Here is a 57671-nt window from a genome sequence, read left to right as displayed (position 1 = left end):
TGATCCAAATCATATCCATGTAGCAGATCCTGGCCAAGTCGAAGGCAATATGGTCTTCACTTATTTAGATGTCTTTGGCAAAGATTTAGAAAAAATTGCCGCATTGAAAGAGCACTATCGTCAAGGCGGTCTAGGCGATGTAAAAATCAAGCGCTATCTGATCGATGTCTTAGAAGAAGAATTTGCTCCGATCCGTCAGCGACGAGAAGAATTTGCTAAGGACCCGGCTGAAGTCATGAACCTCTTAAAAAAAGGCAGCGAAAAAGCAGAACAAGTCGCAGCACAAACCTTGGCAGAAGTGAAAGAAGCAATGGGGATCAACTACTTTGCATAAATATGAACAACCAACAAACCCACCAGTATGCTTGGTGGGTTTGTTTTTAATTACTATCTTTTATTTAAAGATCCCTAAATAAAAAAGCGAACTGCTCAACTACCATTGACATGTGAGCAAACACCATTCGAGAACATTTTTCTCAATCACGACAGAATCGCTTTCTATCAAAAAGAAGCTACCATCACGAGTAAGAACTTAGACCGGAAAATATTCCCCAGGATGACTTTGAAGCGAGAAAACGATCGGTGCATATAAGTAAGGAATAAATTTATACCCATTGATCAATGCGCGATACTCTTTTTCATTGACCCACTTTGCTTCAGCAACTTCTTCTTACTGCAAACAAAGTTCAGGGTTAGCGCCGGTCCATTGAACAAAATAGAGTTCATTCCAGCCTTCTTCAAATTTCACTGTTAAACGACTAGGGATTTTCTCTGAAGAAAGTGTCATCCCTAACTCTTCTAATAGTTCCCTTTCTGCCGCTTGATAACAGCTTTCACCAGCTTTGACGGTCCCGCCAGCAGGATAATCCCAATAACTAGGCCAGCCTTTTTTTGTGGATTGTCGTTTTTGAATCAGTAATTCTCCGGCTTCATTAAACAATAAAACAGACACCACAACTCGGTAGCCGTCATTAGGGACTGGCGTATCCCGCAACATCGTCGCAGCTGTTGGCTGCTTTTGTGCATCGTAAACCGTCAGTTGTTCCATCAATCGATCCTTTCTTCCATAAAATAAAACTGGAAAAGCAACTCTTCGAGCTGTGGTTATCCATGAGAATATTTACTCTATCCATTATAAAAAAAATTGTAGCATAGCAAGGGAGAACACCTTCCCCTGCAAATGCTACAATCTTGCTGATTCCTCAAGATCACTCTTTTTTTATGTCACTGTTTCCTATCACAGCAATGGGACTAACGAATTTCTACTTGTAGTGATTCTTCTAGCACACGTGTGATCTTCGACATTGCTTGATTGATTTCTTCATCTGTCAATGTCGCTTCAGGATTAGCAAAAGTCAATCGATAGGCCATTGATTTTTTATTGCTATCGATGTTCTTTCCTTGGTACACATCAAATAGATGAATGTCCGTCAAGAAACGGCCTGCTGCTTGTTCAATGGTTTGCAGGATTGTTTGGTTCGACGTCTTCTCATCCACCAACAGTGCAATATCCCGGTTAACTGATGGGAATTTCGAAACTGCTTGATAAATGAGCGCTGCATTTTCAGTTGCTAACAAACGATCCAAGTCCAATTCAGCAACATATGTCTCAGTCAGATCATAAGCTTTTGCTGTACTTGGATGGACTTGCCCTAGGTAACCGATCACTTCATCCTGTAAGAGGATAGCAGCGGCTCTGCCTGGATGAAGTTCTTTGATTGCTGTTGTCTTTTCATAAGTAATCTGATCCGTAAGAGAAAGACTTGCAAACAAGTTTTCCAAGATCCCTTTAATATGATAGAAATCGACTTTTTGTTCAGCTTCTTGCCAATCTTTTTCGGTGATGGCGCCAGTGATGGCTAGTCCTAGATGATTGTTTTCTGTTGGTAGCTCCCGAGGGTCATCACTTGTTTTGTAAAAGACGCGCCCCACTTCGTACAACGCAACATTGGCATTTTTGCGGGCCAAGTTATAGGCAATGTCGTCCAGCAGTCCTGAAAGTAGATTCATTCTTAAGACACCACGCTCTTCTGTCATTGGCCAATCCAGACGGGTAACCTGACTCTCTAACCAACAAAATTGACGGGCTTTTTCTTCGGTTGTCAATGCATAGCTGATAGCTTCACTCACACCATTTCCTTCTAGGAGTGTTCGTACTTTGCGAGTCAAGCGTTGTTCTTTGGTTAAGCTCCCCGCAACTGTCTCACCACTTGGAAGTGTCGATGGCAGACGGTCATAGCCATAGATACGGGCGACTTCTTCAATGATGTCAGCTTCGATCTGAATATCCCAACGTCTAGGTGGGACCACAACTTGATAGGTACCTTCATTTTCTTGGTAGCCAAAACCTAAGGCGTCAAAAATCTCATTGGCTTCGCCAATCGTGATTTGTGTTCCTAAGTAGCGATTGATCCGATCTAATGTGATCGTGACTTGAACATCCTTAGGAGTCACTTCAGCGCCTTTGACAGCACCTTGTAGAACTGTACCGCCAGCTAGCTCCGCAATCATAGCAGCGGCTGCATCACAAGCCTCCGAGATCGCAGCCTGATTGATGCCTTTTTCGAAACGGGAAGATGACTCACTGCGCAAATTGAATTTTTTAGACGTCAAACGAATCGCTAGTGGGTCAAACAAGGCGGCTTCTAAAGCAACAGTTGTGGTATCTTGTGTGATTTCTGAATCTAACCCACCCATGACACCAGCTAAAGCGACTGGTTCTTTTCCATTAGTGATCACAATGTTCTTATCATCTAGCGTTCGTGTCTCTCCGTCCAAAGTGACCAACGTTTCTTGCGGTTTGCCACGGCGAACGACGATTTCTTGGCTGCCCAATTTTTGATAATCGAATGCATGAAGGGGTTGTCCAAACAGCAGCAAAATATAGTTGGTAATATCAACGACATTGTTGATTGGTCGAATGCCTTCATTCATCAAACGGTTTTGCAACCATTGCGGACTTGGTGCAATCGTTACGTTTTCAATGATCCGAATTTGATAGGCTGGCGCATCCTTTTGATTTTCTACGCTGACTTTGATCTTGTCTGCGGCTTTCACAGCACTTTCATTCAGTTGAATGGTCTCAAATTTTGGTGTTTGTCGATAAATGGCTCCTACCTCGTAAGCGACCCCCCGCATACTTAAGGCATCGGCCCGGTTTGGAGTGATCGACAACTCGATGATGGCATCATCCATATCGAGATAGGGAAAGACTTCCTTCCCCACTTCGGCATCGGTAGGCAAGTAATAAATACCCTCCGCATATTCTTTAGGGATCACACTATCAGAATAGCCTAATTCCTGCAGCGAACAGATCATCCCATTGGATTGTTGTCCGCGCATCTTGCCTTTCTTGATTTTGACATTGCCCGCGATCCGTGAACCTGGGAGTGCCACAATCACTTTGATGCCGCTTTTGATATTCGGCGCACCGCAAACGATTTGTGATAATTCAGATTCACCGATATCTACTTGGCAGATCGATAAGTGATCTGAATCTGGATGTGGCACACATTCTTTGACTTCCCCAACAACGATTTTCTTCAATCCCGCTGCTGGCACTTCGATTCCTTCGACTTCGATCCCTGTGACTGACATTTTATCTGCCAGCTCGTTTGGTGAGATCTCAGAAAGGTCAAGATAGTCATTTAACCATTTGTAAGATACTAACATATTTATTCCCCCTTGAACTGACTGATGAAACGTACATCATTTTGATAGAAATTCCGAATGTCGTTGACGCCATAGCGCAACATCGCAACCCGGTCAGGTCCTAAACCAAATGCAAAACCTGAGTATTCTTTGGGATCGATCCCGGACATTTCCAATACATTCGGATGTACCATTCCAGCGCCTAAAATCTCGATCCAACCGGTGTGTTTGCAGACATTACAGCCGGCTCCCCCACATTTGAAACAGCTGACATCTACTTCTACTGAAGGCTCTGTAAATGGGAAGTAGCTTGGACGCAAACGAATGCTGCGATCAGCCCCGAACATTTTTTGCATCATGACTTCTAGTGTCCCTTTAAGATCACCCATCGTCACATTCTTATCGATTACCAGTCCTTCGATCTGATGGAACTGATGACTGTGAGTCGCGTCGTCGGTGTCTCTCCGGAATACTTTTCCTGGTGAAATCATTCGCAATGGCCCTTTGCTGAAATCATGTTTTTCCATGGTACGAGCTTGCACCGGTGAGGTGTGTGTCCGAATCAAGACTTCATCTGAAATATAAAAAGTATCTTGCATGTCTCTTGCTGGATGGTCTTTTGGCAAGTTCATTCGTTCAAAATTGTAGTGATCTTTTTCGACTTCGAATCCTTCAACCACTTGATAGCCCATCCCCACAAAAATATCTTCGATTTCTTCCATGATTTGCGTCAAGACATGACGGGTCCCTTGTGGCATCTGCTTGCCAGGCAACGTCACATCAATCGATTCTTCAGCCAATGCCTTTTCTAGTGCGGCTGCTTCTAATGAAGTTTTTGCTTCCTCAATCGCTTGTGTAATCGCATCCCGGATCTCATTGGCATAGCTGCCGACTTTTGGACGCTCTTCTGCTGACAACTCTTTCATTCCCCGCAAAACTTCCGTGATGGGTCCCTTTTTACCAAGGACATCCACACGAATTTGATTCAATTCATTGATTGAACGGCTTTCTTTGATCTTTGAAAGCGTTACTTCTTTCAATGACTCTAGTTTCTCTTGTAAAGACATGTTTTTCCTCCTTATTCTTTGTGAATAGCTGATAAGTCAAGACGAAAAAAAGACCCCGTTCCTAAAAAAGGAACGACGTCTCGTGTTACCATCCTCATTCGTGGACAAAGTCCACGCACTCACTTCTACTAACGACAGTAGGACTGCCGACTGATTCTTGTTCAGTAAGCTCCAGAAATGAAATTCATTTTTCGAATACAGAACTTGCTTTCAGTCTATGACAAGTCTCCCTTTCCTGTTTCAGCCAAACTACTAGTTTCCATCAACGCTTTTTAACTATTCGATTGACCTTAGTGTACCTAATTATTTGCCAGAAATCAACTGCATTCTTCTTCTCTGACCCAAGTTTCTGCCCAGCGCTTCACACTCATCATACTTTTTTCAAGTGCGACCCCTCTTGGTGTTAAACAGTAAAGATTGTCTTCTTTGCAGACGATTTCTTCACGTTCTAATTCTTTCAAGCGCTCCACCAATACCCGATCGCTCACTTGGGGGATTTTTTTGGCAAGATCCACAAACCGTTGTTTGCCATCTTCAAGAAGCACATCAATGATCAAGCCATTCCACTTTTTCCCTAGAATCGAAAAAGCTTTTTCAAATTTAGGACAAAGGGCGTAATCTGTTTCCACTTTTATCATTTTCTATCACCTCTGTGCATCATTATAGCACATCGCTTACGAATTGTAAGGAATCCCGTTCGAGGGCCTACCATTCGATTATTTTCTTAGCGGCTAGTAAAACCAGATATGTCTCAGTCACAGGTTTCTGCAAAGCTTGTTCTAACGCTTGGCAATACAGTTTTAGCTGTCCATAATACCGATCCCGCATGCGCTTTTCAATCTGTGCTTCACTGCCAAATACAGCATCCGTCTTAAAATCATACAAAATGATTCGATCTGGCAACTCCACATAGCCATCAATAATCCCGTGGATCAATAATTCGGCATCTGGTTCATCAAATCCTTCAAAAATAGTGGCAGCTTCTTTTAGCATTGAAAATGGCTGCTCCCGTTTTACCTGTGTTGCATACTTGATCAAAGTTTGCCCCACGGCTGTTTGATAGAACCACACGATGCTCCCTTGATCAATTTTGTCGGCAACATCTTTCGTAAAGAGCTGACGTTCAACCAATTCATCGATAAAAGCTGCTAAGGATGCTTCCGTCGGTACTTCAGTCAGCGGCAGCATTTGCATAACTAGATGCGTAGCACTCCCGATCGAAGCAGCTTGCGGTTTTTGTTCTTGTAAAAAACGCGGTTTAGCTAATTCAGTCTCAACATAACGAAAGCGCTGAGGTGCCAATTTTTGATCCGCGGAATGCCATTCCAGTAAAGTAATATCTTGATCGTCCGGATCATTATATAGACGTTTTAACTCTGAGACCGACTGATAGCTAGTGGTTTGAGTCGCTTTGCTGTAAGGATACTGATAGTCTAAACGGTTCAGCAATCTTTCTGGGGCTGTAGTACTTGGTGTCGGAGCCACAACTGCCTCTGTTGGCGGCTGCACCTGCAATTGCTGATCAATCTGATCCTGATTCCACCAATGGATCTGGAATCTTGCAGGATGATGGATCGTCATTTTTCGTTCACTGGCATCAGTAAAAAACTGCTCCATCTCTGGATGACGAATCAATGTCAAACCGACCCAATCCATTAGACTGCCTCTTGCAACTAAACGTAAAGCCGGGTCAAGGACTGTCTGACTTTGTGTCAACCCCGCTTGCCAAGCTTTAAAGGCTGCCTGCCGATCCTTATAAGAACCAACTAAATACAGTTTCTGCTCGGCCCGTGTCAATGCTACGTATAGTTTACGCATTTCTTCAGAGAGGGCTTTTTTCAAACGAACTTGTTTGATGGCTTGAAAAGGAATCGTTTCATATTTGATATTTTCCGAAGCATCGATATATTGGATACCTGCGCCAAGTTGTTCTTCAAAAATATAACGCTTTTGAAAGTCTTGGTAATTGAAAAATTTCGTTGTATCCAATAAGAAAACAACGGGAAACTCCAACCCTTTACTAGCATGGACAGTCATGACCCGCACAGCATTTTCAGCTGGCGTCGCCAACGGTTCTGCCAAATCTTTATCTTTTTCTTGCATTTTTTCAATAAACCGAATGAATTGATACAATCCTCGGAAACTGCTTTTCTCATATTTCTCTGCTCGGTGGATCAATGCAATCAAATTGGCATAGCGCTGTTGCCCTGCTGGCAAGCCAACCACGTAATCCAAGTAAGCCGTTGTATCATAAATATCCCATAATAAATCAGGGATCGGCAGTCTGCGAGCTGCTTCCCGCCAACGATTCAATTCGCTTAAAAAATCATCCACTCGTTTGCTTAAAGCGGAAACAGGCCCCTTTTGGTTGTCTTGATAAGTCAAGACCGCTTTGTAAAACTCACTGGTACGATCCGCTAGCCGAATCTCTGCTAGTTCGTCTTCCGTTAGCCCTACCATAGGTGAACGGAGAACAGCCACTAATGGAATGTCCTGATAAGGATTATCAATGATTTGCAACAATGCGATCATTGTTTGGATCTCTGTTGCTTGAAAATAGTTCTGGGCATCATTGACTTCCAGAGGAATCCCGAATTTTTTGAAAACATCTAAGATGACCAAATTATTTTTGCGGGTAGGAGTCAGTAAAACGATATCCTGATAAGTGACTGGACGTTCTTCCCGTCTTTTTTTATCATAGATCATAAATTGGGATTGGATCAGTTCTTGAATTTTGATTGCGGTGACGTGAAGTTCTCCTTCCGTTTTGTCTTCAATCAAATTCGTAGTACTTTCAGCTTCTTTTTCATAGAGCAAAAGTTCCGGAATGAATGCGTCGCTTTCAGGAAAACTCGGAAATCCCGGAACTAAAGCCGCTGCGTCATCATAAGGGATCTGTCCAACTTGTTCGTCCATCAATTGTTGAAAAACCAAGTTCGTAAAATCAAGCACTTCGCGGCGCGAACGGAAATTTTCTGCTAAAACGATTCTTCGTCCCCCGTTTTGATGTTCAAATGCCAAATATTTTTCTATAAACAAAGTGGGGTCTGCTAAGCGAAATGAATAGATCGATTGTTTGACATCCCCTACCATGAACATGTTTCCATGGTCTCCTGAAACTTGCCGAACCCAATACAGAATCGCTTCTTGCAGTCGATTGATATCCTGATACTCATCCACGAGCACTTCTTCAAATTTATCGCGGTAATAAACAGAAGCATCGCTGCCTGTGCCATCACCCAATAAGATTTTCAACGTGAAATGTTCTAAATCATTGAAATCCAACAACCCTTTTGCTAGCTTGCGGGCTTGAAAAGCAGTCAAAAACTCTTTGGTCATCTCTGCCATAGTCGCAACGATCGGTTCAGATAGTTGCAGCATTTGCAGCATGTCTGCTGGTGGATAAGGAAAATATCCTTTGAGTTGTTCTAATAGTTTTTTGGCATCATCCCGCAACGGTTTGATTTCCTGTGAAAGTTCTTTTTGTTCTTCTTTCCGATAGCTTGGGTAGCGATCAAAGGTCAAATGAGTCAAGCGATCATATAAGACGGATAGATCGTCTGTTGCCAGAACTCGTTGAATTTCTTGGACTTGAGAAATCTCTGCATGAACGAGTGCTGCTGCTTTTTCCATTAATGGTGACTGATCTGCAAATTGTTTGGCCGCTGCCAGCAAATGCTCTGCCGTTGCGGCAATTTCTACCAACGTCGGTTTGATTTGAGCCTGATAGAGGTGATTCTCCCCTAAATTGTCCGCGGCTTCATAATTTACCGCTAAACCGTCCAGCCACTTTTCTGGATCAGGGTTGGCGCGGGCAAAATCATAGAGTGACAAAATCAAATCACCAACCGTCTCATCGGAACGATCACTGGCGAAGTTTTCGGTTAATCGAAAGAAGGTTTCATCATTTGCTTCGTAGTGTGCATCTCGTAATTGTGTCCAGATTTCCTCTTTCAGCAGCAAAATCTCCGTTTCATCTGTCAGCATCCGAAATCCAGGATCCAAATCGATCAGATAATAAAAACGCCGAATGACCGTTAAACAAAAGGCATGTAGTGTTGAGATATTTGCGGTAGGTAATAATTGCAACTGCCGAACGAAATGTTGTCTTTTTTGCTCTTGGCTTTCTTGATTAATGGCCGTTTGCAGAGCTACTTGGATCCGTTCTTTCATTTCTCTTGCTGCTGCTTCGGTAAAGGTCACGATCAGCAATTCGTCGATCTGACTTCCTGCTTTTAATTTCTCGATCACACGTCGCACAAGGACGGTGGTCTTTCCTGATCCAGCTGAGGCAGAAACAAGGAGATTGTCTCCTTTATCAAAGATCGCTTGCCACTGAGTATCAGTAAATGTTTCATTTTGTGGTTTTAGAGGGATCTTAGTCATTCTCTTCCTCCTTTAATCGCTGTAAAACCTCTTCTTTCGATAAATTCTCTAGACGATGATAATTATTTTCTTGCAGCATCACATCGAAATCGCAAATACTGCGAAATGGGCAAAACTCACAGGCGCGCTTTTTGTCTTTCAGCTTATAAGACGGATTCAAGGCAATTTCGCCGCTGAGAAGTTTCTCCGCACCTTGCTGCATATTTTTGCGGTTGTGCTGCCTCAACAAGCGAATCTCTTCTTCAGTGTAAAACTTGTTTTTGGCTTGTGGTGTCTTTTGGTACGTCCCGCTTTTGTCTTTGCGAATCGGAAAAACTGCCGAATTGCTGCTGTTTGACAATTCATGATCCAAAAGTGGAAACAATGAGGGTTCATCCAGAAACAACCCATCATATTTGAATTGCTTCAACCGTTCCTCTTCAGAGGATTTTTGACCATCTAAGACTGGATCATGGACATGTAAATAATAAGCCCCAGCCGGGCGCACATTTTCTGTACCAACTAGCTGCACAGCATCATTCAGCGCAACGTCTAAATAAGTGATCAACTGCATTGCTAAGCCATAGTATGCTTCTGTCAAATCAAATTCACGACTGCTTGATTTGTAATCTACGACTGAAAGCCACTGCTCTTCTTCGGTTTTTGCTGCATCTACCCGATCGATTTTTCCTCGCACATGCAGTTTGCCCCCACTGCTTAAAGGCAGCTCGATGCCATTGATCCCTTGAGCGCCAGCGATCTGTCCAAACAGTACTTCGGTTTTTTGCGGTGAGAAGTGCATTTTTTGTCCTTGCTTCGTTAATGCCCAAGCTACTCGCTGAATCGTCTTACCTAGTTGATAACGAATAAAATTCATTCTGGCCGAACTGGACAATAATGTATAGCGGACTTCTCCAAAAATCTCTTGCAACACTTTTTCAACAAATTGGAGCCGTTGATCCATGGTCAACTGCGTCAATGAGATGTTCTCACTGATCAATACTTTGACAAAGCGATCGAGTGCATCATGGAAAAATTCACCAGTAATCGCTGAGTTAAGTCCATAGATTTCCCGCTCTTTCAAGCGTAGTCCATAACTGACAAAATATTTGTATTCACACTGGTAGAATGTCTCCAGTTGCGAGATCGAACTGTAGATGGATGGCCCATATAAAGCAACGGCTTTATCTTGAGACAACGGGACTGGAATGTTTTGATGGGTCTGGCTTTCAAATACTCTAAGGGCTAATTGCTTTTCAGGCGAATGCAATAAAGCCTGTTTGAATCGTTGCCACTGTGCCGGCAAATTCTGTCGTTCTTTTCTTGCCTGCTGACTTAGATTATTCAACTGATAGATTAATCCCCGATACGTGCCGACGTAGGCTTCTGGATCACTGGTTAAAGATAAGATGCCCCGGTCTTGTAAAGAAACATCTAACCATTCAAGCAGACGAGCCAGATATGGGGACAATTTGATATTTTGCTGGGTATCAAAATTGCATGCATAAGACAAATAGAGTTTATCCGTGGAAGACAATAAGATCGCATAAAAAAGAAACGGCTCTTTGGCGCTACTTTCGATAATCGTATCGCGTAGATATTTTTCTCCCGCAAACAATTGATTGAGATGTTGTCTTTCTTCGTTAGTCAACAATGTTTTATTTTCGATCCTTCTTGGCAACACCGTCTCATTCAATCCTGGTACGAAAGTGATTTTTGCTTGCCGAGGTCGTACTAGATCAAAACGATTAATATTGACTTGATCGATTGCTGTCGGAATTTTCCCGAAAGTCAGATTCTCCAAACCCGTCATCAATACTTCTTCAAAGAGTGACTGTTCGAAAGGATCATCGCCATAAATAGCCACAAATTCATCTAAAAGATCGATCAAAGCTTGCCATGTTTGTTCATGGTTGCGAGCTTGCTCTAGTTTTCCTTGTGAGATTGCTTGATCTCGCCAATGAATCAATTGCTGTTCAACACCTGCTGAAAGTAAAAATTGGTATAAAGCACCTGCAGCTTCCCGGTTCGTCTTTGTCTCTTGAATGTTTTTCAAGGAGCCAAAAATATCTTGACGGAAATAGCGGCGCAATTGATTCGTATAATCTGTCAATTCAGCGATGCCAGATGCGTTTTCTCCTGTCAATGTATAGTCCACTAAGAGCCAGTCTCTCTCACGGGTCCAATCTTTTCCTTGGAAGTTATGAGCCAGTGCTTGGTTTTCTGTAATGTCTACTAATTGTCGAAATGCATCCCGGGCAGCCAGCCAGTCTTCTTGTTGTTGGAATGCTGGTGGCAAATAAAGTTCCGTACGCAACAGTCGAAAAATGTCATTTAAACGAAAGCCATAATCTGCACAAGCAAAGAAGGCATTCAAGAATTCAACGAGCGGATGCTGAGCCATGAGTTGCTCTTCGTCAATATAAAACGGAATCTCATATTCTTTAAAAATCGTTGGAATATATTGATGGTAGATCTCTGGTTGCAGTGTCAAGACTTGAATGTCTCGATAACGCAGTTTTGCTCCTTTTTGCTCGCTGATCAATGCGCGGATTTTCGCAGCCATTTGCCGGACTTCTTCTTCAGGATTGCCAACTTTCCACATTTCTAGATACGGTGAAACTGGTTGCTGCTGCTGATAATGGAGCTGATTCTGGGTTTTACGCCAAAAGGATTCCACTTCATTGTATGCGGCAGCTTTCTCTAGTGTCACTTGCTGTGCTTCAGAAGGTGAAAGCTTTTGATCCAAATAAATGGCGACATTTTCCGTTCTAGCGTCAAGAAATAATTGATGGTAACTGCGGCCCGATTCATAGAACAAATCTAATGGTGAAGGTAATTCTTGGGGATATCCATGATCTAAAAGCAAATCGACAACGACGTGCCCTTGTTTCATCAATTCTTTTAATACACTCTGTTCTTGAGTTGAAAATGCTGAAAAACCACTGATGATAAATAATGATTCCGAAAGATCAGGCCGATCGTTCATTAATTCATTGGGTTTAGACCCTTGCTGCAGATAACGTGTTAGTAGTGCCAGCGGTTGTTCCACTTGCAGTTCCCGGGTCACCATTTCTAATTCGAAACGCTGAAAGATCAATGCGAGTTCGGAAAACTTTAACGCATCCTCTCCGTTGCTCCTATTCATCGTTCCACCGAGATGCAGATCTTCGGTTGCGATATTACTTGTCTGCATTTCTTGATAAAGAGACAACAGTTGTTGAATAAACCCAGGTTTATTGATTTCTCCTCGAAAAAGAATCAACTCCTCTTCCAAATCGAGAAGTATTTTGCGAAGGATCATGGTTGCACCGGTATCTGTAATGGCCGTTTTTGACAACCAGCCAGTTTGTTGAAGATAGAACCAGGCCAGACGGTGAAAACTATAGACTTGAGCTCGAATCGAGGCAAAATCTCCAGTGCCTTGTTTTAGCGCCTGCAGAATCTCTCTTTCTCGTTCAAACTTATTGTAGTTAGGGACAAGAAAAAAGACTTCTGTTTGTGGCTTTTCCAACCAAGCGTTAGCTGCGTCCAAAATCGCTTGTTCGTGATCGCAGCGTCCATCGCCTAGTATAAATCGTAAACTCATACGAAGACTCCTTTACTTTTATCGTCGCTTCTATCGTAAGTAAAGATCAACTCCTGCATCTACCAAACCTGCTCATGAAAAATAACAGTTTTGATGCTCTCTATTGATCCGTTGACAATTTTTCTTTCATTGTCTTCATAACAAATAGTATAACAAATTTTCTTTTAAAAAAAAGCTCTGAGCGAGTCGGACTTCCGCTTACTCAGAGTGTTGATTCGGAATGCTTCCGAAATCTTTAAGGGGCCAAAAAATAAATTTGACATCTCCTAATACGGCTGACTGATCAATCAAACCAATGGTCCGGCTGTCTTTAGAGATTCGGCGATTGTCCCCTAACACCAACAATTTTCCTTCTGGAATTTGTTCAACACCGAAATCAGCCATCGTAAAGTCAGAAGTCAGTGGATAACCATCGGTTAATTTTGAACGAAAAGCAGAAAGATAAGGCTCTTCATATGCTGCCCCATTGATGAATAAAGTGTCTTCACGGTATTCCACCACATCACCAGGTAATCCGATCACACGCTTAATGTAGTTTTTTCCCACCTCATCAGGTGCTTCAAATGTGATGATATCAAACCGGCTGATTTGGGTGTTTTTCATAGCGATCACACGCTCCCCATCATGCAATGTTGGATCCATAGAATCTCCTTTAACGATCACAGGGGTGAAGACGTATTGTCGCAACGAAAACAGTAACAGCCCAAACAGAGCAACGAACAAAACGGTTTTGAGGACCTCTTTTATTTGTACCAACAGCATCGTCCTCCTTTGTATGTAAACCTATTCAATTAAAACAATAAAGTTGATACTCAATTCTACCATATTCCCTTTATTTAAGGGTAAGACCCTGTTCTTCTTAAACAAAAAATAGCAAAACGTTCGGTCAGAAACCTAGCTTGCTTCCTGTATTCGGCGTACTCGAATTTTGCCAAAAAAATCAACTGGATAGTCCCTTAAACTAAAAAATTGACCGGGTCTCTTTGCTTTTGCAGTCAAAGGGGCCCGGCCAATTGATTCTCTCAATTTATATGATCGCTTAAAAAAATTCAATGACCTTTTGGCTCTTGATCAACTAGAATATCGATCGGTGTTCCTTCATTTAGATGCTCCGTCAAAAACAGGACCAATTCTTCCATTGGACGCTCGAATTTCAACAGTGGTCCTCGCATCCCTCTTCGAAAGAAATTCATTTTGATCCATTGGTCCTTGCTCTCCTGATACAGTACCACCCGATCCACTTCCTGATACAAGATCCCGCGAATATTTAGTGGATGAATAATGAATCGATCTTCAGCTAACCCTCTGCTATCAAAAACAAAACTTAAGAAAAGCAATCCAGATACGACCCCTCGCAAGCGGTTCTCAAAGGTTTCTTCCATAAAAAACATTGCTATAATGACCACCAATGAAAAGAAAGCAATTGCTGCTTTTCCGCCTTTACGGCTGGCTGCAACAATTTGAATGTCTTTGCGGACGACAGCGAGAAACAAATACAAGACGACCGTGAACAGACACATTAAAAGCGTTAATACACTCATAGTTTTCTCCATTCTTTGTTGTTTCATCTATCTTACCAAATAATTTGCTGCTTCAAAAGCAGAATTATCCTACAACGCGTTTCTATTTTCTATTTTGAAAGAAATCCGCTACAATAGTAAAAAAAGGAGGAACTGAACTTATGAATACTTTTTTCGAGAAAATCCAACGATACGATTTATTACGAGCGATTTTATTTTTGATTGCTGGATTGATTATTTTGATTGCTCCTCGCAGTGTCTTTAATACGATTGTCTATTTAGTTGCCGGATATGTTGCCTGCCTTGGGGTGATCAACCTCTATTCTAGTTACAAAGAAAAACGGCAAACCGGCTATGTGAATATGCAGATGACAACGGGGATCCTGCTTTTGATTGCCGCCGCAGCTATTCTCGTTTTTGCAAAGGGACTATTATCGATCGTACCATTCTTTTTGGGAATCATGATCACGATCAGTGGCTGTACGCGTTTGATGGCAAGCTTTAATCAAAAACGCAATGGCTTACCATTTATCACTGGTTTGCTTTTCAGTTTATTCGTGATTGTGGCAGGTATCATTCTTGTTTTCAATCCGTTTCAAACGTGGCTTTTGTTCTTCCAAATTTTTGGCGGAGTCTTGATTTTTATGGGGATCTCGGATTTAATCAATCATTTTCAAAGAAAACGTAGTTATTAAGATGAGAATGCGCTAAAAGAACAATTCTTTTGACATCTTCATGTAGACTTTTTGTTGCTTTGCTTTTACAATAGACTGTATCAACGAGAAATGATCAGTAAAAACGGAGCAAAAAACGCAGGAGGTACGACATGAAAAAAATCAAACAAGAAACAAAACATCCCAATGACGTCCCTGTGATTTTTTTGTATGACGATTTGGGAAATATCCAAAAAAAAATTTCAATCAACGAATGGCGGGATTTAAAAGCAAATTCCCAAAAAATCGAAGAATTTGAAATCAAGTTATACCGTGAAGCCATCACTTATTATACGCAAGAAGCGTATATGCAGGCAGCAGATCTATTGAAGTTTTTGATCAGCCAGACGGACTACACCCATTATGAATATGTGGAACGCTTGGCCAATATTTATCGAATCCAAAAGGACTTGATGCAAGAAAAACAATTGTTGCTAGCGGCTCGTTCTTCTATCAGGAACCTCGAGTTTTCAGAAGGCATCATCAAACGAATCGATCAGCGCTTAGCAAAAATCGACCAATTTCCTCGCTCTTCTGCAGCGTACAATCAATGACATTGTTTAATAAAAAAGCGAACGCTTATGCTGGATGGCCATTAAATCAGCATAAGCGTTTTTTGATTATTTTTTTGATGTATGGGCGACTGTCTCACTCATTGGTGCAAGCATGCGCAAGCTGTTGAATAAGACGAGTAATGTACTGCCTTCATGAGCAAAGACGCCTAACCCAATATTCATTTTGCCTAGCAAATTCAATACGATCAGTAATGCCACAATAAACATAGAGAAGAAAATATTTTGCCAAATAATCCGATCTAGTTTTTTTGCGGTCTTTAGTGCGTAGGTAAAGCGTGTTAGATCATTTTTCATGATCACCGCATCCCCCACTTCAATTGCAACATCCGATCCCTCTCCCATAGCAAAACCGATATCGGCCTGTACCAATGCAGGCGCATCATTGATACCATCTCCAACCATGACTGTCTGACCGTATTCATTTTGCAACTGCTGGATAATCTGAGCCTTATTTTCTGGCAGAACATTTGCAGCAACTTGATCTACTCCAAGCTGATCACCAATCGCTTGTCCAGCTGCTTGACTGTCTCCTGTGATCATGACTGTTCGAATACCAGATTGCTGCAGTTCATCTATGACCGCTTTAGATTGAGGATTCGGTAAGTCCATCAATGCGATCAGTCCAACTGGCTGATCATCCACCGAAAAAACAACCACCGTTTTGCCTGATTGTTCCAAGGTTTCTCGTTGCTCAGCAAATGATGAATGCGCAAACGTCGCCGCTGGCTTGCCAATTCGATAGGTTTTTCCCTCAACTACAGCCGTCAGACCGGAACCAATTTGGTTGTTAACGGAAAGTTCTAATGGTTGTGCCTTTTCTTGTTTCTCAAAATGCTCTACGATGGCAGCCGCTAATGGGTGATTTGCTTGCTTTTCCATGGCCAAGATCAGCGATACCCACTCTTGACGGTGCGCTTCAGTTGTTTCTTCAGCAAAGAAAACATCGGTCACTTGTGGTTGACCAATCGTTAATGTGCCAGTTTTGTCAAAGGCGGCTACTTTTGTTTGTCCCATATTTGCAAGATAAGAACTGCCTTTAAATAAGATGCCCCGTTTTGCTAAGTTTGAGATAGCAGACAAGCTAGCAGGTACTGCACTAGCGGCTAATGCACAGGGCGAAGCAGAGATCATCATCACTAGTCCCCGGTAAAAACTGGTTGACCAATCCCAACCAAAAAGAAAGGGTGCTGTCAAAATAAATAAGGGTACCAAAATCAAGACCGTTGTCACATAAAGCGGCTCGATTTTTTTGATGCGGGTTTCTGTTTTTGATTGATTGTTTTGTGCCGATTCCACAACAGAGAGTATTTTAGCAAAAACTGTCTCACTGCTGTCTTTTGTCACTTCCATCATAAAAGTGCCGTTACCGTTGATCGTACTTCCGAAAACTTCATCCCCAACAGTTTTTTCACGGGGAACACTTTCACCGTTGATGGAGGCTTCGTTGATGCTGCTGATTCCCGAGAGGATTTTACCGTCTGTTGCGATTTGGTCCCCTGGTAAAACTTGCAGCCTATCCCCTTTTTTGACTTGCTCTGCTGCAATTTTCTCAATGCTGCCATCTGCCTTAACCAGACGGGCTTCTGTCGGATTCAACTTCAAGAGGTTCGTGATTTCTTTGCGGCTTTGGCCCTCTGCATACTCTTCCAAAAAGTGAGCCCCGGCAAAAATCAGAATCAGCAAGGCAGCTTCATTGAAGTTGCCGATCAATACTGAACCAAAGGCAGCCAATGTCATTAATAAATGAACATTCGGTTTAAAGTGTCTGCTTTTGCGGGTATCTTTGATGGTGTCTTCGATCCCTTCCCAAATAATATGATACCCTGCTAAAAGAATAGCGGCACTGTATAATAAATCTTTAACGACCAATTGCGGTACCAATAAAGCAGCAATAAAAAGAATAACTCCTACTAAATAATTGCGTAACGGGGCGTTGCCATGGGAATGGCTTGCCTCTGCTGCATGAGTGTGTGGTGTTGAATGATTGCAAGAGTGGGTAGACATAAGAAAAGCCTCCTTCAAAGTTAGTGCATCATTTGCTTACAAATGAATATATGTTCATATCTACATTTTCATTATATATGAACGTACATTCATGTGTCAAGCATCAATTACTGCTTTTGTCAGCGATCCCATCATTGCACACCGATCCTTCGTTCTTGTCGCTCTTCAGGTGACAGGATCATTGTTTTTGTTTGCAAAAAAAGCCACAAAAAAAAAGACAGGCACAGAGGGCCTGTCTCTCACTACATCCTATTTTTGGTCGAATTTGTCTTTGACATCTTGTGCCATTGACTCAGATTTGTCTTTAAGATCTGCAATGATTTCTTTAGAATGCCCTGCTGCTTGATCAACAAAGCCTTCTGCTTTTTTTGTCGGATCATCCGTGATATCGCCTGCTGCCTCTTTGGCTTTACCAGCCACCTTGTCTGGAGTTCCAACCCCAATGGTAGAGGTCACAGAATTTTTCAAGTCCATTAGTACTTCTTTAGAAGCACCGACAACTTGATCCAATGTTCCTTCTGCTTGCATTTTTTCGTTGCCAACGACATTTCCCGCAACTTCTTTTGCTTTGCCTTTAACAGAATCTTTGTTGACAGTCATCTTCTGCATTTTATTATAAACTGCCAGACCAAAAGCCGCGCCAATCAAACCTACTACGAATCCAGATTTTTTCATATGTGTCTCCTCCAATTCTTTTATAGTTATTATTTTAACAGAAATCTGCTGAAATGCCTGTTTTCAAGCTTGCAGTCCTCGTTCTTTTACAGGTGCCATTTCCTCTAGAAGAACGTATTTCTGCTTAACTCCCTTTCTCTAAGCTACTTCAAACAAAAAGTTGCCTTTTTTAAACGTTAAGAAATGATATGTTTTCGCACGCTTTCTCTTTAAGTGCCATCAAAAATCCTTGTTTATTCGTGTGCTTCTTATTTATTCATTCTTTGTGTTCATTCCTTTTGTCTCGCCGTTTCAGATCTCTTTATTCTGTCTTTTTTTCTGTATCTTTTTTTCTGTGTCTTTTTTCTGTAAAAACTTTCTGCCATTCAATCGTGTAGTGATTCCTCTTCACCAGTTGTTTTATTCCGTGATTTGCGTTGCTAGGTGTTTTCCAGAATTGCCTTTCCTAGATAAATCGGGTAACATAGAAAAGAAGAATATTCGAGAATTTATTTTTCTCAGAAAGGATCGAATAATGAATGAAACACATGTAGGATTGTTAGTCAACAGTCGTGTTTTTCAAGAAACTCCGATGATGCTGACTGGAATCCAATTATTAGAAGACCATAAAATCATCAACTGTATTATTAAAGACCGTTACCTTTCTAGTTACGTTTTACGCTTACCTCTCAACAAGTACCAGCTAGAAGTCGAAGGCAAATGGAACAAACGTGAACAGTTAGTGATCAAACATATGAAAATCAAAAATATCGATGAATACATCAAAATTGTGGGAACCCCAGAATAAACGAACGGATCAATCCGCCAGCTTGGCGTTTGATCCGTTTTTGATTTTTCCTCTAAAATAAGTAGTCAGCTCGCCATCCGGGTAAACGTATCGATCAACTGTTGCTGCTCTTCTTTGATTCCGATCGCCATCGGTTTAATCAAAACCTTGATAGTTTTAGAAGGCGTCTGGATCAACACTTTTTTGTTCATGACACCAGTAATTTTCAATGTGGTGATCTCATGGATCAGCACGGTTTCCATGGCTTTTTGTTCAAAGTTCAAATCCAATTGAATCAAACTAATTTTTTCTTCATCAACAATTACGATATAATACTTTGGCAAAGGAATCGCCATTACTTTAGCTTCTTCAGCATAGCCAGCCAGTTTCCCATTGAATCTCGTCCGATATGCTTCTAGATCTTCTTTTTTTACGATCCACTTCATTGAAACCGCTCCCTTTCCAGTATAGGTTAAGAATACCCGATTTTGTAAGAGAACAACACAATTATGCTTGTAGCAGCATCTACAAGGAGAATCTTGCCAGATATCGATATAAAAACCAGTGTCATTGATCATTCTTTGAGACAGATCAATGACACTGGCAATGAATGCAATAAAGCGCTGAATCAGCAGATTGCACTAATGAATGAGCTTTTTAGCTGGATAATAACGGTGAAAAAGTCGTCGAAATATTGGCGCAAGTAGTCCATAAAAGAAGCCATTTCCAACAGCATGCAGCGTATCAAAACTTATTCCTTGCAGATAATAGCCCCAAAAGCTTGGTAAGCCTAGCAGATACACGCTGAGTAAGGAGACCACAAATCCATAAAGGAACCCTGCTAAAATACTAAAAATCACTTGCAAGATCAAGGAACGTTTAACGATTTGAACATGTCTTAACCCGCTCATCATGAGGATCACGACTGTATAACTTACTGCCTGAGCAATCGTCCAAATTCCCATCCCCATGTAAAAATTCGTAATCAAAAGGGATAGCAATGCGACGATCAGTCCTCTGACACAGCCTAAATAAAGAGCCACCAATAAGAAAATTGCGGTCATTGGTTGTACATTTGGCAGTGGTTGAAACAGTGTACGCCCCACCACTGATGCTGCTACTAGCAAAGCAAGATAAGCAATCTCTTGCACGGAAAAAGACATTTTTGTCGGTTTAAAATTTCTCATAGGTAAAAACGACTCGATCCTTTTCGGTAAGAGATGTATCTTTTGCGCCGGTATTGACCATCTCGTCATTGATCGTATAGGTCCAATAATAACCAGCCGCTTCATCTTGCGCCAATCCTTCAATACTGGTGATCATGCCTTTGTCTTCCACTAAATCAAAATTTTCCTTCATTATCTCCATTAAAGAGGTTCCTTCTTTGAATGACACCGTTTTGGCTGGTATTTGTTCAGGCTGCGCATCTGTCTTGTTCACAAATGAGATCTCAGCCGTCTGTTGCTTAACCACCGAGCTAGCTGTAGCTTGATTGCTGCCAGTCGTTGTTGTCTGGGTAGTAGCTTCAGAACAGCCGCTCAATCCAATCCCTGCCAGCCACAGCAAACTAAAAATAACGATTCGTTTCATTTTCTTCACTCCTTCTTTCCTATTTTACTAAAAGTCACACAGAAAGCGAACTAAATTTTAGTCGAAAGTTGATTGTCAATTTGTCTTTTACTCGCTATACTATGTTCAATTATCAACAAAATAATCTGAAGATCGGAGTTTTGTCAATGACACGCAAATCAGCTTCTTGTACAACCATGCTGGTAGGCAAAAACGCATCACTCGATGGCTCGACCCTCATTGCTCGCAATGAAGATGCCGGGGCAGTGTCTCTACCACAAAAATTTGTCGTAATCCAACCTGAACAACAGCCTGCTACGTTCCATGCTGTTTTAAGCGGGTGCAGTATTCCTTTACCGAAAGATCCCCTAAGGTATACTTCTACGCCTGAGGCAGATGAATCTCAAGGAGTCTGGGCTGCTTCAGGAATCAACAGCGCCAATGTCGCCATGACCGCCACAGAAACGATCACTACCAATGCGAGAGTTTTAGCTATCGATCCTTTGGTAACAGAAGGCATTGGAGAAGCAGATTTTGTCAGTATCGTGCTTCCCTATATCCGTTCTGCTCGAGAAGGAGTCTTACGCTTAGGCGAGTTACTAGAAACTTATGGTACCTATGAGTCTAATGGTTTGGCTTTTGCCGATCGAGAAGAAATCTGGTATATGGAAACGATTGGCGGACATCATTGGGCAGCGATCCGAATTCCTGATGATGCTTATGTGATCGCCCCGAATCGAATGAATATCGCTACCTTCGATTTTGATTCTCAAGATACTTTATTTTCCGACGATTTACCTGATATGATTGTCAGCAATCACTTAAATCCAGACTTTGAAGGAATCAATTTACGTCATATTTTCGGCAGTGCAACAGAAAAAGATACTCGTTATAACAACCCTAGAGCTTGGTATATCCAAAAACAGTTCAGCGAAACCGCGTCGGATCCGCTTGACCAAGATCTACCTTTCATTTGTCTTCCGAAAAAGAAAATCAGCGTGATGGATGTAAAGTGGGCGTTGAGCAGTCATTTTCAAAATACCCCTTATGATCCGTACGGGAATGGAACGGCTAGTGAGAGAACTCGCTTTCGTTCGATTGCTCTCAATCGCAATCAGCAAGTGCATATTCTCCAAGTGCGCAGTCACGTACCTGATGAAATTGCAGGCGTTCACTGGCTAGCTTTTGGTCCCAATACCTTCAATGGAGTGGTCCCTTTTTACAGCAATGTGAATGAGACCCCGAAAGGTTATTGTGATACCACCACTACTTACGATCCGGGAAATAGCTATTGGTTGACTAAAACATTAGCACTGATCGGGGATCAAGACTATGATCTATACAGCGATCTAGCAGAACGGTTTGAACAAACAATCATGGCAAATTGTTTAGCGATTCAACAGAAGATCGATCAGACAATCCCATTAACAAATCAGTTATTGGAAGAAGCCAACCGTGAAATGGCCCGGCTTTACTTATCACATGCCACTCAATTACTAGGAGAAATGGTGGAAAGAGGCAATACCAAAATGAAACTGCGTTTTTCTTTGACAGATTGATTCTCCTTTAACCGATTATTTACATGAAATTGACTAGAACTCAATATCTTGCCTGTATACTATAGCTACCAATTAATTTTCTTTTTGCTTTGCAGCACGGCTTTTTCTCTACTGTCGTGCTGCCCCCTTCTGAAAATAATTGGAATCTACCTTGGAGGTATCGAAATGAATAAAGAAGAATTTCGCACAGTCACCAATGAGGTCGTACAAGGAATCGTCATCGTCAAGAATGACAATCAAAATGTCTGGATCATTCAAGACAAAGAAGGCTATTTCCACGTAGTAAGCAAAACGGCGTAAATCACTCACTGAATCCTATCAAAAAGAACCCGTGCTGCGAAAAGTTATCTTTTCGTTTACCACAGGTTCTTTTTAACTAGCAGTGTCTTTTCTATGAAGAAGCAGATCAGCGGCAATAGTTCCCATTGACCCAAGCCATGCTAGTATTTTTGCATCAAGTTTTCAGTACCCTCTTGCCCATCACCATACACTGTCGATTGAATCGATGCAGTCGTATCAGCATGCTCTTTCCAATGCCCGAAAAAATACGTTCCGCATACTAAACTTGTTAGGAGCCCGATCCAGCCGTTGCTGAGCCATTCAACCAAAATCAGCAGTAAATAGATCAACTGCTGCGATTTTCTTGAAAGTTTCCGTAACAAGTACAGCCATTCTAGTAAAAAAACGACTAGCAACACGGTCACAAAAGTTTTTCCTACAAACCACAATTCCCACAAGCTCATGGTCTTCCCACCTTTGGATTGTCCTAGCAGCTCTAACGAAATGCTGCAACTGACTCATTTAGTTCTTAGGAAGATCTTAGACGAGAAACCTTAAACTAACCTAAAAGTCGGCCATATTTTTCGGGGATGATTTCCATTGATCCAAAACAACTATTAATAACAGATCTTAGCCAATCATGACCGTTTCATCCGGGAATTTGTATCCGGCTTCTCGGCGGTTGGCTTTTGTCATCAATGAAAAAGCAACCGTCATGATGCCTACACGACCAATAAACATCAATAAGATGATCAATAATTTACCAAATACAGAAAGATACGGAGTCAATCCCATTGTTAATCCAACTGTTCCAAAAGCCGAAAAAACTTCAAAAGCAATGTATTCCAGTCCAAACTGAGGATTCCCCGGCATCGATTCTGTGATGGATAATAAGAAGATGGCAATAAAGCAAAGACTCAGTGTTAAGAAAAAGAGCGTGAACGCCCGCGAAACAGCCGCCTCTTTGATCGTTCTGCCAAAAACTTCAGCTCGTTTGCGCCCTTTCAACAAACTACGAATCTTAATGATCAACACTGAGACCGTCGTGGTTTTCAGCCCTCCGGCAGTCGATCCAGAAGTACCGCCGATATACATGAGAATCATCGTCAACATTAACCCAGCCTGACTCATCTGGCCATAATCGATACTATAAAATCCAGCCGTTCGAGGGGTCACAGCAAGAAAAAATAACTGGAAAAAGCGACTAACAATGGAATCGCCTGATACGATACTGGAGTGATATTCGGTCACATAAAAACCAACCGTCCCTAAAATCAGCAAAACAATCATTGCCAACAAGGCAATACGGCTGTGCAACGAGCGTCTTTTTGAAGTAGCTAACAAGTCAAACCAGACCAGAAAGCCTAAGCCGCCGGCAATGATCAAAAGACTAATGACCCCTAAAACAAAAGGATCCGACTGAAAAGAGACCAGACTATTCCCAAAAAGATCAAATCCAGCATTACAAAAGGAAGAAATGGCGTGAAAAATACTAAACCATAGGCCTTGCTGCCAACCAAAGCGTGGCACAAAAGACAGAGCCAACAGGCAGATCCCTAAAAATTGAATCAAAAATGCGATGCGGATAATGTACCAAGCCAATTGAAATTCGCCAGACATTCGGTCAAGATTGAGGGATTCTCTTAGAATCATCCGAGTGCTTAAATTGACCCTTTTTTTTGCTAAGATATAAAAGAAAACTGGGATCGACATAAAACCGATCCCCCCAATTTCGATCAAGATCAAAAGAATCGCTTGTCCGCCCATATTATACTGTTCAGAAATGGAAAAAGTCGAAAGTCCTGTCACACAAATCGCGGAAGTTGCGGTAAACAATGCATCTAAGAAAGGCACACCTTGCCCATCATTTGTTACAACTGGTAACATAAGCAACCCAGTTCCCATCAAGATCAACATCATAAAGACCAGTGTAACCAGCTGCGGTGCACTGATTTTTTTGGACATTCTTTTTTTCATCTTTCTTTCCTACCTTTGTGCCAAGCAGATTTTCGACTGACGCGGCATTCACTTTGTTTTATTTTTTACCTTGATCATCCGAGTAACATTGGCGCGTTCATTTTCCTCAAGACGCATTTTGATCCCATAGATCGTCTCTTCCAATTCTGGTATCGTCAAATATTCTAGCGCATTGACCCGGCGGCGTGTTCGTTCTATCTCATCCGCCAGCAATTGACAGGTCTTTTCGATCTCTGTCAAAGACAATAGTTTAGGCAAGACATCGGTGAAACGTCCCATTGCCAGATCCAAAGGAACATTCGAGTTCACAAACCCATACTCGATCGGTGCCTGCATCACCACATCATCATAGTCGAATTGCATCACAGGCACTTCCACACTCATGATATTCTTGGTTGAGACATCAAGAGAAACTTCTGTTGCTGGCAAGATGAACATTTCTTCAATGTACTTTTCATTGATCGTGGCATTGGCTAGGCGAAAAGCCTTCATGGCACGATGTAATTGTGTTTCTACTTCTTTACGCAAAAGGTTGTTTTGTTTGATCAGTTCGATGAACTGACGCATCAACTCATCTTGTTTGTCTTTTAACAGTTTATGACCTCTTTTGGCAGTCGTCAACTGTTTGCTGAGGCGGCTTAGTTCCATGCGAGTTGGATTAACGGTTTGTCTGCTCATCTGCATCCTCTCCTTGTGGTAAAAACGCCTCTAGTAACGCATCGCTGATCCGTTTCAATTCTACTTTCGGCAGCATCGCCAACAGTTCCCACCCAAGATCCAACGTTTCTTCAATGGACCGATTTGTTTGATAACCTTGATCCAGGTATTCATTCTCAAAGCGTTCCGCAAACTTGGCATAGATTTTATCGACATCAGATAGTGCTGACTCCCCTAAAACGACTGCGAGTTCTTTGGCTTGCTTCCCTTGCGCATAAGCAGAGAAGAGTTGATTCATCGTTGATGCATGATCTTTACGAGTTTTGCCTTCACCTGTTCCCTTGTCCTTCAGCCGAGAAAGAGAAGGCAAGACATCAATCGGCGGCTGGATGCCGTTTTTGTATAACTCTCTTGAAAGAATGATTTGACCTTCTGTGATATAACCAGTCAAGTCAGGAATAGGATGGGTCTTGTCATCTTCTGGCATCGTCAATATAGGGATTTGGGTCACCGACCCTTTCACTCCCCGTAAGCGGCCAGCTCGCTCGTATAATGTGGAAAGATTCGTATAGAGGTAACCAGGATAGCCTCGGCGCCCAGGTACCTCACGACGGGCAGCTGATATTTCCCGCAACGCTTCACAGTAGTTGGTCATATCCGTCATGATAACTAAGACATGCATCCCTTTTTCATAAGCTAAATATTCGGCAGCTGTGAGAGCCATTCGCGGCGTAGCAATTCGCTCAATTGCCGGATCATTTGCCAAATTCATAAAGACAACAGACCGATCAATCGCTCCGGTTTGGCGAAAATCTTCCATGAAATATTCTGCTTCTTCAAACGTAATCCCGATACCTGCAAAAACAACCGCAAAGTCGTCCTCTGTGTCGAGCACTTGCGCTTGACGAGCGATTTGAGAAGCTAATTCTTTATGCGGCAGACCAGAACCAGAAAAAATCGGTAATTTTTGACCGCGAACAAGCGTATTCAAGTGATCGATAGAAGAGATGCCAGTTTGAATAAATTCATCTGGGTAATCTCGAGCCATCGGGTTGATTACTTCCCCATTGATGTCCATTCGTTTCTCAGCAATGATTTCTGAACCACCATCTTTGACTCGTCCTAACCCATCAAAAACCCGGCCAATCATTTCTTCAGAAACACCTAGCTCTAACGGATGTCCGAGGAAGCGCACACTGGATTCTCGTAAATTGATTCCGCCAGTACCTTCAAAGATTTGCACCAGTGCTTTATCTTCTTGAATTTCTATGACTTGACCTTGACGAATTTCACCATTTTGCAGACGTACTTCGATCAGCTCTTCATATTTCACTCCTGAGACACGATCGACCGCCATCAAAGGACCGACAACTTCCCCGATCGTTTTATATTCTTTGATCATCCGTACGATCTCCTTTCTGCAAGATTTCTTTCATCGTATCTTTTATCTCGCTTTCCAATTTGCGGATTCCTTCTAAATCATCTTCCGGAAGATATTTCATGCGAGCGATTTTATCTCGCAGACGTTCTGTTCCCTGATAGATTTCTGTCAAATAGGCGCCTAATTCTAAAGCTTTTTGACCTTCGTCATGAAACAGTAAAATGGTCTGCAGCATTTCAAATTGTTTTTCTCGAGAAGTGAAAGTATCAACAGCATCAAAGGCATTTTGTTGTAAAAAATCTTCTCGCAATGACTTCGTGATCTCTAACAGTAGTTGATCTTTATCCGATAAGGCATCAATCCCAACTAGACGCACAATTTCAGAAAGTTCAGCTTCTTTTTGCAGCATCCGCATAGCCGTAGTCACATTTTTCGACCACTCCACTTGCAACTGACGATCCAGATAAGCGCCCATTTCATTCTCATACAGGGAATAGCTTTTTAGCCAATCGATAGAGGGAAAGTGCCTTTTTTGAGCTAACGTGGCATCCAGCCCCCAGAAAACTTTCACCACTCGCAGGGTGTTTTGCGTGACAGGTTCGGAGATGTCCCCTCCAGATGGAGATACTGCACTAATGGCAGTTATGCTCCCTTCTTGTTCCGAGCCTAAACAAATCACTTTACCGGATCGTTCGTAATACTCGGCTAAGCGACTGCCCAAATAGGCAGGATAGCCTTCATCACCTGGCATCTCTTCCAAGCGACCGGACATTTCTCGCAACGCTTCCGCCCAACGAGATGTGGAATCGGCCATAATCGCTACAGAATACCCCATGTCTCTGAAATACTCCGCAATCGTGATTCCGGTATAGATAGAAGCTTCCCGAGCGGCAACCGGCATATTGGAAGTGTTCGCGATCAGTACAGTACGAGCCATCAAGGATTCGCCACTTCGTGGATCAATCAGTTCCGGAAATTCATTCATGACATCCGTCATTTCATTGCCCCGTTCTCCGCAGCCTACATAGACCACTAAGTCCACATCTGCCCATTTAGCAATTTGATGTTGGACCACTGTTTTTCCCGCACCGAAGGGGCCAGGGACCGCAGAGGCTCCCCCTTTTGCGATTGGAAAGAAAGTGTCGATCACTCGCTGCCCAGTGATCATTGGCTCTACCGGATTTAATTTCTGTTTGACTGGACGACTGTGCCGTACGGGCCACTTTTGCAACATCGAAAAGGAGCGTTCTCCTTTTGGTGTCTCAAGAATATAAACCGTTTCATCAATCGTAAAATCACCAGCAAAAACTTCTTTGACCCGTCCTGTAACGCCATTAGGCACCATAATTTTGTGGAGGAGCAATGGCGTCTCTTGGACGACCCCGATAACCATTCCTGGAGTAACTTCCGTTCCCACCGCAATGGTCGGTTCAAAGGTCCATTTTTTCTCATGATCCAATGCAGGCAGCTGGACCCCTCGTTTCAAAAAGTTACTTTGGGTCAGCTCCATAAATGTTTCTAATGGTCGTTGAATCCCGTCGAACATTTGAGACATAATTCCCGGTGCTAACTCAACAGACAGCGGTTCTCCTGTTGTTCGGACGGGTTCTCCTGGTCCGATACCTGACGTTTCTTCATAAACTTGGATCGAAGCGATCGTTCCTCTCATCTCGATGATTTCTCCAACAACCCCCAGATCACCGACATAACAAATATCTTCTAAACTTGCATGGCCCATATCTTTTGCTAAAACTAACGGACCTGACACTTTAATTATTGTTCCTGTTTCCACAACATCAGCTCCATTCTATAGTATGTTTTGCCCAACGGCTTTTTCGACATTTTCCTGGATCATTTTCAGCCCTACCCCTTGGGATCCATCGTAATCTGGGATCAAAATGATCGCTGGTGAAACTTGCTGTTGGTATTTGGCAATTTCTTCTGGAATCAATGCCGCACATTTTTCTGTTACGTAAATCACCGCATACTCTTCTTTCACTAAGCACTGAAAGGCACGAGTCACTTCCGCTTTTGCGATTGCGTAACACACTTGAAAGCCAAACAGCTGAAAAGGTAACACGGATTCTTTGCTGCCGATCACACCAATCTTAGCTGCCATAGTACCTCATCCTCTCTCTCAGTTCTTCTTCTGTGAAGCCACTGCGCTTTCCTACCAAAATCAGCCGCAAGTTCTGAATCTCCAATGTTTTGGCATTTAAAAACGCGAGTAATGGCATTGGTCCCAACGCTTCAGCAGCTACGAACTGCTGAGTAACTAAGTCATCTTTCACCAGTGCCAATGCAGCAAAATCGATCGTGGTCTCTTGTAATAGCGGCAGTAGCGCTTCTTGATAGCCAGTTTGTTTCAAAAAGGCGAGATAGTCAGTGAAGGAGGTTTCCGCAAAAGCGAGATAATCTTCTTTGGGAATACTTCCCACACTGACTAAAACAGCCGCCATAAAACTTTTTGATCTTTTTTGCAGCAAACAACGTGCAGCAATCGTGATATTCGTAAGATCGATTCCTGTGATCACCGCATGTGTCAGTGCTGGAATATTTATTTTTTCGGCTAGGCGTCGTTGCTCATGTAAAAAGCGGCGATCGTAAATAATATCGATCCCTTGCAAAACAGCAGAACCTTCTAAGTATTCCCTTACTGCTTGGATCGTTTCAATGACTTTAGACGGTATACTTTCCGAAGATCCTGTTTGGATGGCATTTCTTAGTTCATCGATCGTATAGAATCCATCTTCGATCAGTAAATTGCTATAATCTCTCCCTGTTACATCTTCTTTGGTCAATACCTTCAAATTATGAAAGGTATACGGCAGCATGATCAAACGAAGCACATCAGGATCTGGAACGTTTTCTGCTAATTCTTGTATGGTTGTCAGCATTTCTTGATCCAGATACCCCTCAAATTTTTCGGAAAAATCAGCGCCCAGATAACGTTGATAATTCGTTTGCTGCAAGATTGCCATTACTTGATCCATAGACTCTGCTGCAATCAGCTGCTGCCAATCTTGCATTTGAAGCAAGGTTGTCTCTTTGATCCGAATCAGTGGATTCAATTGATGATAGCTCGCCATAGCTTACCCTCCTTTTTGGATCACTTTCAGCCAATGTTCTCTCGTTTCATTTTTGTATTCTTCTAGTAAAGCTTGGTAGGTGAAATTGTAGAAAACTCCATTGTCTTCTACTATAAACCCTGCTTGCTCCAATGGTTTGCCCATCCTTGCAAGATAAGGCAACCTTTGATTGACAGCAGTCAACCAATCTTTTGTCAAACTTGCTGACTGTTGCTGTCCACAACGAAAGATTACTTCTCCCGAAACGGGTAATTGCATTAATGTATTTTCCGCCAGATGTTGGACTGTATCAGGCGCCAATCCATTCATTTTTTGATAAGCTGCCGCGAATAATGTCTCCAGTTCTTTATGAGCTTGTTTAATCCCTTCTTGTTTAGCTGCTTTTATTCGCCGATTCATGTCTTGCTGATAGTTTTTTTCGATTTGTTTTTTTGCTTCTGCTGAATGGCGCTTGATTTCTAGTTCTTTTTGGGACCAGGCAGCTGCAAAATCGGCATCGATCCTTGTTTTAGTGTCCGTTTCGATTACTTGCCGTTTTTCTTTTGCTTCCCGATCTAGTTCAGCAATCATTTTGTCGATGGCATCCATTGCCTCCATTGCTTGTCGCCTCCTTTAAATGGACCCTAATAGTAGGAAAGAAATAACGAAGCCTAAGATCGCGTACATTTCCACCATGACTGAGAACATAACTCCTTTGAAAAAGTGTTCCGGTTTTTTAGCTAAGATTTGAATCCCTGATGCGGCCACTCTTCCTTGTGCGATCCCAGAGAACAATCCGGTAAAAGCTACCGGCAATGAAGCCATCAAATAGGCCATTCCGGTCACCGTCGACATCTCTGCTGCCAAACTGCCGTAGATCATAAAGGCAATCACAAAACCATACAAACCTTGGGTTCCTGGCAGTAACTGTAGAATCAGTGCCTGCCCAAATTTCTCAGGTTGATTCGTTGTCAACGCCGCAGCTGCTTCCCCTGTCATTCCAACACCCTTTGCTGAACCAATTCCAGAAAAAATCGTTGCGATTCCCATTCCTATAATCGCAAATACCATTCCACCGTTGTTATTAATCAAGTAATCAATCATCTTTCTTTCCTCCGTTTTCTTTTTCAAAATCGACATATTTTTCACTCGGCTTAAAGGTGTCGAACGCCCGGCCGCCACCTGTAAAGAATTTGCCAAAAAATTCTACATATTGTAAACGCGCTGCATGCACGTAAGCACTTAGTAATGACAAAAAGATATTTAGCGCCTGTAAGATCACTAACAGAATGATCCCAACAGAAAATCGTGCTACCGGCGGCATATAGCCCACTAATAAATTAAAGGCAGCGGCGATACTGCCGCCAGAGATCCCTAACGCCATCAAACGACTATAGCTGACAAAATCGCCAATATAGCTTGTTACCCCATAGAGATCATAGATCCCCATGAAAAAACCGCCAACTTTGGACTTTCCTTTAATGATCGGCACAATCACGATCAGCAGCCCGCTAAGTCCTGCTATAATCAATCCTAATGTGACGAGTGCTGGGGCGGTAAAGAGCCAATTTCCAGCAGCAGCAACCAAAAGTCCCGCCAGCAAGCCTTGCCAAGAAAAGCCTTGATTGACAGCTGCTAAAAAATCTTTCTTGCGAATATTTTCCTTCGCGGCCAAATAAAGACCTGTAAACAATTGGATCCCTCCAAAAATCATGGATAATCCAAAAATAGCCATAAAGTCTTTCGCTGGCGATAACAAATGAAATGGCAAAGTCGCTCCGAAAAACGAGCCATAGATCAATCCCCAAATCATCGTAGGAACGGATAATGTTTGAAACAGCTTCATAAACCGTTTCGTCCCTTTAGGTAAACGGAAAAAGTGCAGGCCAATAGTGGTCACCAGTGCCATCAATCCGCCATAGCCCAAATCAGCAACCATCATCCCAAAGAAGACATAATAAAAAGGTGTCATCCAAGGCGTTGGGTCGATCTCATCATATTTAGGCAAACTATACATTTCCGTCAACATTTCAAATGGTTTGATAAACGAAGCATTTTGCAGTTTGACTGGAACTTGATTCGCAGTCAATTCTTCTAAGGTAGGTTCATTGAATGAGCAATAGACTTCGCCGTTAAAAGAATCTGCCAACTCTTTTTCAAGAGTCTGTTGATCTTGTTGCGCGACCCAGCCTCTCAAAACAGTATGATGTTTGCTAGTGACCAATCGTTTTCGTACCATTTTTCGTTGTTCTTTTGTCAAAAAATATTCTTCTGCTTGCTGCAAACAAGCAATCTTAGTTTTATACGTGCCAATCTGATTTGCCAGCTGTTTTCGCTGATCCGCTAGCTCTCGCAGTTTTGCCTGGGCCTCGTGCAACAGCACTTTTGGTTTTTTCAGACTGTCCGTATTTTCTTTTTTTACACTATATCGCTGAAAAACATTCTCAACTTCTGCAGAAAGCTTCTTCGGGTAAAGACAACTGAAATTTGTCTTTTTTGTATCCGAATAAATCATTTCCAGGTAAACAGCATCAAGTTGTTTGAGGGTCGCTGATATGGCTTCCCAATGAGAACTTTCAACACTGCCACAAAAGAAAGTGGCAAATGCCAACTCTTTTTCTTCGAGAGAAACATCCAGGTTTTGCCATTCCATTCCCCAGGTTTCTGATTGAGAAGCGGCTTGCATCGCTTCATGATTTTTTTGCCATTGCAACTGCAACTCTTCAATTTGTTCGACAAGCGTCAAGACAGTTTGCTCTTGAAAGGAGTCTTCAAATGCAGGCAGTTGTAAAGATTGGCGTTGCCACTCTCGTATTTTGCCGCTTCCGCCTTGTCGCCGAATGAACAAGATTGCTTCTTGGATCCTGCGAAGCGTCTCTGCGTAGCTAGTCGCTGTCTCTTGTTGATAATCAGCAAAAAATTCTTTGAGCCATGGTTGATTTTCTGCATTTTCAAAGACATCTTCAATCTCAACCATCTGTAAGCTTTGCAGTTTTTTCAATAACCGCTCTTGATGGTTTTCGGGCGCGATCAAGGTCAGCTTACTTAGTTTCGTGACTGCCATAAGTTTGGATCACTCCTTCAACGATCTGATCGACCACTTGTTCTTGACAGCGACGAACATTTTCTTGGAGATCTGCAATAAACTGTTGTTTCTCTGCTTCGATCTGTTCCGTCGTTTTTTGCAACGTTTGTTGTAATTGTTGTTCAAGTGCGGACTGTTCACGCAGACATGCTGCTCTCAATTCAAGTACACGCTGTTGTAGTTCCTCCTGCTTCTCTTCTTCGTAATCAGACAGCGCCCGTTGCAATTGCTGCATCTGCTGTTGATTATAGGCTTCTGCCTCTTGCAGGCGTTTCAGTGCCTCTTCCATCAAAATATCCCTCCTATTGTCAAAGTAAACAAGACAATTGAAAAATAGACACAAAAAAGGCATACCTCGTAAAGAAGTATGCCTTCAAAAAAAAGATCGGCACGCCTTCAAGAATGTTCTCCTCACCCCTTGGAGAACGTGATCCTTGAAGCATCGAAATGCTCAACCTTTGTCTGTCTTCTATTCAATTCACTAAACAGTATAGCAAAAAAAGACGGACGATTCAAGTCAGTAAAGATTTCACTGAACCAATAATGACTTTAGCCTCTCTCACATTTATCCTTCTAATTTAAAAGCAGAGTAGTTCCGTTTTTGGCAGAATTATGTTACATCTATAGGGAAAGGATTGATTTTCTTTATGATTAGAACATTAGTTATTGCCAGTCATCCGTCCTATGACGACTCTTTATCTCAACGTTTTTTTAGCGAAAGTGCCAAGATGCCTAATGTCAGTGTTCATATGCTTGACAAAGTTGCGGGGGATTTTGATTTAGAGATTGAGTTAGAACGATTGCAAACGATCGATCGTCTGATTTTCCAGTTCCCCCTTTATTGGTACCAAGTTCCTGCAAAAATGAAATGTTGGATCGATACGGTTTGGGAGGCAGCCAAACCCTACTTATTAAATAAAGAAATCGGCTTTGCGCTTTCTACAGGCGTTGCAGCCAAAGAATTTCAACTAGGTGGAAAAGAAGGAGCCAGTTTTTCTGAAATTTTGCGACCTCTAACTTTAATGGCACAAAAATACCAAATGACCATCTTACCGGTTCTCGTTCTCGATCAGTTGATGTATAAAACAGAAAAAGAGAAACGGCGATTTGTGATCGACTACCAGCAGCTGCTGACAATGGAAGCCCCCTTTTCATTTGCTGCCAAACAACAGTGGTTTATTCAAAGACTAGAAGCATTGACAGCTGAAAATCCAAAACTCGCTCCTCTTCTCGATCAACTTATCCAAAATCAGGAAACCTTACTTGAATTAGATGAAGCTCTTGCTGAAATGGAGGCTTACGAATGAATGAGGCATGGATCCACTCCTTGATTGAAGAACAAACCGCGGAGACACTCAATTATCATGAGAAAGCCTTCTTGCAAGAATTAGAAGCGCTTTTGACACAACAACAAACACGAATTCAACTGAAGCAAGGCGAGTTGGACAGTAAATTATGGAATCCCCAAGACTGGTAAGACCATTTTTGACAACATGAAACGCCCAACAATTGATTGCTAAGCCCAGTAAACGACGTGGCTGAATGAAACAGAAACTTGAAAAATCTAAGTGTTCTGCTAGCACGTCTCTGATTCCTATTTCAACTAACATCTACTAAATGGTGAAATCCCCCAAAGAGGTCGCTAGTCAGCTAACTCTTTGGGGAATTTCTATCTCAGGTGGGTGTATTGTTTGGAGTCAGTTCTTTTTGGTTGCTTCAATATACGCTTGTTGTAGTTTAGCAGTCACAGCCCCTTGCTGTCCAGTTCCCACCGGATGACCATCGATACCAACAATTGGCACGATTTCCCAGACAGAATTGGTAATAAAACACTCATCAAATTCTGCTAATCGATCAATCGCAACGGCTTCTTCCTTAATTGGTAGTTTCAATTCCTGACACAAGCTTAAAACTTTCATTTTTGTGATCCCAGGTAAAACCAGATTGCCATCCGGATGCGTATACACCGTTCCTTTGGAAACAAACCATAAATTTGAAGCGGAGGCTTCCGTAAAAAAGCCCTCTCGATGCAGTAGTGCTTCATCATAACCATTGGACCGAGCCTCCTCTAAAGAGAGCAGATTCCCCAAAAGGCTTAATGATTTGATGTCACAATGAAGCCAACGCTGGTCAGGGATTAATGTGGCTTGAAGACCATTACGCTGCATGTCCACTGGACGATGGAATGGAATAACATTTGCAGTAAGGACACTTTTTATCGTCCCTTGAGGAGGAAAAACATGATTTCGCGGACTTAAAACCCCTCTTGTCACTTGCAAATACACTTCTCCGTCAGTGATTCCCTCAATGTCGATCAATGAACGTAATCTGTCTTTGAGAATGGTGGTTTCATAAGGCAATGTCATTTTTATTTTAGCGGCACTGTTCTCTAGTCGCTGCAAGTGCTCTTCGGCCATGAACATTTTCCCTTGATAAATGCGAATAACTTCGTAGATTCCGTCTCCATACTGGTAGCCGCGGTCTTCGATATCGATTTGAACCTCTTGTCGATCAACGATCTCTTCATTCCATAAGACTTTCATGATAGCCTTCCCTCACTTTGCGATTTTATTAAAATTTTTTTTGGTAGATATAGGATAGGTCTTTACTATACCATTTTTCACCAATTTTTTTAAAGCCATTTTTTTCGTAAAAGCGCTGGTTTCTAAGGGAATATGCTGGTGTTTCTAGTATCCAGTAATCGACGGGAAATCGTTTTTCAAATAATTGCCAAGCAAGAGTCCCAGCCCCTTTACCAATAAAATCAGGGTCGAGACAAAAGTAGCAAATCTGGTGTTTACTAGGATTTGCCACAATCAAACCAATAATGCCATTTTCTTGCAGCAGGTAAAGACTGAGATCTGGATCTTGCTTCACTCGTTTCAATAATTCTCCATTATGATAGCCAGATGGACCGTCTCGTTTGTCTGCCCCCAAATGGCAGGCGGTATCTGCATCAAAAGAGGTCCGTATTATTTTTGCTAGTACAAAATCTTCTTTGTCCCCTGCATATTCAACGATTTTCATTTTCTTTTCCTTCTTGCTTTACATGTTTTTGCTGTTGATAATAGCGGGTCAACGTTCCTGCCATGGCCATCACGATCGAATAGACCGGCAGCGCAACGATCATTCCTACAAATCCTAATAAATTCCCGGCGATCAATAATAAGAAGACGGCAATGATAGGATGGATATGCAGCACTTTATTCATGACGATTGGTGAAACAACATACGACTCGCCAAATTGAATGATCGTAATGCCAATAACTAACAAGACTGCTGTTTTCATATCTTGACTCAGAGCAAACAAGAATGCTGGTGCCGCGCCGATAAAAGGACCAAAATACGGAATGATATCTAGAACACCACAGATTAAGCCTAGTAACAAGGCATTTTGCAAGCCTAAAAATGTAAAGATTAGATAGCTGAAGACGCCAACATACAAACAGACAAGTAGCTTTCCGCTAATATATGCTGAAGCAGCTTGATGAAAATCTTGACACAACTGCAGAATAAGAGAGCGAAATTTTTTTGGTGCTTTCGAGACCAAAAGATCAGGAACCTTATGTCCATCTTTAAACATATAAACCAATAGCAACGGAATCGTGAACAAAACAATCGCTGAATGAGAGACGATTGCTACCAAACTTGTCAGACTATTCGTAGCCCCAGTGATAAACTGAGCAGCGAGATTACTGATTTGGTTGATATCCAATGAATCTAACAGTGGACCAAATAATTCCTCAAAAGAAGAATGATCGATATTGTCAATGATTCTGTTGATGATGTAAGGAATCTGATTGATAAAACGTGCCATTTCGTTAATCAGTGCCGGACCGATCACCTGAATGATTAAATAAGCAGCAAAGAGGATTAGAAGCAATGTGACATAAAGAGCGAGATGTTGATTGCTGCTCCTTTTTTTGATCAAATTGAAAAAAGGCAAAAAGATATAAAAAATAAATACAGAAATCAAAACGGGTAAAAAGACACTAGCAAAAATGGCTTCTAGCGGGCGGAAGACAAACAGAATATTTGAATAGATCCATATGCCTAGTCCCACCAAACAAATAAACACAAGTACTGCAAATAATTTCGACTTTTTTAATAGCTCCAAAGAAAAACCTCCTGTTTTTTTGTTAAACAATCATTATTAGTTTAGCATATTCACTATGTCTTAACCGATTTTTTTGTCACAAAAACAAAATTTCAATAAAATTATTTCATTAATGTTATTAAATTTGACGTTTTCTGAGTTCCCGCTAGAAAAATGAAACAAGAGGTTTGCTAGAGACAAGTCCTTGCTACGATCAAAAAAACTAGTGGCATCAGTCTGATAAACCTTCGATCACAACAGTCAAGATCAGCCATTATAAGACGACATCCAGAGGACGGCTTCTTTAGTGATCGAGTGTGTCTTCTTGGTTAAGACTTATGCCACTAGTTTTTCCTACTTCTTTTCTTACTTATTTACCTACTTACTTCCCTACTTACTTCCCTACTTACTTCCCTACTTACTTCCCTGTTTACTTTCCTACTTCTTTTCCTATTATTTGTTAGGAAGATAGACCTTCACTAACTTTGTTAGCGGCATATAAAAAGGCGACCGCATGACTTTTCTCCACTGTTTGGAACCCGCAAGCTTCGTAGAAAGCCCGCGTTTTTTTCGTATCGTCAGTTAATAAAATTTTTTGACGAATTTTCGGGTAGTCTCCTACTATTTTTTTTAGTAACGTTTGCCCGATTCCCTGCCGCTGGAATTCTTTCAATACGAGTAAATCTTGGATATACAAAATCGTTTGCTGATCCGTTATTCCTCGCACCAAACCAACTAAGCGCTCTTTCTGCCAAGCAGTGATCACGTGGGATTGCTGAAGTGCTGCCCACAAGACTTCTGGTTCGCGAATATACAAGGACCAGCCAGCATCTTGATACAACGAAAGGACTTGTTGTGGGTCCTCTGGAAGGTGTTTGCTATAGTGAATCGTTGATGAATTGTTTTCTTTCTTTTGAATTGCTGTTCCTTGGCTGTTCTCTGAGACAGCTAGCCATTGGTTATACGAGAGGCTAGTAAAGTGTTCTTTTCTTTGTTCATTTAACAGAGGAACCTCGACTGTTTGAGTTAACTGATAGACAAAACCGCATTTCTGTTGGACGCGCCAAGATTGTTCATTACCATCATAATAGCCTGCCCAAACCGTTAGCTTCGGTTCCCTGGCAAACTGATCAGCAAGGATTGCAGTCAACGCCTCCACTGTATAGCCTTGTCCCCAGTAAGCTTTCCCGATCCAGTAGCCTACTTCAACTGCAGGCGGGAGCATAAATTCTTTGCTGATTGGCATAATACCAATACTGCCAATCGGCGTGCCATCTTTCAGACAAATAGCATAAGTCGTTTCATTCGTGTTAAAAACATCCGTAATAATTGTTTCGCTTTCTGCCACAGATTGATGCGGCGACCAGCCGGCTCTTGGGCCGATAGCAGGATCTTTTGCCAACTCAAACAACTCTTTGGCATCAGAATTCTGCCAATGTCTTAAAATTAAACGCGTTGTTTCTATCATCTCTTTCCCCTCTTTCGGACCTTTGCTGTGAGCATCCTATATATTTATTGCAATTCTAGCGCTATTTCTACCATTATTGGAAACACTTGTGTATTGTTGCAAAATAGCTTGATTTTTACTGAAAGTTATCTTCGCTAGCTTATTTCCTGCGATCAATTACGTTTGCGCGCCGTCGCCTTTCGCAAATGCTTGCCTTTCCTTCGCTTGTTTTCTTAATTTCTTTTGCGCTTTCTTCGATCCACGGTCGATATCTCGGTTAAATTTCCGTTCTGCAAATGAATGGAACAGACTCTCCAGGTTATACCCTGCTGGATATAATTCTTCTCTAGACATCAGAAGCTTGACTCTTCTAGTGGGAACGATAACCAATGATTCATCCAGCAAAATCTGTGCTTGATTGCTTTCTAAATAAGCATAAAACAAGCCCGTTTGATTTGTCTCTGTGTAAGAGATGCGATCGCCTTTTTTTAAAGTAGCCACGGATACTTGCTGTCGTTCTTTCTGGATGCCTTTAAATACTGCTTTTTCCGTTGGATACTGTTTCGTTTCTAAGTATCGTTGTGCTTTAGCAACGATTTCTTTAGAGACTGACATCTTTTCTGCGATCCAAAAGGCATTACTGGTACCCACAGCATCAGAAAGCAGCCGATATTTAGGTGTCAATGTTTCTGGATCAAAAGCCATTGCAGCCGTATGGAAATCTTGATGATCAATAGCAAACTGTTTGATTTCCCCATAGTGGGTAGTAGCGATCAAAAGCGCACCTGAATGATAGATGGCTTCCATGATCGCAATCGCTAAAGCAGCTCCTTCATTTGGCTCTGTTCCGCTGCCGATCTCATCCAGCAATACAATGCTTTGCCGTGAAGCATGCTTGACGATTTGGGCAATGTTGTTCATATGTCCCGAAAAGGTACTTAATGCGTTCGCTAAACTTTGTTGATCCCCAATATCCATCCACAGATTTTTCAAAAATGGAACCTGACTTCCCCCAGCATGTGAAGGAAAGAGACCATAGTGCGCCATCACACAAACCAGTGCCACAGTTTTTAACACCACTGTCTTCCCACCGGCATTGGGACCTGTGATCACCAGACAGCGAGCATCGTAACCAAGTTGTAATGACAGAGGAACTGCTGCTGCTCCTAACAATGGGTGTCGAACTTCCTGTAAGTCGATTACTTCTGCTTCATTGATTTCTAGCGGAACACCATGAATTTCACGACAGTATTTTGCTCGAGCAAAGATGATGTCCAATTCAACCAATACATCCAGACAGGTAAAAATCTCTGTTAAGTTTTCTGCAAGCAGTCCAGTCAATCCAGCTAAAATTTGATACTCCTCGGCAGTCTCCTCTGCTTTGGCCATTATCAAGCGATCATTCAAGCGAATCGCTGCTTCTGGTTCAATGAAAACTGTTGCCCGTTTATTGGAGCGTTCAATAATCTGCCCTTTGATCTGATGTTGAAATTCGGAGCGCACAGGTAGTGTGTAGCGGTCATTTTTTTGAATGATTCGTGCATCTTGTAATAGTCGTGGATCTTGCAAAAACTTTGAAAAGACTTTTTTCAATTCTGCTTCATGCTTGGCTATTTGTCCCCGGATTTTCCTAAGTTCACGACTTGCATCGGTGTCAATCCGGCCATTTCGGATTTTGTCAAAAATTGTTTGTGCGGTGTCTGAAAAATCCGTTAATCCTTGCGCATAGCCAGTAAGCCGCGGTGTCTGCCACTGGTTTTTTTCAAACATCTGACGGATCAATCGAAAAGACCGTAAAAAGTCTCCATAATCGATTAATTCTCTCGGCTCTAAAATCAAGCCTTTTTCGATTTTTGTCGTATGATGCAAAATATCAGACAGGCCCATGAATGGCACTTGTTGCCCAGAGCCTAAGAGGGCCATTGCTTCTTGTGTCTCCGCTAGTCTTTTTCTAGCGGAATGAATAGAAGAGGCCGGTTGTTGTTCGGCAAATCGTTGCTTGCCATAATCACTAAGGATTCGTTGACTAACAGTTGTTTTAATTGTGTCAAATTCAGTTTCTTGTGGGATATTCATATGAGGTCCTTTCTTGTGCCCGTGAAACGTCTCTCCTCCACGTTCAAAAAAAGTGTACAAAAAAGGTGACAGTTCCCCATCACCTGTTTTTATCAATAACGATTTTGATCGGTATCTGCAGGCACAACAAATAAACTTAGTATTGTTTATTTGTTTAAATTTGCTGGTTAGATACCTAAGACACTCATCAAGAGACCTCTTTCTTTTTTTGAACGATTTTCTTTATTTTAGTATATCTATGATCGAATTGTCAACATCATCTATTCTGCCGGTTCATTATGTGTTTGCATATCCAATTCAGAATGTAATCGCTGGATCGCTAGCTGTCGTTCCTCATCAGAGATTGCTTGGTAAGAAATCCCTGCTTCTCCTTGCAAGCCATCTCCCGTAAAGCCTGTCCCCTGTATTTGATAGAGATCAACTGTTGTTAGGGCAGTCTGGTAACTCGTTATTAATCGTGAGATCTGCTGAAAAGTGAGATCCGTTTGGCCGTTTTCTCCAACGATCGACATGAGCTCTTGGTACTGGAACAAACTTGACAGAGACAGCAATTCTTTAGCGAGGAGCTCAGTCACTTGTCGTTGTCGTCTCTGCCGGCCATAATCCCCTTCTGGATCATCTTTACGCATCCGAGTATACTGAAGTGCTGCCCAACCATCTAATTGAAGCTCCCCCTCTGGGTAATGAATTTTCTCAGCCGTAAACTCAAAATCGTTGTAAACTGTGATTCCGCCAATCGCATCTACAAGATCTGCCATGCCATCCATATTGATCGAGAAATAATGATGAATTGGGATCTGTAAAAATTGTTCGATCGAAGCGATCATCATTTCGGCGCCCCCAAATGAGTGGGCATGATTGATTTTATCTTTGAAACCTTTACCAACAATCTCTACATAAGCATCACGAGGAATACTTGTAATGGATGTCCGCTTATTTTTTGGATTCAATGTCACGATCATGATCGTGTTCGCACGATAGTCTGTTTTTCGCTTTGAATCATTTGCGATACCCAAAAGGAGCAGACTTAGGGGTTCTACCTCTTCAATTACTGTTGCTTCTCGCCCTTTAATCGGTGCGTGCATGGTTTGAACCGTTTGTTCTGCACGAAGAACGATGCGCAGCGCATAGACTGTTCCAACGGTCACAAGCAGTGTTAAACTAACCAAAAGCGTCAGCCAAACTTTCTTTCCATTCGTCATGGTCTTCTCCTTTGCTTGAATTTATCGGATAAATTGTTACTTTTACTCGTAAGAATCCTTTCAGTCCATTCATAAGTCATCAATGTGATCCCACTTGCTAAACAGATACTTGCGAGGGTATCGCTTGGGTAATGAACGCCTAAATAAAAGCGGGAAAATATTACTAAAAGAATGAAAGAGCCGCCGAGGATAGCCAACAGACCTTTTTTCTTAAACAAAAATCGAGTGAAAAGCAAACAGGTAGTCACCAGTGTAACAGCTAACAGGGTATGGCCACTGGGAAAGCTGTGTGAATCGCGAACCATCCCAGCTTCTAGGACTGGGCGTGGCCGCTGAATCAGCCATTTCATCACTTGACCGATACCACTCACTACAATCAGATTTCCTATTCCCCAGATTGCCCAAACTCGTTGCTGCTTTTTCCATAAATAGATGCCCAAAAGCAGAAATAAACCAGTTATTGGTAGGATCGTAGCAGTCGAAGCGATGGCCAACATGATTTGGTCTCCTAAAGCAGTGCGCATCTGAGGCAAATTCCAAAAGAGTCGGTCTATCCTTTGAAACCAGTGTGGCTGATGCAAGACTAGGATCGTCAATAAAAAAAACAATGCAATAAAGCTAAGACTGACCGTCATCCGACGAGTTCGATTGAACATTTTAGTAAACTCCTTTAATTTATTGGGAAAGTTTTTTTCGGGGCATACGCCTTCTCCAGCCCAAAAATAATGCCTAAAGAGAGACCAACTGCAATCAGCGAGGTCCCACCTTGACTCAGAAATGGTAGTGGAATACCCGTCAAAGGCAGTAATCCAATCGCCGCCCCGATATTTTCAAAAATTTGAAAAACCAAACCAAAAACAAACGTGATCGATAGATAGACCGAGGCTTTATTATTTGTCCGCAATGCTGCAAAAATGATCTGATAAATCAAATAAAAATAGAGAAAAATTACTAATGAACTGCCTAAAAATCCAAATGATTCTCCGATGACTGTAAAGATCATATCGGATTCACGCACAGGAACGTAGACAGGAATGTGCGTGTCACTTGCCCCGAGGAGACCACCTGAACCAATTGCCCACATACTTTGTACTTGTTGGTAAGCAATCGAGTCTTGATAAGCAAAAGGATCTGCCCAAGCTTTGACTCGATCCAATTGATAGGGTTTAAAATGCAATCGAAACAACATCGTATTCCCCCAATCAGTAAAGACTAATAGCAATAACAGTCCGCCAACCACAGCCAATACCGTAAAAATTGCTGTCAACAGTTTCCAATGGACACCGGAAATAACAAATAGTGCGCCGAGCATTACGATGAAAACCAAACTAGTACCAAAGTCCCGTTGCATATACATCAATAGAAAAGTCGGCAAACTATAAAGCACTATTTTTAGAATGTAGAAACAGTCAGATTTGATTGTTCGCTGAATCTGTCTTTTTTCATATAAGAGTGTGAGATACACCATAAACAATACAAAAGCCAATTTCATAATCTCAGAAGGCTGCAATGTGAAACTGCCGATCCGGATCCAACGTTTTGTATGGGTCAACTCAAACATGACGGGATCATAAAACCAGTACAATAATGTCATCAATCCTAGAGAAAGAACATAAAAGATGCCAGAGAACCGCAATAAAAAAGTCGTCGAAAGTAAACTGCCCGCAAACAATGCGATTGCGGCAATGATGCAAAAAAAGAGTTGCCGCACAACAACCGGTCCCGGATCAATGCCATCCAGCACACTGGCACCATATTGAACCGCAATACTCAATAAAAAAAGTAAGAAAACCGGTAGAATCAGTGCATAATTCACTTCATGTCGTTTGAAGTACTTCATTTGCTTCCCTCCCTCTTTCCAATTTGAGGCAAATACCAAAAGCAAACGAAAGAATAAAGTAACTGGAGCCACCATAACTAATAAATGGTAAAGGAACCCCTGTCATAGGCATTAACCCTAAGATACTTGCGATGTTGATACTTGTTTGCAATAACAACAATGTGGCAGTTCCTAATAGAATCAAGCCTATTTGTGAATCAATAGCTGTTGCCGAACGAATAAACAGGCGCAACACAATTAGAAATAATAATCCAATTACAAAAATCCCTACCAAAAGGCCAAGCTCCTCTACCAATACCGAAAAAATGAAGTCTGTCTCCGCAACGGGTAAGAACCCTTTTTTCGTGATGCTATTGCCTAAACCCAACCCGCTTAATCCGCCATTGAATAATGCATAATAGGAATGAATCATTTGGAAACCTTGACCATATGGGTCAGAAAATGGATCTCCAACAAGTTGGATCCGGTTGTATACATGCATGAAGAATTGTGGTAACCAGCCGTGTTGTCCTAAAAAGAGGACCGCACCTCCTAAAAGAAATAAACTGGAAATCAGTGCAGTAAATAGCAGGAATGTGACTTTGACTGGCACTTGAACAGTCGTGATCATAACAAAAGCCAAAAATAGTAAAATCATTACTCCTGCAACTTTAGGCTGCATTAGAACCAGCCCACAACATAGAAATAAGAGAAAGAGCGGCTTTTTTAATTCATTGAAAGATCGTTTGACCTTAAAATAGTTTGCCAAATAAAGAATCATACCGACATTTGTTATTTCTGAAGGTTGAAACTGAATGCCAAAAATCGAAATCCAGCGCTGAGCACCGTTAACTGATACCCCGAAAAATGGCAGGTAGGCCAACAGTAACATGACAATGCCAAAGGCCAATAGTCCCACCGCTAACTTTTTGCTTAACAAAATTTCGACGCGGGTTTTTTGAATCAAAAGAATCATTCCCCAACTCAACAGCAGAAAAATCAGCTGTCGCTGGAACAACGCGGCCGGTGCACCCCCAGCAGTCATCAACCGGTAAGAACTTGCACTATAAATCATTAAAAGACCGATGATACTCAACAGCAAATAAGCTGTGATAAGTAACCAATCGATCTTTCTCTTTTTACTCATATCGTCCACTCCTTCCCTTGGAGCAGGTGATTTCAGACGTTATTTATTTTATCCATTTACGTTTTGAAACATACTCAAGAAAAGAAAAAAAGCCAAACTTCTCTCAAGACGTTCGACTTCGCAAGCAATCTCATCGTCCGAGTTTTGGCACTATACAACGTAAAGAAGAAGCAAATTAGTAGTATTTATTTCTTCTTAGCTATTTTATGAAGAGCCTTAATCCGACAATTCCTGTTTTACACATTGGCGTCTTTCGACGTTTCTGCGCAATAGCTTATGTTTGTATAGGAGCCTCACCTAACAAGGTTATCCGTTATTTTTATTCATCCTGAATGTTACCTTTTGTTCCTCATGATGACAACTGAATTCCGCAATTTTGTGTTTTTCTTTAATTATTCTTAAACATCTTTAAGCAATTGACTAATTCCCCTGTTTTCTCACAGCTCATTGAATCGCTGCCTTTTTTAGTTAGAGATTTCTCGTTATTTTCAGGACAAAAAAACTGCAACAGCCATTTGCCATCGATCCATCGAGACCCAATCAACTGGCAACTATTTGACTGAAGTTCAGCCATCAGCTGCAATGATCATGGATCAAAAATGAATCAAATTGGTAAACGGCGTTGCAGTCATTCCTTGTACCTATTTAAAGGATCAGTCCGCATTTGATTATTGGCGAATCAAATAATCAAATGCGCCTAACGCTGCTGTTGCTCCTGAACCCATCGAAATAATAATTTGCTTGTAGGCACTGTCTGTACAATCACCGGCAGCAAAAACTCCAGCAAGATCTGTAGTTCCATGTTTGTCGACAATGATTTCATTGCGTTCATTCAAAGCCACTCGATCTTTCAGCCATTCTGTATTCGGCATCAAGCCAATCAAAATAAAGACGCCTTCCACAGCTAAAGTGGCTTCACGATTTGTCTGCCGATCCACATAAGTCAGCTGCTCCACATGATCGGAACCCGCAATTTCCTTGGTAGCAGCATTGGTGATGACCGTCACGTTTTCCAATGTTGCTAGTCGTTTTTGTAAAACAAGGTCTGCTTTTAATTCCGGCAAGAACTCCAATACATAGACATGTTTTGCCATACCTGCCAAATCAATCGCTGCTTCAATACCAGAATTACCGCCACCAATAACTGCCACTTCTTTACCAGCAAACAACGGACCATCGCAGTGAGGGCAATAAGCGACCCCTTTATTTTTAAACTCTTGCTCTCCCGGAACGTTAATGTTCCGCCACCGTGCACCAGTGGCAAGGATCGCTGTCTTTGTTTTCAAAACAGCACCATTCTCTAATTCCACTTCCACGAATTCATTTTTGCGGATATCTTTGGCACGTTGTCCTTTCATGACATCTACATTATACTCATTGACATGTTCTTCCACTTGACGCATTAATTTTGGTCCTTCTGTGTAAGGTGTACCGATCATGTTTTCGATTCCTAATGTTTCCATCACTTGACCACCGAAAGTTTCCACCACCATGCCTGTATTGATCCCTTTACGGGCAGCGTAGACAGCAGCACTTGCACCCGCTGGACCGCCCCCTACGACCAACACGTCAAACAGATCTTTATCTGCAAACGAGTCTTTGCTAGTCGGACCAGCAGCTTGTTCAAGTAATTGTTCGATCGTCTGACGACCGCTAGCGAATTCTTCCCCGTTCAAAAAGACGGTTGGTACGGCCATAATTTTTTTGGCATCTACTTCCGCTTTGAACATACCACCTTCGATCATCGTATGACTGATATTCGGATTCAAGACAGCCATGATATTCAACGCCTGTACGACATCCGGACAATTATGGCACGTCAGACTAACATATGTCTCAAAATGCAAAGGCTGAGAGATTTGTTTGATACGGTCTTGAATCGCTTGTTCGACCTTTGGCGCCCGGCCACTAACTTGCAATAAAGCTAAAATAAATGAAGTAAATTCATGCCCGAGTGGAAGACCTGCAAAAGCAATGCCACTGTCGATACCTGGTTGCATAATTGTAAAGCTGGGTGTCCGATCTGCAGTTACTTCTTCGATCGTAATACGTTCGGACATTTCTGCGATTTCTTCTAAGAAATCACGAACTTTTTGTGAGGCGTCATCAGTACCAAGACTAGCTGCGAAAACAATTTCAGATTCCAGCATTGCCAGATACTGTTTCAGTTGTTCTTTAATTCCATTATCTAAAGCCATGTCAACCTCCTATATTTTTCCAACTAGATCAAGACTTGGTGTTAAGGTGTCTTCTCCTTCTTTCCATTTAGCTGGGCAAACTTCACCTGGATGTGTCCGCACGTATTGGGCAGCACGAATTTTGTCGATCAATCCACTAGCATCGCGTCCAATTCCATCCGCATTGATTTCAACCGTTTGAACAACGCCATCAGGATCGATAATAAAAGTACCTCGTTGCGAAAGGCCACTTTCTTCATCCAGTACATCAAAAATACGAGAGATCGTGTGAGAAGGGTCAGCAACCATAATGTATTCGATCTTGCTGATTGCATCAGAGTGATCATGCCATGCTTTGTGGGTATAGTGAGTATCTGTCGAAACAGAATAAACTTCAGTTCCTAGTTCTTTCAATGCTGCATATTGACCTTGTAGATCTTCTAATTCCGTTGGACATACAAATGAAAAATCTGCTGGGTAAAAGCAAACCACATTCCATTTTCCTTTGAAATCTTCAGATGAAACGTCGATAAATTTTCCGTTGTGATAAGCTTGTGCTTCAAATGACTCAATTTCTTTTCCAATTAATGACATAGCGATTCCTCCAATTAGAATTATTATTTGAGAATAATCTCTCTTAATTATTAGTCTAAAGCCAGTGGAATTGCAATAGTCTCTTTGCATTTTTTTAAACAAAATGAATTTCTCCTCATAAATGAGCGTTTCACTTTCATTTTAAAATGATTTCTGGGAAAATAAATAGATTCACTTTTCTAACAATTATATACCAAAGGTCACTCATTCTCATTTACAAGGATATTTTCTCAATAGCTTTAAGTCACTTTTCACTTTGTCAAGTTCATCAAAGTGAAAAGTTTTTATTTGTCCAAACCGATAAGAAAAACACCTGAAGGACTCCTCTTCTGCCCTAGCAGAACCTCGGATCTTTCAGATGTTTATCAAAAACTATTTCAAGAAATTCCTTAGCGCTTATTTTTCTGATGAGGCAAAAAGAAATCTTGAAAAACCCCACCCAAGATGAAGATCACCCATGAATAGGCCCAGCTTCCTGTTGAAAATGACCAGAGGAAGTAAACTACCACGATCACTGGCCAATAGACCGTATTAAAAAAACGAACTTTTCCTGCGGATTCTCCATAAATGTGTTGCGCTGCCCGTGGTCCCGGTTCATCTTCATTAGAAATAAAGTAAACGCCATCGGCCATTTTGGCAAATCCTGTGCGGATGATACTGACATAGACGATAAAGAATACTCCTAATGCAACTGCCGCAAAAAACAGTCCTAAAGCTAAACCACTGGGAATGTAAAGAATAGCTTCCATCAAGAAAAAGGGCGTCACCGACAGAATACATGCAGAAATTCCTAGCACCAGACCAAATCGAAAACTCTTTTCATAATCTTCCAATTGCTTCCGCGCCTCTTGTTTTACTTCTTGATCAAATGGACGATCGTTTAATTTTCGTTTTGATGCAGAATAGTTCAAGCCGGAGGTAATAATAAAGCCCACGCCCAATGCAACAAACATGAACATGACTAATAGTCCTAAGCCACTATTGATTTCATTGGCAAAAAAGAGAAATATTCCAAGAGAAGCGATACATAACGCAATACCTAAAGAAAGTGAGAAGGCAAAACGGCGAATCTTCCCCCAAAAATCAAAGGCTTCATCGATTGTAATAGCATCTAACCAGGCTTCTTCTGCAGTATCTTCTGACTGCGCTACTTGCAGTTCTTGAAGCAACTCATCAATTGATCCAAATTCACTGATCACAGCCCCGATTGCTTCATGCTCGCTTTTTCCTTGTTCAATCAATTCATGGTAATGGTCTTCCATGATCGCAGCCAAATCCTCTTTGGCTTTCTTTGTTTCTGGCGTGGTGGGTACATTCAAAAACAAACTATCTAAATAATCCCGGATGGTTTTCATTTTGCTCCTCCTTGTAAAAAGCGCTCAACAACAATTTTTGTTTGCTGCCACTCTTGTTTTTTTACTTCTAAAAATTCTCTTCCTGCCTCACTGATTTGATAATAGGTGCGTTTCTTTCCATGAGTCACTTCTCCAGGATACGAGCGGATCAATCCCTGTTTTTCCAAACGTGTGAATGCAGAATACAATGTTGTTTCCTTAATGATATAGAGCGAATCTGTTTTTTCACGTATCTGTTTTGAAATGTCGTATCCATAGGAATCATCTTTGGAAAGAATCGATAAGATGATTGCATCATTGTATCCCCGAATTCCATCGCTGGATATCACTCGATCCCCTCCTTAAAATTACTTTACCTGTCGTAATAATTATAAATCAATTACTACGACAGGTAAAGTAAATCTGTGATTCTTTTTTTAAATCAGTCTTGAGACCGAGAAACACCCGCTAACGGTTGAACATCAATTACCGGTAAAAACACTTCATCAAATTTTATGAAACTCCCACCTTCTGTTAAAACTTTGATCTGCTGTCCTTCTCGAAGCTGCCAACTGTCGCTGCTTTCGAAATAATACAGACCAAAATCTGATGAATAACGTGATTCCGCGTTTTTCTTCGTCTGAAAACATGCATACCCATCCTCATAGACTTTCATGACCGTCCCTTCGACCCATTCCTTTTGAGGCGGGAAAAAAATCATCTTTACGCAGATTATCCAAAGCGCAAGTAAACCCGCACCGAACAAATAGTTTTTGTGCCCCGGTTTGGAGGGCCAATAATAGGAAATGAAAACCAGCAACAAAATAGCTAATCCGCTGCCCATTAAGACTGCCCCCCACTTTGGCGCGAGCCCCACCTCTGTTTGTAATGTAATTTTTTCTGCCAAAGTCAATAGCTCAAAGTCTGCGATCGGGATCAGGTTTACCCGAAGAAATAATCCCCCTATTAACAGTACTAAACCTAAGGCAGCCGCCAGCAAATATTTGTGCATTTCGGAATCCGCTCCTTCCCTTTGAACCTAGCATACCTGAAAAAAACTAAATTTGGTTTAAATTGAATAAATTGTTTTCAATACAAAAACAGTTGCGAACATCCAACATTCGCAACTGTTTCTCATTTAAGCCATCCTTATCCGATAACAAGCCTTTAATCTTTTGCAGCAGCCGGTTCAACATCAGACAACATAATGTCCAATGATTCGATCCCAGATCCTGCTAAATACCAAACTTGCGGATTTAATTCGATCACTTTCCCGTTTTTTCCAGCAGTTGTTTGCTGAACCAATTCATTTTCAGTCAACGTACTCTGGCTTGTATCCCCACCGATTGCTTTTGTACGATCAATAACAAAAATAATATCGGGATTTTTTTCCAGTAAATATTCATAAGAAATATTCTGCCCATGAGTCGATGCTTCTAATGTATCATCGACTGGCGTAAACCCAAATGTATCATAAACAATGCTGTATCTTGATCCCAAACCAAAGGCAGAAAGACTACCTTCATTCATCATGACAACTAATGCTTTTTCCTTGCTGGCTTCTGCAGTTTCAGAAAGATTCGCGATTCTTGTTTGCAGAGCAGTCAACTGTTTCTTGGCTTCCTCTTCTTTTCCGAAGATTTGGGCAATAGTTTGAATGTTGTTATCGATCGATGACCAAGTGTTTTCGTTGTCTACACTTAGAAAAATCGTTGGTGCAATTGCTTCCAGATCTTTTTGAAAGTCTCTTTGGCGGCCAGAGATAATGATCAAATCAGGTTGGATCTGATTGATTTTTTCTAAGTCAGGTTCTTTGATACCACCTGCAGAATCAACCGCAGCATAACTCTTTAAATAGTCAGGCATATTGCTCGTAGCAGCTCCTACAACACGATCTCCTACGCCTAAAGCATCCATTGTATCAAGTGCACTGTTATCGAAAACAACGACTTTTTTTGGTGAAAATGGCACAGTCACTTTCCCATTACTATCTGTCACTTCGATTTCGGCAGGCGCCGCTGCAGCCGTTGAGGCACTTGTTGACTCTCCTTTTTCTTGCGAGCCGCATCCTGCTAACCCCGTGATCATTACCAATACAGCCAAACTAAATACTATTTTTTTCATATACTCCTCCTATGGTCTCTTAATTAAAATAATAACAAAAGCGCTGTCCATCCACTTCGACTATCTTAACTTCTAAGTCATAAAGTTCTTTTAAAACAGGCTCTTGGATCACTTCTGCAACTGTGCCTGTTTTGAACAGACTTCCTTCTTTCATCGCTACGATATGGTCTGCATATCTGGCAGCAAAGTTGATGTCATGCAATACGATCAATACGGTTTTCCCATGATCTTTGACTAATTTCTCCAATAAGTGCATCAACTGATTGGCATGTTTCAAATCCAAATTATTCAGCGGTTCATCCAAAAGGATATACTCGGTATCTTGGGAAAGAATCATCGCCAAATAGACCCGTTGAAGCTGCCCACCAGATAATGCATGGATCGAGCGTTGCCGAAATGATTCTAAAGATAAAAGTGCTAATGATTCTGAAATGATTTGTTCATCTTCTGGCGTTGATCGTCCCCGATTATAGGGAAACCGACCAAAAGACACCAGTTCTTCTACGGTCATATCAACCGTAAAACCGTTACTCTGTTGCAAAAAAGCGAGATTCTTAGCTAATTCTTTCGAACGCCATTGTCGAATCTCCTTTTCTTTGAAATAAACTTCTCCAGTAGTCTGCTCCAACATGCGGCTGATAATCGAAAGCAATGTACTTTTTCCGGCACCATTTGGACCAATAAAGGCAATCAATTGATTGTCCGGCAACTGCAAGGACAAATCAGTCAACACGCGCTTGTCTTGATAACTCTTTTCGATTCCTTTTGTTTCAATCATTGTCCTTTCCTTTCTTTGACTAGTTTTCCTAAAAAGAAGATTCCGCCTAAAAATTGAATCACTGTATTGATCGTTGTGTTCCATTGAAAGACTTGCTCAACAAAAAATTGGCCGCCGACTAGTAATAAAAACCCTAAAAGTGCTGATCCAACAAACAATGTGCCATGTTTATATGTTGGAAATAACTGATAGGCAATCGTTGCCACGACAAATCCTAAAAAGACGGATGGTCCTACTAAAGCAGTAGCAGTCCCCGATAATAAAGACAGCAAGAAAAGACAACTCTTCTGGATCATTGAAACCGATAGGCCTAAACTTTTTGCATTTCGAACACCCAAGACCATAACATTCAATTCTGGAATCAATAGCGATAATCCAATCAGCCCAATTAAAATAATTCCAGCAGCCAGTAATAAATGCTGACTATTGACATTGCTAAAACTTGCAAATAGACGCCCTTGCAACAAATCATATTCATTGGGATCCATGATGACTTGAAGAAATGAACTGATACTAGTGAACATAGTACCGCTGATCATTCCCGCCATCAGTAATAGAAACAATTGATTATTGGCTTTTTTATAAAAGGTCTGAATGATGACACTGCTTAATGTCCCGGTAGCTAAAATCGAAAACAAAAAAACGAAAGGTGTTTCCTGACTCAACATGCGGATTCCTCCTAAGAAGAAAAATAGTATCGTCTGGATCAGCACATATAATTGATCCAATCCTAAGATACCGGGAGTCAGATACCGATTTTGTGTCAGTGTTTGTAAAGTGATCGTGCTAAACGAGACAGCTATTGCTACTAAGCCAAAGGCCACTATTCGCTTTCCCCGTAATTGCAGTGCGAAGGACCAATTGCCATATGTATTGTAGGTAAGGTATGCGCCAACAGCTATCCCGATGAGTATGAACAAGAACATATAACGCCGGATAATTCTCATACCATTTTTCTCCTCATCATTAAGACTAGAAAGCTAATACCGCCAATCGTTCCTGCTACAACGCTGACCGGCAATTCATATGGGGCTATTAAAATCCTTGCTAGCAAATCACACAAGAGCAAAAAGGCACTGCCGGAAAAACTGATCAGAAAAAGGTTGTTTCGAACATGGTCTCCTGCAAATAAAGCAACGATATTAGGGATGATCACACCAAGGAATGGTACACTGCCTACTAAAAGCAAGACCACACTACTGGCAAAAGCAACCAGTGCAAATACGAGCAAGCGTAAAACGTGGTAGTTGATGCCAAGATTTTTTGCAGCTGTCTCTCCTAACCCGGCAATCGTTATTTCATAAGCAAGGAAATACAAAAGAGCAAAAACTGGTAGTGTCAGATAAATCAATTCATAATTGCCCTCGATCACGGTAGCAAAGTTCCCCTGTAACCAGGAAGAAACATTTTGCACAAGTTGAAAGCGGTACGCAAGAAAGGAACTGACTGCGCCAATCACATTCCCGAACATCACACCCGTTAAAGGCAAAACCATCGGATCTTTCTTAGGGATCAAGCGACTTAGCCATAAAAATAGCAAAACCCCCGCATAAGAAAATAAGAAAGCAGCGGTTGTTCGCAGGAGTCCAGATGCATTGGGCAGCCATAACATGACGATCAAGATCCCTAGGCGGGCACTGTCAGTCAAACCGATCACGTCTGCTGCAACAAATTTATTTTGCATCAGATGCTGAATGATTTTTCCACATAAGCTCATGACAGCCCCTGCAAGCAAGAGACTAATCGTACGAGGAACGCGTACTTTCAGCAATATCATCCAATGACTCTCTTCTCCTGCCATTAAACCAGCTAGAGACATGTCATGTGCGCCCACAAATAAAGACCCAGTGATCAACAAGAGAAGCAAAATGGCCAGACTCATTTTTCTCATATACTAACCCTTTCTAATGAGAACGATTCTCATTCTCTCTAGTTAGTTTAAGCGATTCCGCTTTTAATGACAAGGCTTTTTGCAAAAAAAAAGATAAACCTACTCTTAACGTAGGTTTATCGAATAAAAAAACTTTTAATATATAACACATTTAATTCACATGAGATTTCAAGAGACCTTCGATGGCCAATTGATTCAAAAAGTGCAGCGGAAAAGATATCGTTGGATTGAAAAAGTAATCCATCGTAGCCAATTGATCAAGAGTCATGTAAGATGTGATCAACGTAGAGACCGTATTGATGATCTCCAAACTGCCGCGATCGCTTGTAATGATCTGCCCTCCCATGATTACTCGTGTTTCCTTGTCAAATACCAGTTTCAATGTCACTTCAAAATTATTTTCTACTTCGAAAAACGTACGTGCATGGAACGTACGTGTGACAGAATCGACGTCAAAGCCATAATAAGGTGCTTCCGTTTCATTGATTCCAGAGCTGCTCACAAAATATCCAAAGAGCTTGCTGACCACTGTGCGCTGCATTTTGGGAAAAGGGATTTTTTTTGCAGACAAAATATTTGTTGCCGCGACGATACCGGTTCTATACGCATTGGTCACCAGCGGTACATAGAGTGAACTGTCTGAATGATTGAATGGGATCGAGACTAAGTCGCCGACAGCATAAATGCTTGGATCGGAAGTTTGCAAGAATTCATTGGTGTCGATCGTCCCATCTGGGTTCAACTTCAGAAAGTCAGCGACCAGGTCAACATTCGGTCTTGGATTGACTGCATAGACAACGATATCCGCTGGCAAAAAAGTCCCATTGGCAAGTTCAATTCCCGCCAGCTCTCCGTTCGTAGTTTGTTTTGCTGCGACCACGCTGCTGTTCAGATAGATTTGTAAATTTTCTGGAAAACGTTCGATCAAAATCTGAGAAATCTCTTGGTCGAAGTAGCGGAAAAGCAAAGTATCCATCCGATCAATCAAGAAGACCTCTTTATCCTGTCCACTTAGTGATTCCGCTAATTCAAAACCTATCAGACCGGCACCCACAATGGCCACTTTCTTGGCTTCCTGTACTTTGCTTAGAGCTGCTCGAGACTGGGCAATCGTTTTGTATGTGGTAATGTGCTCTTTGACTTCTTCCGTAAAAGCATTCCGAAAATTACTAGACCCCATAGCTAAAATCAAATAATCATATGAGATCGTGTCTTTTTCGACACAACTAGCCGTTGATGTTTCAAAAGAAACGTTTTTTTCTGCCGCTGCAATCTTTACGACGCGGCTATTGAGCATCACATTGATCCCTTCTGACAGTAATTCACTGGCAGTAGCAGTGCGGGAATCTTCTAGACGCTCAATATATCCCTCTAATACTAAGTTCAAACTGCTAGCGATATAGCCCAATACATTGGATTTTTCAATGATGATCACTTCAATTTTATCATCCATCTGTTTTAAATGGCGGGCTGCTGCTATACCAGCATGAGAGCCTCCAATAATGACAATCCTCATAACTTCTCCAACTCACTTTCAAGATTTTCCCTTCGAATTTCATCAATCACTTGATGCAGCCGTTGCTCTTCAAAACGATCGATCACACCTGTCAAGACCAGGAGCTTTTTGTAGTGATAGTTTTCGGCAATCTGCGGTTGATCCACAATCAGCAGATCATAATCGGTTGCTTGTGCAGTTTCCACCTGCATGTAAGGATACCCAGAAAGCTGTTTGGCCAAAAACCGCCGCAAAACATCCGTACGCAATTGATTTTGAGACAGCAGAACACCGATTTTCAGCTCTTTTTGTTGTTTCTCTTGCAACCATTCAATAACAAACGACAAATCATGGATGAGCTTTCTCTGTTTCTCCTCAGAAAAAGGCCCAGTGGCTTGTGCCAATGTTTCAACTGCTTGATTCGCTACTTCCGTGATGGTTCCCCGCAAAAAATGCGGAGGAAAATCGGCAAATGAAGTCAATGCACCCTTCAAGTAGCGTGCTCTAAGAACGATGATTGCTAAAAAACGACTGATTTCTGGATAATGAACCTGTATATCAAGAGATTCATCCGCAAAAGTTTTCATCAATACTTGACTCTCAGCGGCTAAATCAAGCATAAATTCCGAATCAGTGTCCTGCTGGTGATCCATGACTACTAATCCTTCCATCATCAAAAACAAATAGAGGTAAACAGCTTCGTAGTCACTCCACGAAATGGCAAAACGGCTGAGATAACGTCCTAAAATATTTCGTAGCACTTGAAAAGTAGGATCATTTTCTACTTGTTTTAAGAGGCCTTTCGATGACTCATGTTGCTGAGAACTCCTAAAATCGAAACGGGCTTCCATCAAACCAAACCATAAGACCAATTTCCAATTATTCCGTGGATCAATTGATAAGCCAAGTTGCTGTTCAATCACCCGAATCAAGTTTCGAATAGCTGGACTCTTAAAGGTTTCATTGATTTTTGCTAACGGATAACTCTGCGAAAAAAACGAATAAAAGAAAAAGCGGATTTGGCACTCATCGCCGATCAGTTTCTTATTTTTCAATTGAAGACTAAATTCCTCCAACAAGTGATTGATCGATTTGAAATGACGAAAAAGCGAGGCCTCGCTAAGCGTCAAATCCAACATGAGTTTCGTTGTCGATCCTTCGCGATGGAAAAAGAGATATTCAATAATTTGAAAATCCACCGCTTCTGATAAATACGCATAAAAAAAATGCTGAATAGAAAAATCAAGCGGTAATGTTAAATGCAAACGATCATTCTCTTTTGTTTCTAACAATGCCTCTGCATGGAAAACAGAAAGATTGTCACTCAAATGCTGAATCTCCTTTTGGAGCGTCGGTGAAGAAATGGATAACTTATTTGCAAGAGTTTTATAGGAAATTTCTGAACCATGCTGAAAGAAGATGGTCAGTATCTGAAAATGGACTTGCTGATTTTTTTCTAATAGTTGCATCAAATTCATCGATTCTGCTCCTTTTTCAGTCTAGTTCTAATTTCCCAATAAACGCTTCGTTTGTCAACCATATTGAGCGATAGGATTTCACAGTATATGTCAAAACCGAGAATATTTCTTTGCTTCTCTAAAAGAGTCCATGGTAAAATTTGAAAGAAAGGAGCACGCATGTTAAAAAAAATATTCTTCTTTTTCCAAAGCGATTTATTATTTACGATTTCTTTCTTTTTGGCGCTTGTTGCGAGCTCATTTGGACGTTTTGATGTCCACTTTATTGATTTTCAAGTGATTTTGACCTTGTTTGGTCTCATGCTGACTATTAATGGGCTTGAAAAAGCGGGTTTGTTGAATTTCATTGGTCAACGTTTGCTCTCTAAGAGTCATTCTCTCCGAGCACTGATTCGAACGATTGTTTTATTAAGTTTTTTCAGCTCGATGGTACTAACGAACGATGTGGCGATCCTGACTTTACTACCTATGTATCTTCTGATCACCAAAGGCATTCAGGAACAAAAAAGCGTTCTTCTCGGCGCAGTTTACCTGATTGTAGCCGCTAATTTAGGCAGCAGTTTATTTCCCTTTGGGAATCCGCAAAATCTCTTCTTGTTTTCTTTTTATAATTTACCTTTGACTACTTTTTTGCAAACGACAGGTATGATGGTTGTCCTATCATTAACTCTGTTAGTAGGATCCATTCAATTATTGCCAGCATCCCCTCTCATCATCAAAAAAACCACGCATCTTTTTGAGAAAAAATACACGGTACTTTATCTTGGTTTAATGGCACTGATGATTTTGGGAATCTTTCATGTCGTTCCTTTCGTCCTCTCGGCATCGATCGTAGCATTCGTGGTCTATTTTTTTCAAAAAGAGCTCTTTCGTTCAGTGGATTACCGTCTCTTAGTCACATTCGCTTGTTTCTTTGTGATTATCGGAAATATCAACGAACAAGACAAGTTGATTGAAATGATCCAACCCTTCTTCCAAAAAGAACAACAAGCCTTTTTAGGCAGCATCACCCTTTCTCAGGTGATTTCCAATGTCCCAGCAGCGATTCTGATTGCTCCTTTTACAACCTACAAGAAAGCTGTTTTGTTGGGGGTAAATGTGGGTGGCTTGGGCACATTGATTGCTTCGTTAGCGAATTTGATTGGTTACAAATTGATCAAGCAAGCTCTCCCTCAAGAACAAAAAAGATTCCATCACAAGTTCTATATGGTGAATATTCTTTACTTATTCATAATCGGTTCAATCGGCTATCTCTATTTAGGGATAGGCTAATAGGCACTAGTAGGCAAGCAGCTGTCCCTGAATATACAGGACAACTGCTTGCCTTCAAACGATTAGGAGCTCATAATCGATCTCCGTCTTACTAATTGCTTTTTTCTTTTCTCCAAAAAGGGAACGGCTTAGCTGCAGCAATTCTGACTGTGGAATATCCTGTTGAAAATAGCGGTAAAAAAATTCCCGATCAATGATTTCTTCATAAGCATAAGAAAAAAGATGAGTAGAAAAACGGATT

At 41.5% G+C, this 57671-nt stretch carries 54 protein-coding genes, 1 pseudogene, 1 riboswitch and 1 other annotated feature (2 of these 57 only partly in view); of the genes and pseudogenes, 9 read left to right on the top strand and 46 right to left on the bottom strand.

The features are described 5' to 3' along the window. On the top strand, nt 1-334 hold the final stretch of the coding sequence (trpS, locus tag HED61_RS10490; protein ID WP_005473228.1) for a tryptophan--tRNA ligase. The gene continues 674 nt to the left of window position 1, outside the view; the window shows 334 of its 1008 coding nt (coding positions 675-1008); its start codon lies beyond the left edge, outside the window; its stop codon occupies nt 332-334. Nucleotides 335-670: 336 nt separating this feature from the next. Here the strand turns inward: trpS and HED61_RS10485 are convergent, their stop codons facing one another. The 8 genes from HED61_RS10485 to HED61_RS10450 form a co-directional block, all read right to left on the bottom strand. Continuing rightward, the gene (locus HED61_RS10485) at nt 671-1048 is read right to left on the bottom strand and encodes an NUDIX domain-containing protein (RefSeq protein ID WP_060814331.1); all 378 of its coding nucleotides are present in this window, start codon (nt 1046-1048) and stop codon (nt 671-673) included. Nucleotides 1049-1251: 203 nt separating this feature from the next. Then, the gene (pheT, locus tag HED61_RS10480) at nt 1252-3672 is read right to left on the bottom strand and encodes a phenylalanine--tRNA ligase subunit beta (protein WP_156248296.1); all 2421 of its coding nucleotides are present in this window, start codon (nt 3670-3672) and stop codon (nt 1252-1254) included. A 2-nt stretch (nt 3673-3674) separates the two neighbouring features. Then, nucleotides 3675-4718 carry a phenylalanine--tRNA ligase subunit alpha gene (pheS, locus tag HED61_RS10475; protein ID WP_005473233.1) on the bottom strand — a complete coding sequence of 348 codons (1044 nt, stop codon included), beginning with the start codon at nt 4716-4718 and terminating at the stop codon, nt 3675-3677. A 317-nt stretch (nt 4719-5035) separates the two neighbouring features. After that, nucleotides 5036-5356, bottom strand: a complete 321-nt coding sequence (locus tag HED61_RS10470) for a winged helix-turn-helix transcriptional regulator (protein ID WP_003126685.1) — start codon at nt 5354-5356, stop codon at nt 5036-5038. 67 nt (nt 5357-5423) lie between these two features. After that, a complete protein-coding gene (addA, locus tag HED61_RS10465) occupies nt 5424-9104 on the bottom strand; it encodes a helicase-exonuclease AddAB subunit AddA (protein WP_219645315.1) in 3681 nt (1226 codons plus the stop codon). After that, on the bottom strand, nt 9097-12672 hold the full coding sequence (locus HED61_RS10460) for a PD-(D/E)XK nuclease family protein (RefSeq protein ID WP_219645314.1): 3576 nt from the start codon (nt 12670-12672) through the stop codon (nt 9097-9099). The genes addA and HED61_RS10460 overlap by 8 nt, the downstream gene beginning before the upstream one ends. Before the next feature lie 198 nt (nt 12673-12870). Then, a complete protein-coding gene (lepB, locus tag HED61_RS10455; protein ID WP_003126688.1) occupies nt 12871-13428 on the bottom strand; it encodes a signal peptidase I in 558 nt (185 codons plus the stop codon). 293 nt (nt 13429-13721) lie between these two features. Further along, on the bottom strand, nt 13722-14213 hold the full coding sequence (locus HED61_RS10450; RefSeq protein ID WP_003126690.1) for a hypothetical protein: 492 nt from the start codon (nt 14211-14213) through the stop codon (nt 13722-13724). Between the two features lie 140 nt (nt 14214-14353). Between HED61_RS10450 and HED61_RS10445 the strand changes: the two genes are divergently transcribed. Together HED61_RS10445 and HED61_RS10440 are read left to right on the top strand one after the other, a co-directional pair. Then, nucleotides 14354-14887, top strand: a complete 534-nt coding sequence (locus tag HED61_RS10445) for an HdeD family acid-resistance protein (RefSeq protein WP_005473241.1) — start codon at nt 14354-14356, stop codon at nt 14885-14887. Nucleotides 14888-15018: 131 nt separating this feature from the next. After that, on the top strand, nt 15019-15459 hold the full coding sequence (locus HED61_RS10440) for a hypothetical protein (protein ID WP_003126693.1): 441 nt from the start codon (nt 15019-15021) through the stop codon (nt 15457-15459). 66 nt (nt 15460-15525) lie between these two features. Here HED61_RS10440 and HED61_RS10435 read toward each other — a convergent pair whose 3' ends face one another. Both HED61_RS10435 and HED61_RS16990 read right to left on the bottom strand, forming a co-directional pair. After that, the gene (locus HED61_RS10435) at nt 15526-17484 is read right to left on the bottom strand and encodes a heavy metal translocating P-type ATPase (RefSeq protein WP_029486843.1); all 1959 of its coding nucleotides are present in this window, start codon (nt 17482-17484) and stop codon (nt 15526-15528) included. A gap of 249 nt (nt 17485-17733) precedes the next feature. Further along, the gene (locus tag HED61_RS16990) at nt 17734-18159 is read right to left on the bottom strand and encodes a CsbD family protein (RefSeq protein WP_113849728.1); all 426 of its coding nucleotides are present in this window, start codon (nt 18157-18159) and stop codon (nt 17734-17736) included. Nucleotides 18160-18673: 514 nt separating this feature from the next. Between HED61_RS16990 and HED61_RS10420 the strand changes: the two genes are divergently transcribed. Next, nucleotides 18674-18946 (top strand): hypothetical protein, encoded by a 273-nt coding sequence (locus HED61_RS10420; RefSeq protein WP_003126697.1) that lies wholly within the window; start codon nt 18674-18676, stop codon nt 18944-18946. A gap of 65 nt (nt 18947-19011) precedes the next feature. Here HED61_RS10420 and HED61_RS10415 read toward each other — a convergent pair whose 3' ends face one another. The 3 genes from HED61_RS10415 to HED61_RS10405 form a co-directional block, all read right to left on the bottom strand. Further along, the gene (locus HED61_RS10415) at nt 19012-19371 is read right to left on the bottom strand and encodes a hypothetical protein (RefSeq protein WP_005473249.1); all 360 of its coding nucleotides are present in this window, start codon (nt 19369-19371) and stop codon (nt 19012-19014) included. Between the two features lie 195 nt (nt 19372-19566). Continuing rightward, on the bottom strand, nt 19567-20112 hold the full coding sequence (locus HED61_RS10410) for an ECF transporter S component (protein ID WP_113849729.1): 546 nt from the start codon (nt 20110-20112) through the stop codon (nt 19567-19569). Then, a complete protein-coding gene (locus HED61_RS10405; protein WP_005473251.1) occupies nt 20099-20515 on the bottom strand; it encodes a DUF4430 domain-containing protein in 417 nt (138 codons plus the stop codon). Before HED61_RS10405 ends, HED61_RS10410 begins: the two co-directional genes overlap by 14 nt. A 146-nt stretch (nt 20516-20661) precedes the next feature. Between HED61_RS10405 and HED61_RS10400 the strand changes: the two genes are divergently transcribed. Both HED61_RS10400 and HED61_RS10395 read left to right on the top strand, forming a co-directional pair. Then, nucleotides 20662-22053, top strand: coding sequence for a C69 family dipeptidase (locus HED61_RS10400; protein WP_113849730.1), 1392 nt, complete (start codon nt 20662-20664; stop codon nt 22051-22053). 165 nt (nt 22054-22218) lie between these two features. Next, complete coding sequence (locus tag HED61_RS10395) at nt 22219-22353, top strand: hypothetical protein (RefSeq protein ID WP_005473255.1); 135 nt, start codon at nt 22219-22221, stop codon at nt 22351-22353. Nucleotides 22354-22493: 140 nt separating this feature from the next. Here the strand turns inward: HED61_RS10395 and HED61_RS10390 are convergent, their stop codons facing one another. The 11 genes from HED61_RS10390 to HED61_RS10340 form a co-directional block, all read right to left on the bottom strand. Then, complete coding sequence (locus tag HED61_RS10390) at nt 22494-22796, bottom strand: hypothetical protein (protein ID WP_003126704.1); 303 nt, start codon at nt 22794-22796, stop codon at nt 22494-22496. A 166-nt stretch (nt 22797-22962) separates the two neighbouring features. Then, nucleotides 22963-24309 (bottom strand): TrkH family potassium uptake protein, encoded by a 1347-nt coding sequence (locus HED61_RS10385; protein ID WP_113849731.1) that lies wholly within the window; start codon nt 24307-24309, stop codon nt 22963-22965. A gap of 48 nt (nt 24310-24357) precedes the next feature. Continuing rightward, on the bottom strand, nt 24358-24987 hold the full coding sequence (locus HED61_RS10380; protein WP_005473260.1) for a V-type ATP synthase subunit D: 630 nt from the start codon (nt 24985-24987) through the stop codon (nt 24358-24360). Beyond that, the gene (locus HED61_RS10375) at nt 24968-26368 is read right to left on the bottom strand and encodes a V-type ATP synthase subunit B (protein WP_219645313.1); all 1401 of its coding nucleotides are present in this window, start codon (nt 26366-26368) and stop codon (nt 24968-24970) included. Before HED61_RS10375 ends, HED61_RS10380 begins: the two co-directional genes overlap by 20 nt. Continuing rightward, entirely contained in the window at nt 26352-28139 is a 1788-nt protein-coding gene (locus HED61_RS10370) for a V-type ATP synthase subunit A (protein WP_113849732.1), read from the bottom strand. The genes HED61_RS10375 and HED61_RS10370 overlap by 17 nt, the downstream gene beginning before the upstream one ends. A 15-nt stretch (nt 28140-28154) precedes the next feature. Then, nucleotides 28155-28466, bottom strand: coding sequence for a V-type ATP synthase subunit F (locus HED61_RS10365; RefSeq protein WP_060814344.1), 312 nt, complete (start codon nt 28464-28466; stop codon nt 28155-28157). Continuing rightward, a complete protein-coding gene (locus tag HED61_RS10360) occupies nt 28456-29436 on the bottom strand; it encodes a V-type ATPase subunit (protein ID WP_003126711.1) in 981 nt (326 codons plus the stop codon). Before HED61_RS10360 ends, HED61_RS10365 begins: the two co-directional genes overlap by 11 nt. A 3-nt stretch (nt 29437-29439) precedes the next feature. Then, a complete protein-coding gene (locus HED61_RS10355; protein WP_230320919.1) occupies nt 29440-30033 on the bottom strand; it encodes a V-type ATP synthase subunit E family protein in 594 nt (197 codons plus the stop codon). Nucleotides 30034-30048: 15 nt separating this feature from the next. Further along, nucleotides 30049-30519, bottom strand: coding sequence for a V-type ATP synthase subunit K (locus HED61_RS10350; protein WP_003126713.1), 471 nt, complete (start codon nt 30517-30519; stop codon nt 30049-30051). Then, entirely contained in the window at nt 30512-32479 is a 1968-nt protein-coding gene (locus tag HED61_RS10345; protein ID WP_219645312.1) for a V-type ATP synthase subunit I, read from the bottom strand. The genes HED61_RS10350 and HED61_RS10345 overlap by 8 nt, the downstream gene beginning before the upstream one ends. After that, complete coding sequence (locus HED61_RS10340) at nt 32457-32789, bottom strand: hypothetical protein (protein ID WP_029486849.1); 333 nt, start codon at nt 32787-32789, stop codon at nt 32457-32459. Before HED61_RS10340 ends, HED61_RS10345 begins: the two co-directional genes overlap by 23 nt. 116 nt (nt 32790-32905) lie before the next feature. Then, nucleotides 32906-32957: a sequence feature (sodium ion sensor (DUF1646 type); this cis-regulatory element may regulate processes involved in with the transportation of sodium ions), on the bottom strand. 178 nt (nt 32958-33135) lie between these two features. On the opposite strand from HED61_RS10340, the gene HED61_RS10335 reads away from it, so the two are divergent. Together HED61_RS10335 and HED61_RS10330 are read left to right on the top strand one after the other, a co-directional pair. Further along, entirely contained in the window at nt 33136-33807 is a 672-nt protein-coding gene (locus HED61_RS10335) for an NAD(P)H-dependent oxidoreductase (protein WP_034706861.1), read from the top strand. Further along, nucleotides 33804-33977, top strand: coding sequence for a hypothetical protein (locus HED61_RS10330; protein WP_167757188.1), 174 nt, complete (start codon nt 33804-33806; stop codon nt 33975-33977). Before HED61_RS10335 ends, HED61_RS10330 begins: the two co-directional genes overlap by 4 nt. A gap of 220 nt (nt 33978-34197) precedes the next feature. On the opposite strand, the gene dat is transcribed toward HED61_RS10330, so the two are convergent. The 21 genes and pseudogenes from dat to HED61_RS10225 form a co-directional block, all read right to left on the bottom strand. Further along, entirely contained in the window at nt 34198-35043 is an 846-nt protein-coding gene (gene dat, locus HED61_RS10325; RefSeq protein WP_103301101.1) for a D-amino-acid transaminase, read from the bottom strand. A gap of 28 nt (nt 35044-35071) precedes the next feature. Further along, nucleotides 35072-35527, bottom strand: a complete 456-nt coding sequence (locus tag HED61_RS10320; protein WP_219645311.1) for a GNAT family N-acetyltransferase — start codon at nt 35525-35527, stop codon at nt 35072-35074. Then, nucleotides 35514-36617, bottom strand: a complete 1104-nt coding sequence (locus HED61_RS10315; protein WP_003126723.1) for an AI-2E family transporter — start codon at nt 36615-36617, stop codon at nt 35514-35516. Before HED61_RS10315 ends, HED61_RS10320 begins: the two co-directional genes overlap by 14 nt. A gap of 439 nt (nt 36618-37056) precedes the next feature. Continuing rightward, nucleotides 37057-37485: a GNAT family N-acetyltransferase gene (locus HED61_RS10310; protein WP_234981433.1), complete on the bottom strand. Its 429-nt coding sequence runs from the start codon at nt 37483-37485 to the stop codon at nt 37057-37059. Between the two features lie 159 nt (nt 37486-37644). Beyond that, a pseudogene (locus HED61_RS10305) lies at nt 37645-38064 on the bottom strand (GNAT family N-acetyltransferase); the annotation flags it as partial. 156 nt (nt 38065-38220) lie between these two features. After that, nucleotides 38221-40119, bottom strand: a complete 1899-nt coding sequence (locus HED61_RS10300) for an endonuclease MutS2 (RefSeq protein WP_208774488.1) — start codon at nt 40117-40119, stop codon at nt 38221-38223. Between the two features lie 260 nt (nt 40120-40379). After that, complete coding sequence (locus tag HED61_RS10295; RefSeq protein WP_096710966.1) at nt 40380-41321, bottom strand: LCP family glycopolymer transferase; 942 nt, start codon at nt 41319-41321, stop codon at nt 40380-40382. Then, nucleotides 41318-41977, bottom strand: coding sequence for a phosphatase PAP2 family protein (locus HED61_RS10290; protein ID WP_103301097.1), 660 nt, complete (start codon nt 41975-41977; stop codon nt 41318-41320). The genes HED61_RS10295 and HED61_RS10290 overlap by 4 nt, the downstream gene beginning before the upstream one ends. Nucleotides 41978-41991: 14 nt before the next feature. Continuing rightward, nucleotides 41992-43161, bottom strand: coding sequence for an FtsW/RodA/SpoVE family cell cycle protein (locus HED61_RS10285; protein ID WP_208774491.1), 1170 nt, complete (start codon nt 43159-43161; stop codon nt 41992-41994). Then, nucleotides 43139-44287 carry an FtsW/RodA/SpoVE family cell cycle protein gene (locus HED61_RS10280; RefSeq protein ID WP_103301095.1) on the bottom strand — a complete coding sequence of 383 codons (1149 nt, stop codon included), beginning with the start codon at nt 44285-44287 and terminating at the stop codon, nt 43139-43141. Before HED61_RS10280 ends, HED61_RS10285 begins: the two co-directional genes overlap by 23 nt. Nucleotides 44288-44409: 122 nt before the next feature. Continuing rightward, nucleotides 44410-44599: riboswitch (M-box (ykoK) riboswitch) on the bottom strand. A 356-nt stretch (nt 44600-44955) separates the two neighbouring features. Then, nucleotides 44956-46485 carry an alkyl hydroperoxide reductase subunit F gene (ahpF, locus tag HED61_RS10275; protein ID WP_021149608.1) on the bottom strand — a complete coding sequence of 510 codons (1530 nt, stop codon included), beginning with the start codon at nt 46483-46485 and terminating at the stop codon, nt 44956-44958. 9 nt (nt 46486-46494) lie between these two features. After that, nucleotides 46495-47058, bottom strand: coding sequence for an alkyl hydroperoxide reductase subunit C (ahpC, locus tag HED61_RS10270; RefSeq protein WP_003126733.1), 564 nt, complete (start codon nt 47056-47058; stop codon nt 46495-46497). A gap of 389 nt (nt 47059-47447) precedes the next feature. Continuing rightward, nucleotides 47448-48413 (bottom strand): permease prefix domain 1-containing protein, encoded by a 966-nt coding sequence (locus HED61_RS10265; RefSeq protein ID WP_103301093.1) that lies wholly within the window; start codon nt 48411-48413, stop codon nt 47448-47450. Further along, the gene (locus tag HED61_RS10260) at nt 48410-48742 is read right to left on the bottom strand and encodes a PadR family transcriptional regulator (RefSeq protein ID WP_003126735.1); all 333 of its coding nucleotides are present in this window, start codon (nt 48740-48742) and stop codon (nt 48410-48412) included. The genes HED61_RS10265 and HED61_RS10260 overlap by 4 nt, the downstream gene beginning before the upstream one ends. 92 nt (nt 48743-48834) lie before the next feature. Continuing rightward, a complete protein-coding gene (locus tag HED61_RS10255) occupies nt 48835-49404 on the bottom strand; it encodes a hypothetical protein (RefSeq protein ID WP_219645309.1) in 570 nt (189 codons plus the stop codon). Nucleotides 49405-49559: 155 nt separating this feature from the next. Further along, a complete protein-coding gene (locus tag HED61_RS10250; protein WP_156234012.1) occupies nt 49560-50516 on the bottom strand; it encodes a siderophore ABC transporter substrate-binding protein in 957 nt (318 codons plus the stop codon). A 19-nt stretch (nt 50517-50535) separates the two neighbouring features. Continuing rightward, nucleotides 50536-51294 (bottom strand): iron ABC transporter ATP-binding protein, encoded by a 759-nt coding sequence (locus tag HED61_RS10245; protein ID WP_219645308.1) that lies wholly within the window; start codon nt 51292-51294, stop codon nt 50536-50538. Then, nucleotides 51291-52241, bottom strand: a complete 951-nt coding sequence (locus HED61_RS10240; protein WP_003126739.1) for an iron chelate uptake ABC transporter family permease subunit — start codon at nt 52239-52241, stop codon at nt 51291-51293. Before HED61_RS10240 ends, HED61_RS10245 begins: the two co-directional genes overlap by 4 nt. Beyond that, nucleotides 52238-53185, bottom strand: a complete 948-nt coding sequence (locus HED61_RS10235; RefSeq protein WP_103301089.1) for an ABC transporter permease — start codon at nt 53183-53185, stop codon at nt 52238-52240. The genes HED61_RS10240 and HED61_RS10235 overlap by 4 nt, the downstream gene beginning before the upstream one ends. Nucleotides 53186-53336: 151 nt before the next feature. After that, on the bottom strand, nt 53337-54701 hold the full coding sequence (locus HED61_RS10230) for an FAD-dependent oxidoreductase (protein WP_003126742.1): 1365 nt from the start codon (nt 54699-54701) through the stop codon (nt 53337-53339). Beyond that, the gene (locus HED61_RS10225) at nt 54698-56158 is read right to left on the bottom strand and encodes a helix-turn-helix domain-containing protein (protein WP_171917493.1); all 1461 of its coding nucleotides are present in this window, start codon (nt 56156-56158) and stop codon (nt 54698-54700) included. The genes HED61_RS10230 and HED61_RS10225 overlap by 4 nt, the downstream gene beginning before the upstream one ends. Before the next feature lie 159 nt (nt 56159-56317). Here HED61_RS10225 and HED61_RS10220 point away from each other — a divergent pair, with 159 nt between their 5' ends. Next, a complete protein-coding gene (locus tag HED61_RS10220; RefSeq protein WP_219645307.1) occupies nt 56318-57430 on the top strand; it encodes an SLC13 family permease in 1113 nt (370 codons plus the stop codon). A 54-nt stretch (nt 57431-57484) separates the two neighbouring features. Here the strand turns inward: HED61_RS10220 and HED61_RS10215 are convergent, their stop codons facing one another. Continuing rightward, nucleotides 57485-57671 carry the final stretch of a class I SAM-dependent methyltransferase gene (locus tag HED61_RS10215; RefSeq protein WP_219645306.1) on the bottom strand. 515 nt of this gene lie beyond the right edge of the window, so 187 of the gene's 702 nt are visible here — the last part of the coding sequence; the start codon falls outside the window, past its right edge; the stop codon is at nt 57485-57487.

Origin of the sequence: Enterococcus gallinarum, from assembly GCF_021496385.1 — a bacterium.
Taxonomy (GTDB): Bacteria; Bacillota; Bacilli; order Lactobacillales; family Enterococcaceae; genus Enterococcus_D; species Enterococcus_D gallinarum.
This window is presented reverse-complemented; position numbering and strand designations above follow the sequence as displayed.

Coding starts and splice junctions, on each gene's coding strand:
- HED61_RS10485 (WP_060814331.1), bottom strand. CDS start 1,048: ATGGAACAACTGACGGTTTACGATGCACAAAAGCAGCCAACAGCTGCG.
- pheT (WP_156248296.1), bottom strand. CDS start 3,672: ATGTTAGTATCTTACAAATGGTTAAATGACTATCTTGACCTTTCTGAG.
- pheS (WP_005473233.1), bottom strand. CDS start 4,718: ATGTCTTTACAAGAGAAACTAGAGTCATTGAAAGAAGTAACGCTTTCA.
- HED61_RS10470 (WP_003126685.1), bottom strand. CDS start 5,356: ATGATAAAAGTGGAAACAGATTACGCCCTTTGTCCTAAATTTGAAAAA.
- addA (WP_219645315.1), bottom strand. CDS start 9,104: ATGACTAAGATCCCTCTAAAACCACAAAATGAAACATTTACTGATACT.
- HED61_RS10460 (WP_219645314.1), bottom strand. CDS start 12,672: ATGAGTTTACGATTTATACTAGGCGATGGACGCTGCGATCACGAACAA.
- HED61_RS10450 (WP_003126690.1), bottom strand. CDS start 14,213: ATGAGTGTATTAACGCTTTTAATGTGTCTGTTCACGGTCGTCTTGTAT.
- HED61_RS10445 (WP_005473241.1), top strand. CDS start 14,354: ATGAATACTTTTTTCGAGAAAATCCAACGATACGATTTATTACGAGCG.
- HED61_RS10440 (WP_003126693.1), top strand. CDS start 15,019: ATGAAAAAAATCAAACAAGAAACAAAACATCCCAATGACGTCCCTGTG.
- HED61_RS10435 (WP_029486843.1), bottom strand. CDS start 17,484: ATGTCTACCCACTCTTGCAATCATTCAACACCACACACTCATGCAGCA.
- HED61_RS16990 (WP_113849728.1), bottom strand. CDS start 18,159: ATGAAAAAATCTGGATTCGTAGTAGGTTTGATTGGCGCGGCTTTTGGT.
- HED61_RS10420 (WP_003126697.1), top strand. CDS start 18,674: ATGAATGAAACACATGTAGGATTGTTAGTCAACAGTCGTGTTTTTCAA.
- HED61_RS10415 (WP_005473249.1), bottom strand. CDS start 19,371: ATGAAGTGGATCGTAAAAAAAGAAGATCTAGAAGCATATCGGACGAGA.
- HED61_RS10410 (WP_113849729.1), bottom strand. CDS start 20,112: ATGAGAAATTTTAAACCGACAAAAATGTCTTTTTCCGTGCAAGAGATT.
- HED61_RS10405 (WP_005473251.1), bottom strand. CDS start 20,515: ATGAAACGAATCGTTATTTTTAGTTTGCTGTGGCTGGCAGGGATTGGA.
- HED61_RS10400 (WP_113849730.1), top strand. CDS start 20,662: ATGACACGCAAATCAGCTTCTTGTACAACCATGCTGGTAGGCAAAAAC.
- HED61_RS10395 (WP_005473255.1), top strand. CDS start 22,219: ATGAATAAAGAAGAATTTCGCACAGTCACCAATGAGGTCGTACAAGGA.
- HED61_RS10390 (WP_003126704.1), bottom strand. CDS start 22,796: ATGAGCTTGTGGGAATTGTGGTTTGTAGGAAAAACTTTTGTGACCGTG.
- HED61_RS10385 (WP_113849731.1), bottom strand. CDS start 24,309: ATGAAAAAAAGAATGTCCAAAAAAATCAGTGCACCGCAGCTGGTTACA.
- HED61_RS10380 (WP_005473260.1), bottom strand. CDS start 24,987: ATGAGCAGACAAACCGTTAATCCAACTCGCATGGAACTAAGCCGCCTC.
- HED61_RS10375 (WP_219645313.1), bottom strand. CDS start 26,368: ATGATCAAAGAATATAAAACGATCGGGGAAGTTGTCGGTCCTTTGATG.
- HED61_RS10365 (WP_060814344.1), bottom strand. CDS start 28,466: ATGGCAGCTAAGATTGGTGTGATCGGCAGCAAAGAATCCGTGTTACCT.
- HED61_RS10360 (WP_003126711.1), bottom strand. CDS start 29,436: ATGGCGAGCTATCATCAATTGAATCCACTGATTCGGATCAAAGAGACA.
- HED61_RS10355 (WP_230320919.1), bottom strand. CDS start 30,033: ATGGAGGCAATGGATGCCATCGACAAAATGATTGCTGAACTAGATCGG.
- HED61_RS10350 (WP_003126713.1), bottom strand. CDS start 30,519: ATGATTGATTACTTGATTAATAACAACGGTGGAATGGTATTTGCGATT.
- HED61_RS10345 (WP_219645312.1), bottom strand. CDS start 32,479: ATGGCAGTCACGAAACTAAGTAAGCTGACCTTGATCGCGCCCGAAAAC.
- HED61_RS10340 (WP_029486849.1), bottom strand. CDS start 32,789: ATGGAAGAGGCACTGAAACGCCTGCAAGAGGCAGAAGCCTATAATCAA.
- HED61_RS10330 (WP_167757188.1), top strand. CDS start 33,804: ATGAATGAGGCATGGATCCACTCCTTGATTGAAGAACAAACCGCGGAG.
- dat (WP_103301101.1), bottom strand. CDS start 35,043: ATGAAAGTCTTATGGAATGAAGAGATCGTTGATCGACAAGAGGTTCAA.
- HED61_RS10320 (WP_219645311.1), bottom strand. CDS start 35,527: ATGAAAATCGTTGAATATGCAGGGGACAAAGAAGATTTTGTACTAGCA.
- HED61_RS10300 (WP_208774488.1), bottom strand. CDS start 40,119: ATGAATATCCCACAAGAAACTGAATTTGACACAATTAAAACAACTGTT.
- HED61_RS10295 (WP_096710966.1), bottom strand. CDS start 41,321: ATGACGAATGGAAAGAAAGTTTGGCTGACGCTTTTGGTTAGTTTAACA.
- HED61_RS10290 (WP_103301097.1), bottom strand. CDS start 41,977: ATGTTCAATCGAACTCGTCGGATGACGGTCAGTCTTAGCTTTATTGCA.
- HED61_RS10285 (WP_208774491.1), bottom strand. CDS start 43,161: ATGAAGTACTTCAAACGACATGAAGTGAATTATGCACTGATTCTACCG.
- HED61_RS10280 (WP_103301095.1), bottom strand. CDS start 44,287: ATGAGTAAAAAGAGAAAGATCGATTGGTTACTTATCACAGCTTATTTG.
- ahpF (WP_021149608.1), bottom strand. CDS start 46,485: ATGGCTTTAGATAATGGAATTAAAGAACAACTGAAACAGTATCTGGCA.
- ahpC (WP_003126733.1), bottom strand. CDS start 47,058: ATGTCATTAATTGGAAAAGAAATTGAGTCATTTGAAGCACAAGCTTAT.
- HED61_RS10265 (WP_103301093.1), bottom strand. CDS start 48,413: ATGAAAACCATCCGGGATTATTTAGATAGTTTGTTTTTGAATGTACCC.
- HED61_RS10255 (WP_219645309.1), bottom strand. CDS start 49,404: ATGCACAAATATTTGCTGGCGGCTGCCTTAGGTTTAGTACTGTTAATA.
- HED61_RS10250 (WP_156234012.1), bottom strand. CDS start 50,516: ATGAAAAAAATAGTATTTAGTTTGGCTGTATTGGTAATGATCACGGGG.
- HED61_RS10245 (WP_219645308.1), bottom strand. CDS start 51,294: ATGATTGAAACAAAAGGAATCGAAAAGAGTTATCAAGACAAGCGCGTG.
- HED61_RS10240 (WP_003126739.1), bottom strand. CDS start 52,241: ATGAGAATTATCCGGCGTTATATGTTCTTGTTCATACTCATCGGGATA.
- HED61_RS10235 (WP_103301089.1), bottom strand. CDS start 53,185: ATGAGAAAAATGAGTCTGGCCATTTTGCTTCTCTTGTTGATCACTGGG.
- HED61_RS10230 (WP_003126742.1), bottom strand. CDS start 54,701: ATGAGGATTGTCATTATTGGAGGCTCTCATGCTGGTATAGCAGCAGCC.
- HED61_RS10225 (WP_171917493.1), bottom strand. CDS start 56,158: ATGAATTTGATGCAACTATTAGAAAAAAATCAGCAAGTCCATTTTCAG.
- HED61_RS10220 (WP_219645307.1), top strand. CDS start 56,318: ATGTTAAAAAAAATATTCTTCTTTTTCCAAAGCGATTTATTATTTACG.